Raw genomic sequence first — 55,938 nt, 5'->3', positions numbered from 1 at the left:
ACTCATTATGGAATGGCTAAATTGGTTCGCGTCGTTTGAGAATACGAAACCTGTAGCACTGGTAATATTATTTGTTACTTTTGTGTTGATAGTGCTCTATGTGTTTGGTAACAAGAAGCGTAGCGAACGGCTGGAGAGCTATAAAAATATGCCGTTCCTTGATGATGAATCTGAAACCAAGGAAGATAAAAAATGAGTCAGGATAATAAGCAATCACAAGGACCGCAGACCACAGGTCATGCTTGGGACGGGGATTTACAGGAATTCAACAACCCTATACCAAACTGGTGGTTAGTAGCGTTTTACATAAGTGTTGCATCAGCTGTGATTTATTGGTTCTTATATCCAGCATGGCCAGTTGGCGGTAGTTATACCAAAGGTTTTGATACCATTACCTACGTGAATGACAAAGGCGTAACTAAAACAACGCATTGGAATACGCGTGCATTGCTAATGGCAGAAACCAACGTGGCGGTTGCAGCACAAAAACCGTATTACACCAAGGTTGCAAGCACACCTTTTGAACAAATCACCAAAGACCCAGAGCTGAACAGTTTTGTGGTCTCGGCTGGTAAACAGATATTTTCTGATAACTGTGCACCTTGCCATCAGCAAGGTGGTGCTGGTAAATTGGGCTTTGCGCCTAACCTGACAGATGATGACTGGTTGTATGGTGGGCATTTTGCAAATATTCAGCAAACTATCACAGGTGGTCGCCATGGTTACATGCCGCCATTTGCGGAAGCTTTGAATGAAACCCAAATTTCGCAGCTGGCTGATTATGTCCTGAGTTTGTCTAAAGTGGCAGTTAATCCAGCAAGCGCGCAAGCGGGTGACGTACTGTTCCATTCAGAAACTGCAGCATGTTTCTACTGTCATGGTGCAAATGCTAAAGGACGCCAGGAAATTGGTTCTGCTAACTTGACCGACAAGATCTGGTTGTGGGCTAACGTACCGGGAGCTGAAACGGTAGCGGCTAAAGAAGATGCTGTTAAGGCTGTAATTCGTAATGGCCTAAATAAGGGTGTTATGCCAGCCTGGCAAGATCGTCTCTCCGCTGATCAAATTAAGTTACTGGCTGTTTACGTGCACGAACTGGGTGGTGGTAAGTAAGCGTAGTGCAAGCAATTAAGTTATATAATCGCTGAACGTCAAAGCCCCCGCTATGTGCGGGGGTTTTGCATTGTGGAGAAAAAATGAGTACAGGAATCGAACAGCCTATCCAGTTTTACGAAAAGCGCATGCCTATCGTAACCCGGTCCGTCAAGGGGCGTTTCCGGAACCTGAAATCTGCCATACTGGTGTTAGCGTACGCAGTCTATTTTGCGTTGCCTTGGTTGCCCTGGTCGAGGCATGATGCGATGTCTCAGGCGGTTATGTTTGATATGGATGGACGCCGATTCTTTATTTTTGATCTGGTCGTTTATCCGCAAAATGTGTTTTGGTTAGCCTTGTTGTTATTTATTTCCGCAATCATATTGTTCTTTGCAACATCTCTAATTGGGCGCGCTTTCTGCGGCTATTTCTGTTTTCAGACTTTGTGGACTGATTTGTTTATCTGGGTAGAAAGACTAATCCAAGGCGAGCGTCCTGCGCGGCTACGTTTGCTTAAACAGCCGTGGAATATGGAAAAAATTGCAAAGATTGGGCTCACGCATTTCATTTGGCTATTAATCGCATTCTGGACCGGAATGACGTTTGTATTGTATTTCGGTTATGCTCCGGACATCCTGCACCGTTTCTTTATAGGGCATGCTGCATACGCCGCATATGTAGGCGTCATTGGTTTGACGTTAAGTACGTACGCGGCAGCAGGGTTCATGCGGGAACAAATCTGTGCTTATGTATGTCCATATGGGCGATTTCAGAGCGTAATGTATGATCCGGAAACATTGGCGGTTGCTTATGATGCACGCCGAGGAGAAGGTGAGAATGGCCGCATTTCACCTAAAGGTGAATTGAAAAATCGTGATGTCCGTCAGGCACAAGGTCATGGAGATTGTATTGATTGCGGATTCTGCGTACAGGTGTGCCCTGCAGGTATTGATATTCGTGATGGTCTGCAATACCGTTGTATTTCATGTGGTCTGTGTATTGACGCATGTAATAACATAATGGATTCCATGGACTACCCCAGGGGGCTGATACGTTACGATTCTGAGGCGAATTTAGCTGCTCCAGTAGTCAAGCCGCCTTATATTGATTGGAAAAGGTGGAAGCTCGCTGGTTATTTGATTGCAATTCTGGGTATGTCTGCGGGTTTGATTTATAGCATAGAAGAACGTACCGATTTCGAGCACAGTGTTCAGCAGATCAGACAGCCTCTGTTTGTTATTTTATCTAGTGGTGAGATTCGTAACCGTTATCAAATTCGGCTTACCAATAAATCAGACCGGGATGTTGTCTATAGCATCAGTGCAAAACACCTGCCTCCAGGCGCATTGGATTTGGGGTCAATGCAGAATGTCACCGTTCATAGCGGCAAGAGTGTCATCGTTCAGGCAAGTGTTAAGTTACAGCCAGAACAGACTGAAAAATATAAACATTTTGAATTTGTCATTCAGTCTCTCACAGATCGGGATGATCATGCAGAGGAAGCGGCAAATTTCTACAGTGAGAAGGCGGAAAAATGAATTTGGTGCAAACGTTGTTCGGCGGTACGGTTCTAGTTATTCTTATCCATTGGTTACTTGGGCGGTTTGGTATTGCAAACTACTGGCGTGGTGTTGTATCTGCTGCTGTCGTCAGTATAGCAATCCTGAGCTATAGCCTTATTAATGGTTTAAGCCTTGATATAGTGTCAGTGCATTTAGCTGTATTTTTAACAACAGCTACAGCCATGACCTTACTGGGTCGTCCCGAGCAGCAATCAGGTAAGGGATTGCACTGGGTACCAAAAATATTTATCGGGTTTTTTGCAATCCTGTTTGTAGTTGATGGAGCATTTGTTTCCATTTCAACCAAAGGCGTGTCGACTTATATCGCCAGTCTGTTTTTACCACGGGCAAAAATCCATCCTGTATATACCGGATTTTCTGGTGTTACCGAACATAATGAACAAGCCGCAAAAGCCGAGAACCAGCACCTGAAACAGCTATCCAGTTTACGTGAGCTAGGATGGGGTATCGAGGTTGTTGGCGTTAAACAGTTAGTTGCCGGCAATAAACTGACTAATGCCGTAGACGTAAGGATAAACGACAAGAATAATATGCCGATTGAGAATGCCATAGTGACGGTGCAGTTCTTCCGTGCAGGTAATGTTGAAGCTCAGGCACAAACACGATTAGAGGATGTGGGTAAGGGTAGTTACTCTGGTCAATTCAGTATCCCCGACGCGGGTAGTTGGATCATGCGCACAATCATTGATGCAGAGGGTAAGCGCATTCAGGTTGAGCGTGATGTTGTTGTCAAGACAGCAGCCTGAACAATACATCTAGCATGAGTAATATTTCTGAACAGTGTTATCACTGTGGGCAACCAGTGCCTACAGGATTTCAGTACCGTGTATGCATAGACAGTGTAGACCATGAAATGTGCTGCCGCGGATGTCAGGCGGTAGCGCAAGCTATTATTGATAATGGCCTGGTTGAGTACTATCGCAACCGTACTGCTATGCCTGGAAGCGGTCAGGAAGTGCTGCCAGATGAGATTAAGAAACTGGCGCTGTATGATCATCCTGAGATACAGCGCAGCTTTGTGATTGATGCCGGAGAGCATTGCAAGGAAGCCGTGCTAATACTTGAGGGCATCACTTGCGCCGCATGTGTATGGCTTAACGAACGTCATCTAAAGCAGTTGGATGGCGTCATTTCAGTAGAAGTCAACTACGCCAGTCACCGTGCGCGTGTATCCTGGGACGAGCGCAAAATAGGCTTGTCTCGCATACTCCAGGAAATCCAACTGCTCGGCTATAATGCCCACCCCTATAACGCCCGGCAGGCAGACCAGCTGCGTAAAACCCAGCGCAAAAAGGATTTACAACGCATCGCGATTGCAGGTATCGCAGCGTCACAAGTAATGATGCTGGCTGTAGGCTTGTACGCGGGTGCATGGTATGGCATTGAAGCCAATACCGTGTATTTGTTACGCTGGTTCAGTTTGATACTGACCGTACCGGTAGTGATATTCGCTGCCTGGCCGTTTTACCGGTCAGCGTGGAGTGGATTGAAATCAGGGCATCTGAATATGGATGTGCCTGTCGCACTGGCAATAATCACCGCGTTTTTGGGTAGTGTCTGGGTCACTGTCATGGGCGGTGCTCATGTCTACTTTGATACCATCGGCATGTTTACATTGTTTTTGCTGGCAACACGTCTGCTTGAAACGGGCGCGCGAGAAAAGTCGGTAGAAGCGGCAGAAAATCTGCTTAAGCTGCAACCCGCCATGGCGATGCGAATTAAAAATGGCCAGCAGGAATATGTCCCCGTACTGGATTTGTTGGTAGGTGATCATGTTTTAACCAAACCGGGTGAGACGATTGCTGCGGATGCTGTCGTAATAGAGGGCGTCACCAGTGTTGATGAATCGCTGCTGACAGGAGAATCCCGGGCTGTCGCGAAACAGATAGGGGATGCGGTCATAGCTGGAAGCGTAAATCTGGAAGGTCCGTTGACATTGTCGGTTACCGGAGTTGGTGAGAATACCGTTTTGGCAGGCATTGTGCGACTGGTTGACAAAGCGCAAGCTGAAAAACCGAAAATCGCACAGCTGGCAGACCGGGTAGCGGCCTGGTTTACGCTGGGTTTGCTGGTGTTTGCCTTGATTGTTGGACTGGCCTGGCTGTGGGTGGACAGCAGCCGAGCATTCGAGATTGTGTTGGCCGTGCTGGTCGTGACATGCCCCTGCGCACTGTCTTTGGCAGTGCCGGCAGCATTAGCAGCAGCTGGGTCGCATTTGATCAAGCGCGGCATACTGGTGATGCGCGGCCATGCACTGGAGACGTTATCTCAGGTGGATCATGTCGTATTTGATAAAACAGGCACGCTCACCATTGGTAAGCCCGAAATAGTAAGCGCTATCCCATTGGGGCAATCTGATGTGGCGGAATGCAGCAGGATTGCGGCAAGTCTGGAACAGGCTTCTGAACATCCTTTGGCGCATGCATTTTTGCGAAAAGTAGACACGGTTACCCTGCCTAAGGTATCGGATCCCAGAAATTTCCCTGGTCAAGGAGTTACAGGTGAAATTGGCGGGGTTGTGTATACATTGGGTAACAGGGGATTTGCTGAGGCTAGCCAGTCACACAGTGATGTTGGCATGCAGGCAGAATTTCCGGGCGCAACGCTGATCTGGCTATGCGATGCACAGAACGTACTGGCCGTCTTCGCCCTGGCTGACCCACTGCGCAATGACGCCGCTGTGGCTGTAAATGCATTGCTCTCACGGGGTATTGGTGTGAGTATCCTGTCCGGGGACAGTGAAGCGGCTGTTGGCTATGTGGCAGCGCAGCTTGGGGTCGAAAATTATAACAGCCAACAGAAACCCCAGGATAAGCTGGCTGTGCTGCAGGCAATGCAAGCACAAGGGCGTGTTGTTGCCATGGTCGGCGATGGTGTCAATGACGCGCCGGTATTGGCCGGTGCCCAGGTGTCCTTCGCTATGGGTACAGGTACGGATGTTGCTAGCCAGAGCAGTGATATTGTGCTGTTATCCAGTAAGTTGAATGATGTGGCAGTTGCGCTGGATACCGGAAAAGCTGCTTTGAAAGTCATGCGGCAGAATTTGTTCTGGGCAGCATTCTATAATTTTACGGCATTGCCTTTTGCAGCGTTGGGCCATATTTCACCTTGGGTGGCAGCGCTAGGTATGTCGATCAGTTCGTTAATCGTAGTATTGAATGCATTAAGGTTGCGTTAAATGACGACTTCCACTCTGGTATTTTTGCTGGGTCTGACTGCGATTTTTATCGCATTTATTGTGCTTGGTATTCTATGGGCAATAAAAAATGGGCAGTTTGAGGATATGGAAGGCCCTGCGCAGCGAATACTGATGGATGACGATGACCCTATGTTGCCATCAAATCAGCTTGGTCCGGACAAGCCAGAAGACAAGTCTAAATTGCAGTAATGGACCGAAATGGTTTACAATTGTTCAAGTTAAATGAATCTCAGAGGAGTGCGGTATGTCTCAAGGTATTTTTAGTAAAGGTAATTTGCCAATGACTGTTGTGGTGGCTTTAATTGTAACAGCTTGGTTGAGTTTTTTTTCGGTAGTGCTGTTTGGTTAAGCGGTACCGTAACAATAAAAAACCCCGCGTCAGCGGGGTTTTTTATTGTAGCTGATATTCAGGCAGCCAAGGCAAGTTTCATTTTCTGCATGGCTTTTTGCTCGATCTGCCGTACCCGTTCAGCTGAAATGTCATATTCAGCAGCAAGGTCATGCAGTGTCGCCGGATTGTCTTCTCGTAACCAGCGCGCTTCGACGATATGCCGGCTGCGTGCATCCAGTGAGTCGAGGGCATGAACCAGCCCTGAACTTGATAGTTGTTCATTCTGTTCGCGCGCCAGTATCTGGGAAGGCTCAGCTTCCGGATCAGTTAAATAAGCCAGTGGGCCGTAAGCCTCTTCACCATCTTCACCCAATGGCTCTAAATTCACATCCTGACCATTAAAGCGGGTTTCCATTTCCAGCACTTCTTCACGCTTGACGCCAAGGGTCTCGGCCATGGCATCCGCTTCGCTGGTGGTCAGGCTATTGGAGCCGGTTTTGAGGCTGCGCAAGTTAAAAAACAATTTGCGCTGTCCTTTAGTCGTGGCGATTTTGACCATGCGCCAGTTGCGCAAAATGTATTCATGCATTTCGGCTTTGATCCAGTGCATGGCGAAGGACACCAGGCGCACACCGCGATCCGGATCAAAGCGCTTAACAGCTTTCATCAGGCCGATATTGCCTTCCTGGATCAGGTCAGCCTGCGGCAAGCCGTAGCCTATGTATTTGCGGGCGATGCTGACGACAACACGCAGATGTGAGAGCACCAGCCGTCCTGCTGCGTCGACGTCATTATGGTCGCGCAATTGAGTGGCCAGCGTGGTTTCTTCCTCCAGCGTAAGCATGGGGTAGCTGTTTACAGTATGTATGTAATTTTCCAGACTGGTCGCATTGTTGCTTAATGCGGGTAAACGCATAGTCGATGTCATGTAGTAATTACCTCCTTTGCAGATGATTTTAGCACTCTATCTAAGAGAGTGCTAATATTCAAAAGTTCCATCTTCAATGTTTTTTCTCAATCTGCGCTAAAGTACGGCCGACTGCCATATAGGCACCCAGCCAACCCAGCGATCCGGCAATAGCAAGCAGGATGGCCCCGTGCGTTAAATCCAGGCTGTAGAGCGTGATGTGGCTGGCATAGAGCTGCCCTAGCGTGCTGACTTGTGGCGCAAGCATGGCAATGCCCAGGCTGACCACCCCCCAGGCAATCATGCCGCCGATGAGCCCCTGAATCGCACCGAAGTACAAGAAAGGACGTCGAATAAAACGATCGGTTGCGCCAATTAAGCGGCTGACTTCGATTTCGGCATGGCGGGTAATGATTTGCAACCGTATGGTGTTGCCGGAAATGGCCAGCAGCGCGATGCCCAGAATGATGGCGAGCAGACTGACCATCTCGCGCCCCAGTGCTAATAATGCATCCAGCCGCTGCGCCCATTGATGGTCTGCTTGTACAAGCGCGACTTGCGGGAGCTTGCGAAGCTGAGTGGCCAAACGTTTAATGGCGTCGACATCGGTTGCTGCCGGATTGATAATCCAGGCATCAGGTAACGGATTTTTGGGTAATCCGGCGGCCAGTTCAGTCATGCCCATTTGTTTCGATATCGTTTGCAAAGCGCTTTGCCTGGACACAAAACGAGTTTCAGTCAGGCCGGGCATGACTTTGAACTGCTGCCGCAATGCCGCTATATCGTCTGCGCTGGCGTCATCGCGCATAAACACGGTAATTTCAGTTTGCGCTGGCATGCTCCCGGCAATCTGGGTGGCATTGTCGAGTAGTACATACAAGCCGGTGGGCAGGCTTAATGCGACACCGATCGCGAACAGGGTAAACAAGCTGGCAACAGGGGTACTTACCATCTGGGATAGCGTAGTCGCAATCGCACGGCGATGATGCATGAGCCAGGTCATCATGATTGCACGCTCCCGTGGTCGAGGCGGATGATGCGGCTGTCACCGCTGAGTACGGCGGCATGATCGTGGGTAGAAATAACGACGGTGGTCCCCGCTTGATGAAAGGCTTTGAACATGATCATGATTTCGCTGGCGTATTCACTGTCAAGATTGCCGGTAGGTTCATCGGCAAGCAGCAGGGCCGGACGCGACACCACGGCGCGGGCTATGCAGACGCGCTGCTGCTCGCCACCGGAGAGGGCAATGGGGTTGGCTTTTTCGCGATTGAGCAGGCCGACTTTATCAAGCGCAGCGCGGGCACGGGCTGCGGCGTCATGGCGCGAAAATCCAGCTATCTGTAGCGGTAGCAGGACGTTTTGCATAACATTGCGATCAAATAGTAATTTATGGTCTTGAAAAATCAGCCCGATGTTGCGGCGCAGATATGGTATTCCGGCACGGCGCATTTTGCCGACATTCTGCTGATTCACCAGCACCGAGCCTGCGGTGGGGCGTTCGATGGCGGCAATGAGTTTGATTAGCGTACTTTTACCGGCACCGGAATGGCCGGTGAGGAACACCATTTCCCCGGCGGCAATTTCCAGACTGACATCCTTTAGCGCTTCGTAGCCACCCGGGTAACGTTTGGTGACGCGGTCGAAACGTATCATGCTGCATTATCCTCAAACAGGGCGTCAACGAAATCGCTGGCAACGAAGGGGCGTAAGTCATCCAGGCTCTCACCGACACCGATAAAGCGGATGGGGCGTGGACGTGTTTTGGCAATAGCAGCGATTACGCCACCTTTGGCGGTGCCATCCAGTTTGGTCAGCACCAGGCCAGTAACGTCTAGTGCGTCATCAAACGTTTTAACCTGGCTGACAGCGTTTTGTCCAGTGTTGGCATCAAGCACTAACAACACTTCATGCGGAGCTTGCGGATCAGTTTTCTGAATGACACGCTTCACTTTGCGTATCTCTTCCATCAGATGTAACTGAGTAGGCAGGCGTCCGGCGGTATCGGCCAGCACTATGTCAATATTGCGTGCGCGGGCAGCGGCGATAGCATCAAAAATGACCGCAGCGGAATCGCCGCCTTCCTGTGCGATCACGGTCACGCCGTTGCGTTCACCCCATACCGTCAGCTGCTCACGGGCTGCTGCACGGAAAGTGTCACCGGCGGCGAGCAGCACGGATTTGCCTTGTGCCTGATAATATTTGGCCAGTTTGCCGATGGTGGTGGTTTTGCCGGCGCCATTTACGCCTGCCAGCATAATGACAAAGGGTTTGTGGGTGCTTACGTCCAGTGGCAACTCCAGCGGGGTGAGCAGCGCTACCAGCGCATCACGCAGAGCAGATTGCAACTCATGCGCATCGGTGAGCTTGTCTTTTTTGACACGGCTACGTAGCTGGTCGAGCAGCGCTTGTGTGGCTTCTACACCGACGTCGGCAGTGAGCAGGATGGTCTCCAGCTCTTCGAACAGCACTTCATCGATTTTGCCGCCAATGCGGAATAAGCCGGTCAGTTGTTTGCCGAGTTGTTCACGCGTGCGACTTAAGCCTTGCTTTAAGCGCTGCGCCCAGGATAGCTTGGGTGCTTCGGCTTCAGTTACACTGGGGACTGCTGGCGTGGTTTCAGGTATCGGCTCGGCTTCACGCGGCGCGGGTTTGTCGCTGGATTTTTTGAAGAAACTAAACACGATAAGGATAGTCTTTCAATAGTTAAACAAATAAGATGGCGAGGCTGGCATACTTCATAAGTTCAGGCGAGTATCGCGCAGAATTTATGCAACATTGCAGCAGGATTATTTTATCATGCTACATCAATCGTGATGGCAGTATCTGAGTGAAGGATGGAAGATGAAGCGATGGATCGCAATAGGTTTGTTGGGCTGTGCATTGCCTGCGGCGGCGGCAGTGCAGCAGTTTCAGCTGGATAATGGGTTGCGGGTGATTGTGCAGGAAGATCATCGTGCGCCTATCGTGGTGTCGCAGATTTGGTATCGCGCAGGCAGTATGGATGAGTTTAACGGTACCACGGGTGTTGCACACATGCTTGAGCATCTGATGTTCAAGGGTACGGCAGAGGTGCCGGATGGCCAGTTTTCCAAACTGATTGCGGCAGCAGGCGGACGCGAGAACGCATTTACCAATCTGGATCATACGGTGTATTTTGAACAGTTGCAGAAAGACCGGCTGGAACTGGCGCTCAAACTGGAAGCAGATCGTATGCACAATCTGACCTTGTCACCTGATAATTTCGTCAAGGAAAATCAGGTGGTGAGGGAAGAGCGACGCATGCGCACCGATGACCAGCCGCAAGCCCTGGTGTACGAAGATATGATGTCCGTGGCGTTTCAGGAAAATCCATACCGGCGCCCGGTGATCGGCTGGATGAATGATCTGGAACACATGACCGTAAATGACGCGCGGGACTGGTATCAGCGCTGGTATGCGCCGAATAACGCTACCCTGGTGGTGGTCGGCGATGTAAATGTGGATGCCGTGAAGGCGCTGGCTACCCGTTATTTCGGGGCTATTCCTGCCAAGGTTCTGCCTGAGCGCAAGCCGCAAATCGAGCCGGCTCAGGCGGGAATTAAACGTGTAAATGTGAAAGCGCCGGCCAAAGTGCCGTATGTGCTGATGGCCTATCACGTGCCGGTATTGCGTGATGCCGAGCATGATTGGGAACCCTATGCGCTGCAGGTGCTGGCCGGGGTGCTGGATGGTAATGATGCCGCGCGGCTGGGGCGAATCGTGGTGCGTGAGCAGCGCATCGCCAGCCAGGCGAGTGCCAGTTACGATCTGGTGGCGCGTGGGCCGGGGCTGTTCATGCTTGATGGCACGCCATCACAAGGCAAAACAGCAGCCGATCTGGAGGTTGCGTTGCGCGCCCAGGTACAGGCCATCATGCAAAACGGGATTAGTGCGGATGAGTTGCGCCGGGTGAAAGCGCAAGTAATTGCCGCCAACGTCTATCAGCGCGATTCGACGTTTTATCAGGCCATGCAGCTGGGTGAATATGTGACTGCCGGCTTACCGGTGTCAGCAGTGGCAGATCAGGTAGCCAAGGTGCAGGCTATCAGCGCAGCCCAAGTACAGGCGGTAGCCCAGAAATATCTGGTTGATGATGAACTGACTGTGGCTACGCTGGACCCGCAACCGTTAACGAATAAACCACCTGTGCTTGCGCCTGTCGCAGGTTCGCGTCATTTGAATTGAGGTAAATGGAATGCGTATCTGGATAGTATTACTGAGTTTCTGTATCACGGCCCTGGCGCATGCAGGATTGCCGATACAACACTGGCAACTGGCGAATGGCGCGCAGGTGTATTTCGTGGAGAGCCATGACTTGCCGATGCTGGACGTGAGTGTCGATTTCCCTGCGGGTAGCGCATTTGATCCGGTAGCCAAGCCGGGGCTGGCCAGTTTGACTCACCGCCTTCTGGATCAGGGGGCGGGCGGGTTAAGTGATAATCAGATTGCCAGTGGATTCGCCGACGTGGGCGCCCAGTTGGGCGGACGTCTGGATGCGGATCGGGCCGGCGTGGTATTGCGTACATTAAGTAGCCCTGCGGAGCAGAAAGCAGCGCTGACCATGCTGGCGCGTGTATTGTCCCAGCCGGCTTTTGCAGTGCCGATTGTGGAGCGGGAGAAGATGCGGGTCATCGCCGCGCTGAAGGAAGCTGAAGGTCAGCCGGCCAGTGTTGCTGCACGAGCCTTCCAGAGCGCAGTATTTATCAACCATCCTTACGCGCATCGGGAAACGGGTGAAATCGACAGTGTGGGCAAACTTAATGCGGCTGATTTGCGGGCGTTTTATCGCAGTCACTACAGCGCTGCCGGTGCGGTAGTCGCACTGATGGGAGATATTACGCGGCAACAGGCTGATGCGGTTGCGCGCCAGCTGACCGATGCACTGCCGCCAGCCAGTGCCGCTGCGAGCACGACGATACCACCTGTGCCGCCGTTGTCTGCGGCAAGCATGCGCACCCTGCCTTTCCCCGCCAAACAAAGCCAGATTCTGATTGGTCAACCGGGTGTGGCACGGGGTGCACCGGACTATTATGCGTTGTATGTGGGGAATTATATTCTGGGCGGGGGCGGATTTGATTCGCGGTTAATGAACGAAGTCCGGCAAAAACGCGGTTTGGCTTATAGTGTGTATAGCTATTTCATGCCTATGCGGGAAGCGGGCGCATTTCAGATCGGCTTGCAAACGCGTACCGACCAGACTGAACAGGCATTGCAGGTGGTGCGGGATACTTTGGCAGATTTCGTAGCCAAGGGCGTGACCGAAGATGAACTGACTCAGGCCAAAAACAATATTATTGGCGGGTTCCCTTTGCGTATCGACAGTAACAAGGAAATTCTGGAATATCTGGCGGTGATTGGTTTCTATCATTTGCCACTGAGTTATCTCGATGATTTCCCCCAGCATGTGGCGGAAGTGACTAGCGCGCAAATTCAGGCCGCATTTGCACAGCACATCCACCCTGATAAAATGGTAACGATAGTGGTGGGTGGTGCGGTGACAGGTAAATGAATAGCGCGGTAGTGAAAAATTGAAAACGGCACAGCGCAATTGTGTGCGCATCATCGGCGGGCAATGGCGACGGCGCTTGCTAAGCTTCCCGGATGCGGAAGGCTTGCGTCCCACCGCTGATGCGGTGCGCGAGAAGCTGTTTAACTGGCTGGGGCAGGACCTGCCCGGCTGGCACTGCCTTGATCTGTTTGCTGGCAGCGGGGCGCTGGGATTCGAGGCGGCATCGCGCGGCGCTGCCCGCGTGGTTATGGTGGAAAGTAATCGCAGTGCTTGTGCCGCGTTGCGCGCTAATCAGACTATGCTCGACGCAAACAATATTATTCTTGAATGCGCTGATGGGGTAAAATTGCTGACTCAATCGGCTGCGGTACTGATGCAGAACAAGTTCGATCTGGTGCTGATCGACCCGCCGTTTGCGTCAGCCTTGCAGGCTACGGTGCTGACGCTATTGCCACCTTTCATGAATGATGGTGCCTATGTTTACGTTGAACATGATGGCAGTTTGCAGTTGCCGGAAGGTTGGTCGGTCTGGCGCGAAGGGCGTGCAGGTCGCGCGCACTTTAATGTGCTGCAACAAGCTTAATTGGGTGAATAGTGGCTATGCATAAAATTGCAGTATATCCGGGCACGTTTGATCCGGTCACCTGTGGTCATGAGGATCTGGTGCGGCGGGCGACGCGGATTTTTGACGAGATTGTCGTCGCGGTTGCGGTGGCTGGGCATAAACGCCCGTTTTTCGAGTTGGAAGAGCGCGTGGCGATGGCGCAACTGGTGTTCGCTGATCTGCCTAACGTGCGTGTAGTCGGCTTCTCCGGGCTGTTGATGGATTTTGTCGCGGACCAGCAGGCACACATCGTGTTGCGTGGTTTGCGCGCGGTATCGGATTTTGAATATGAGTTTCAGTTGGCAGGGATGAATCGCAATCTCAATCCGCAAATTGAAACGGTGTTTATGACGCCAGCAGAGCAGTTCATGTTTATCTCGGCCAGCATGGTGCGGGAAATTGCTGTGTTAGGCGGCGATGTCAGTCCGTTTGTGCATACAGCGGTGCTGGCACGATTACAGCAAAAATTGTCAGTTTAGATTAACTTAAAGAAGGAAGTTGTATGTCGCTACTGATTACTGATGAATGCATCAATTGTGATGTGTGTGAGCCAGAATGCCCTAATGAAGCGATTTATCAGGGTGATTCGATTTATGAAATCGACCCTAATAAATGTACGGAATGTGTTGGGCACTATGATGCGCCGCAATGTGTTGAAGTTTGCCCGGTAGACTGCATCCCCCTAGGCATAGAAGAGACGCAAGAGCAGTTGATGGATCGTTATTTGCAATTGACCGGACAAAAGGGCTGATTGCTGCCCGATCAACCCAGTTGGGTCACCAGCCATGCACGCAGATCAGCGATTTCTTTCGTGCTGATTTCGTGTGTCATGGGATAAGTATGCATTTCCAGTTGGGGCTCGGTCAGGCGCGCATAGCTACTCTGGCTCAGGCTTAAGGGAATAATGTCATCGTGCGTGCCGTGTGCCGCCCATATCTTGGGTATCGCCGTGATCTCAGCAGGCAGTTGCGGCAGATAAGTCGATAACGCAACGATGCCTGCTAACGGCAAGCCAAGAGTGAGTCCGCTATACAGCGCAACTGCACCCCCTTGAGAAAATCCCGCCAGAACAATGCGCTCGCTGCTAATGCCGCGCGCGATTTCCTGTTGAATTAAATCTGCAACGAGTGTTCTCGATTGCATAAATCCGGCTTCATCCTGTTGCTGGCTAATGTCGGGTTGGCGTATGTCATACCAGGCGGGCATCACATAGCCGCCGTTGATGGTCACCGCACGCGATTCCGCATGCGGCAGAATGAAGCGCACATTGGGCAGATTCAGCGCCTCGGCGACAGGCGCCAGATCAAATCCGTCTGCTCCCAGGCCGTGCAATAGTATGATGCTGGCGCTGGCCGTGCCGGTGAGCAGTTCAACAGGTGGTTTAGCCATGATTGAATTGTTGATCCAGCGCGATGACGCGTTGACCTGACGTGGTATCAGCTTTACCCGCCTGACGCACCGCTTCGGCATAACCTGCAAAAAATGCCGGCAATGCTTTGACGATCAGCTTTTTACGCAACCGGCTCGCGCCTTGCGCGGGCCATTCGGCACGGTAATTCGCTTCGGGAATAGCGGAGCAGATTTTCATGCTCCAGCTAGGCTGGTGAATTTGCCATTCATGTGCACGTACAACCATGGCATGTGCATTCAGTATTTCCACACCGACGTAAGGGCCAATGTATTCCACCTGCAATGCAGCGGCAATCCCTGCCAGCATGTTATCCAGATGGGTTAAGGCATCATCCAGCGCCGTGTTGACAGGTATGGAGTCGAGCCGGCTTTGTTCGGCAAGGTGACGAATAAAATCTTTCATGGTGTTTGAGTGTGTGCTGGAAAATAAAAAAACAGACGATTTTACCATAGAGAGAAGTTTGCTCTATGAATCCATCTGGTTTATTCTTGTAAGATAAAATTTGTATTATATATAAGAAATTACTAAATCATTAGGTGCCGATAGTGCTGCAATCGAATAAGCCCAGTTTGTTAATCGTAGATGATGACCCTTTGATCACGGATACGTTGAGTTTTGTATTGTCACGTGATTTTGACGTGTTTGTCGCCGATTCGCGAGCGCAAGTGAAAAGTTTGCTTACCCAGCTTGGCTCTACACCGCAATTGGCATTGATCGATCTGGGCCTGCCACCGATGCCGCATAAACCTGACGAGGGTTTTCATCTGATTGGTGACTTGCTCGGTATTGCTCCAAATATCAAGATACTGGTGTTGTCCGGGCAGAATGATGAAGTCAATGCGCGACATGCCAGAGCCTTGGGGGCAATTGATTTCGTTGGTAAGCCTTGTGAACCTCAGCAAATCAAAGCGCTATTATTCAGTGCGCTAAAAATTCTGGATGCAGAGCGTGAAGCCGACATTGAAGTGCCGGCAGTGCGGTGTTGTATCGTGGGTAACAGTTTCAAGCTGGATAAACTGCGCCAGCAGGTAAGTCAGTATGCTAACGCGCCGTTTCCGGTGCTGATCGAAGGTGAATCGGGTAGTGGCAAGGAGTTGGTGGCAGCCGGGTTGCATCAGAATGCGAATCGAGCGCACAAACCCTATCTGGCACTTAATTGTGCCGCGATTTCTCCCACGCTGGTTGAACCGACCCTGTTTGGCTATTGCAAAGGGGCGTTTACCGGAGCAGTGAATAACCGTGCTGGATATTTTGAGGAGGCGAGCGAAGGTACTCTGTTTCTGGATGAAGTGGGGGAGTTGCCGCTAGAACTGCAGGCCAAATTATTGCGAGTGCTGGAAAATGGCGAATACCAGCGGGTCGGAGAAACGCAGTCGCGTATTTCGCATGCGCGCGTAATCGCCGCAACGAACCGTGATTTACGCCAGGAGATCAAGGCCGGACGTTTTCGTGCGGATTTGTATCATCGTCTTTCGGTATTTGAAATTCGCGTGCCACCGTTACGTGAATTGGGAGCAGACAGGCTGGAGTTATTAGAGTATTTTCGCTTGTTCTATGCGCGCGAGGCAGAAATGACGGCGTTTGTGCTGGATGCGGCAGCAACCGAGTTATGGATGGACTATCATTTTCCCGGTAATGTGCGCGAGTTGCGGAATATAGTAATTCGTCTGACCACAAAATATCCGGGGCAGCAGGTCGGTTTTGAGCAGCTTGAGGCGGAACTGGATACGGACATTGCTCCCGCTGCCGATAATTTGATGCCGGGTGATGGCAAAGCCTTATCCGAGGTGGCGCGCAAACATCTGCAAACCATGGCAAACTTTCATCTGGACATCACCTTGAAAGAATGGGAAAAAAGTTACGTTGATGCTGCATTGGCACTGACTCACGGCAATCTTTCCAAGGCGGCAAAGATGCTGGGCATTAACCGCACCACGTTATATAGCCGTATGCAGAATTATCGTCATGAGTGTGAATCCACTTAGTGGATATTTAGTGTGTACTGATGATATAAAATAAACAGGGTGGGGTTGATGGGATTAACAACAAACAAGACGGGTTGGGGGCTGTTGCTGATATCCGCGCTGTCAGGCTGTGTACCGCCCAGCACGATCAAACCTTCGGCCGGGCACATACAGGCCGGGCCGGCTGTTGCGCCGGCAGTGGCGGACATTCCGCCGCTGGTAAAAAGCATGCCGGAATTACCACCACCCAAACCGCAGCAATATGCGCCTGTTTACACCATCGTAGTCGACAACGTGCCAGTCAAGGAGTTGCTGTTCTCACTGGCGCGCGATACTAAATACAATATCGATATCAGCCCCGCTATCAGCGGAACCGTTACGCTTAATGCTGTAAATGAGTCGTTACCTGCTATTCTGGAACGTGTCGCCCGCCAAGCCAATATCCGCTACAAAATGGAAGGCAAGACGCTTTCTATCATGCCGGATACACCCTACTTGCAAACCTATCGGGTCAATTACGTCAATCTGTCGCGTAATACCGATTCGACCATAGGTGTGGCTGCCAAAATTGCCAGTACCGGTGGCGGTATTGCCAAGGATAACAGTGATCAGGATGGTAATAGCTCATCCACCACGGTTGCCAGCAAATCCAATAATAACTTCTGGGATATATTAACTGATAACCTGCGTGCCATGCTCATTGCGACGCGGTTGGCCAGTCAGCGCCAGGAAGACAAACAGCAACGGGTCGATGCTGAACGTAATGCCCGCAGTGAGCGCTTGCTGCAGGCGCAGGCGGTAGCGCGGGCCGGTGCTGCTGCGCCGGGCTTGTACAAAGAGGTATTTGGTAGTTCGCTGTATTCACCACAGGCGGAGATGTTGTCGAGAAACGACGTGGTGGTAAACCCGGTGACGGGTACCGTCAGCGTAGTGGGTACCGAGCGCCAGCAACGACTGGTGCAAAACTATTTGAATAGCGTCAATCAGGCCAGTCAGCGCCAGGTGCTGATAGAGGCGACCATCGTTGAGGTCACGCTGAAAGACCAGTACAAAATGGGCATAGACTGGCAGCGCGTGGTGGAGAGTGGCGGTGCCGGATGGTTTTTCAGTACTAACGGTGCAGCTAGTACCAATCTGGCAAATACACTGACACCATTCTTTAGCGGTGGTTTCAAAGACCAGAAATACACCGCAACCCTGAATTTACTGGAATCTTTCGGTAATTTGCGCGTGCTCTCCAGCCCCAAATTGATGGCGATCAATAATCAGACAGCGTTGCTCAAGGTGGTCGATAACCTCGTGTATTTCACGGTGAAAGCCGATACGGTAACCTCAAACAACAGCGCGCCTGTCACCACTTACACAACGACGCCGCAAACCGTACCGGTTGGTCTGGTGATGAGCCTGACCCCGCAAATTTCCGAGAGTGGCATGGTGACCTTGAATGTGCGCCCTACCATTTCGCGCAAGGTGGGTGATGCAATTGACCCCAACCCCAGTATTATTGCGCCACTTACCAATAAAGTACCGGTGATCCAGGTGCGGGAAATGGAATCCGTGCTGCAGGTAGGGAGCGGGCAGACGGTGATACTGGGCGGATTGATGCAGGATGATAGCAATCGTGCTCGCGACGGTATTCCCATACTGTCGCGACCGGATGGTATCGGCGCTTTATTCGGGCAGCATGAACGTAATGTACAGCAAACCGAATTGGTGATTTTCTTGCGTCCTACGGTGATCGCAACCCCGTCCCTTGATAGTGATGAACTCAAGACGTTCAAGCAGTATTTGCCCAGGCCGAATGATGCGCTTGGTCAATTGGATGCGCATGGTTCCACACTGCCGCAGCCATGAGGCGAGTCATGCACGCATTAACTTGTATCAGTTGGCGTGGTGTATTACTCCGTACGGGGCTGCTTGCCAGCGTCGTAATCACGCCTGTGGTGCAAGCGGCTACTCTGGAGACTGGGACTGCGGCGGGTTCATCATCGGTTTTGCGCTGGGGGGATGGTGTGCTACATGAAGCGCAAGGCCAGCGTGTTCGGCCGGTTAAAACAAAACATCCGGTATTGTTGCCAACGCGGGTGCCTGCGCATATAGAGCCCTCGATTACGATGCTGCAACTGGCATGGCAAGCCTATCAGGCAGGCGAATATGATCTGGCGCGAACGCGTTACGAGCAAGTGATGGATGGTGACCATAACGTCGATGTGCAATTGGGATTGGCCGCGATCGCGGTGCAGCAACATCGCAATGAGTTTGCGATACGTCATTACCAGCAAGTGTTGATGCTGGAGCCGCGTAATACCACTGCGCTGGCCGCGCTGGCAATGTTGGCCGGTGAGCGTCATGCCCCAGAAATGGAGGCGAAAATTCTGCAACAGTTGGCAATGCAGCCTTCTGCAGCTTTGCAGTTCAGTCTGGGGAATCTGTATGCTGACCAACAGCGCTGGCGAGAGGCGGAAGCGGCCTATTTTGAAAGCTATCAGGCCGATAATCGTAATGCCGATTATGCCTATAATTTGGCTGTGAGCCTGGATTATTTGCGTTTGTATTCCGCAGCGGTAACCTACTATCAGAAGGCGCGTGATGCATTGCCGGCAAGCGGCGGCCACATCGATGCGTTGCGCCTGAATAAACGTATCCAGCAACTGCAGGAAGTAGTGAGTCAGTCACGATGAGTCAGGTTAAAGCCACGCGTCTGGGCGAAATTCTGGTGCAGCAGGGCGCTATTACCCTTGATCAGCTGCGGATTGCCATCAAAGAACAGCAGCATAATGGCATGCCGATAGGCCGCCAGTTGATACAGCTGGGTTTTGTGACTGAAGCGGTAATCCGCGACCAGCTGGCCAATACCAGCGGTCATGCGAGTATTGATCTGGGCAGTGTGATCGCGGATGCCGAAGCGCTGGGCCTGGTGCCGAAAGCCTTTGCCCGGCGCCATTATGTATTGCCGATTGCGTTTGACGGTGAATCGCAGACCCTGACTATCGCAATTACGGATATGTTTAACGTTGTCGCGCTGGATCAGTTGCGCTCACTGATCGGCACCTACATAGAAATCGAACTGGTGTTGGCCAGCGAAGCGCAATTGCTGGAAGCGGTGGACAAATTTTACGGGTTCGAATTGTCGGTCGGCGGCATTCTTAATGAAATCGAAACCGGCGAAATCGATTATCAGAGCCTGGCGCTGAATACCGATAGTTATACCCAGCCGGTGGTGCGCCTGATCGAAGCGCTGCTGGTGGATGCCGTTAAACACGGTGCCTCGGATATCCACTTTGAACCAGAACGGGCGTTCTTGCGCATACGTTATCGTATTGATGGCGTACTGGAGCAGATACGGGCGCTGCATCACAGTTATTGGCCCGCGATGGCAGTACGGCTGAAAGTGATGTCTGGTATGAATATCGCCGAAAATCGAGCGCCGCAGGATGGACGGTTTGCGCTGACTTTGCATGGGCGCCCCATCGATTTTCGAGCCTCGGTACAGCCGACCATTCATGGTGAAAACATCGTGCTACGCATACTTGATCGCGAGCGCGCGATCATGCCGCTGGCGCACATGAATTTACCTCTGGATACCATGGCATTGCTGCTGCGCATGCTGAACCGCCCGGAAGGCATCGTCATCGTGACCGGGCCGACCGGTTCAGGTAAAACCACGACACTTTATTCACTGCTTAATCATGTTAATGACGAATCAGTGAATATCATGACATTGGAAGACCCTGTTGAATATCCGGTCGACCTGATGCGCCAAACGTCGGTCAATGAAACGATCAAACTTGATTTTGCCAATGGTATTCGCTCCATTATGCGTCAAGACCCGGATATCATTCTGGTAGGTGAGATCCGTGACCAGGACACTGCGCAAATGGCATTTCGTGCCGCCATGACCGGACATCAGGTATTTACCACCCTGCACACCAACTCTGCGCTGGGAGTATTCCCGCGCTTGCTCGATATCGGCATCGTGCCGGATATCATGGCAGGTAATATCATCGGCGTCATTGCCCAGCGACTGGTTAGGGTGCTGTGTTCGACTTGCCGTGTCGCGTATGTGCCGGAAGCGGACGAGCAGCAGTTGCTGGGCTGGGAACGTGCAACCCATCCGCCACTTTACCGGGCGGCGGGTTGCCCCGTATGCAAAGGCAAGGGCTATCGCGGGCGCATGGCATTAATGGAATTGCTGCCTATGGATAATGAGCTGGATGAACTGGTCGCGCGCAGAGCGAGTCAGGGTGAAATTCGCTCTCTGGCCTTATCGCGCGGCTATCATACGCTTGCTGATCAAGGTATCGAGGCTGTGCTATCAGGCAGAACCAGTCTGGCGGAGGTAGCGCGGGTGATCGATTTAACGCGGCGCGCCTGAACATGCCTTATTTCAGCTATCGCGCCATAGACCAGCAAGGACGCAGCCACCGCGGGCGTTTGTCAGCGGCGAATGAAGTCGATCTGGAATTGCGTCTGGCGCGTACCGGTATGGATCTGGTTACTTTGCATGTTATGGATAGCCGGGTCAGCAACTTTGCGCGTGGTGCCGCCAGTCGGCGCGACCTTATTGCATTCTGTTTTCATCTGGAACAAATTACCCGTGCCGGCATTCCCATCCTGGATGGCGTGCGTGATTTACGGGATAGCACAGATAACACGCGTTTCCGTGACATTCTCACCGCGTTGCTGGAGGATATGGAAGGCGGCAAGCTGATGTCGCAAGCGATGGCGGCGCACCCGGCCGTGTTTGACTCGCTGATGATCAGTCTGGTGAAAACAGGCGAACATACCGGGCTGATGCGTGAGGTGTTCGTGAATTTAGGCGATACCTTAAAGCGGCAGGATGAGCTGGCTGCACAAACCAAACGCCTGCTGATTTACCCGAGTCTGGTATTGGCGATGGTGGGTATAGTGATTGCACTGTTATTGCTGTTTCTGGTGCCGCAAATTGCACAATTGATGCAGAGCATGGGGCTGCAGCTACCGCTGCAGACGCGGGTGTTGCTGTGGTTGTCGCAGACGCTGAAAGCGATATGGCCGATATTGCTGGTTACGCCAGTGGTGCTGGTAATGTTGGCGTTGTGGGCGCTACGGCGCAGTGAGCGTGCGCGATTTTGGGCGGATGATGTGAAGTTGCATCTGCCCGTGGTCGGCAGCATCCTGCACAAAATCGCATTGGCACGTTTTGCCAACTTCTTTGCGCTGATGTATCGCTCCGGTATCAGCATTCTGGATGCGCTGGCAGTGGGGGAGACGCTGGCGGTTAACCGGGTCGTTGCCGATGCTATTCAGCGTGCCCGTATTCGTATCGGCAATGGCGAGAGTCTGAGCGAGAGTTTTCAGAGTTCCACAGTATTTCCGCCGCTGGTCATTCGCATGTTGCGTGTAGGTGAGACGACGGGGGAGCTGGATACTGCTCTGGAAAACATCAATTACTTTTATAACCGTGAAATCACGGAATCCACCGAGCGAGCGTTAAAATTATTGGAACCTGCGCTGACACTGATTCTGGGGGCGATTATGGCCGCCATCGTGGGTTCGGTATTGCTGCCTATGTATGACGTGCTGGGGACCGTAAAGTTATGAGTGGCTTTATGATATTTGTCCCGCATCTGCTTATTTATATCCACGCGCAGGGCGTTAGTCTGGCGTGTCAGCGGCGGGGAAAATTCCGCTTTGTCGGCGAATTCGATGCGGATGAGTCTGGCTATCAAGCTTTTGCGGCTGCTCTTAAGCCGTTTAAAAATGCCAAGCTATCTATTCTGGTGGATAGCGTTGATGAACAATATCATGTGGAAAATCTGCCGCATGTGCTGGGTGGCGCGCGCACTGAAATGTTGGCACGGCGTTTGCGGCAAATCAGTCGTGACAGTGCGTTTTCTGCTGCCTGGTATCAGGGGCGCGAAACTGACGGGCGGCGTGATGACAGGTTTCTGTTTGTATCGTTAAATACGCTGGACTGGGCGCAGGTTTGGCTCGACCTGCTCGCCCAGCATCATGTGCATCTGGCTTTGTTGACTACGGTGCCGATAGTAAGTCTATCCATCGCGCGCCACTTACCGCAAGAGTCGGCGCCGCTGTTGTGGGTGACGCAGCAGAGCGGTGGCACGCGGTTGTCATTCTTTCATCAGAACCGACTGCTGTTTTCGCGCTTAAGTACCCCTGAGTCAAGTCAGGCTGCTGAAAAGCTGGCAGAAGAAATTATCAAGACCCGCTATTATTTGACCAGTCACCAGTATTTGTCGCATCAAAGCCCGCTTGCGGTAGTGGTGCTGGATACACAACAGGATCATCAGCGTTTATGCGAGATCCTGCATCAGGATACCGGTTTGAATCTGAGCTGCCAGGTGCATGTCAGTGATGCGCTGGCACAACGTTTATGGGTCAACGCCAACGATTTACATAAATATCGCGACAGTCTGCATTTAGCAGCACTGGGGCGTTACTCGGCGGCAATTAATCTTGCAACTCCAGCAATGACGCTGCCTTATCGACAAAGGTTGTGGCAGCGCGGCCTGTATCTGGCGGCTGTGGCAAGCTTGCTGATGGGAGTGATAGCTGGCGGTTATCTGACTTATCAGCGCGATCAACTTACCACCTCTGCAATGCAGACTCACGTCTGGTTGAAGCAGCAACAAAACAGCTATCAGCACATTCTGGCAAAAATGCCGGCTATGCCAACTACGCCTGCAAATCTTAAGGCGGCCGTTGATGTTGCCAAAACTTTATCCGCAGCGCCGCAACCGGTAACCGATTTCGCTATATTGAGTGAGGTGCTGACGCGCGATTCACGGATCAACATTACTCGACTGGTCTGGCGGGAACGCAACGTGGGTGAGCCGGGAGATGCACAACAGATGCTGGTAGTTGAAGGCGAAGCGCTGTTGTCTCAGGGGAATTACCAGTTGGCGATGGGTGAAATTGACAGATTTGTTGCTGATTTGCAGCACCATCCCCGTATCGCCAAGGTGGAAGTGATTAGCATGCCGGTGAACCGTGATCCTAAATTGACGCTGCACCAGTCCATACAGGCAGTGGCCAGCACCGCCGCATTCAAGTTGACACTCCTGTTGCGAGATCCGTCATGAAAGAGTCTTCAATGTTTAAGTCGCTGATTCTGCCTGTCTTGAGTTTGCTCATGGTGCTGGTCGTCGTTGCGATCTGGTTGTCTCAGCGTGTAGCTGTGGTTGATCAGGTGCAGCGACAACAGCAGCAGCTACAGGCCGAGCTGACTGTGCTGAATCAGAAAATCACGCAAACAACTCAGGATGAGCAATGGATCGCACAGTATCTGGTTGAATATCGTCGATTGCAGCGCACTGGTTTTGTGGGTAATGATCAGCGGCTGGCATGGAATCAGATATTGATTGAGGAGAGTGCCAAGTTAGGATTGAAGGATGCGAGTTTTGATATTGAACCGCAAAAACCGCATCAGCCTGATGCCATGGTTGGTACATTAACGTTGATGGATACAGCCGTGCAGTTTAGTGCCAGTGTGCCGCATGAAGGTGTTTTCGCGCAGCTATTGGATGATTTGCGCAAACGCGAGCCCGGTATTTTCACCGTGCGCGAGTGTGCGTTGAGTCATGTTGCCGGGTTGCAGCCACTGCAGGTGCAATGTGAGTTCGTGTGGCATACCCTGGAACCGGGGGCGGCAGTATGAAGCTAGCCACAATTCTCATTTTGGCATTGGGCTGGCTGGTTATGGCGGATGCACTCGCTGCGCAGCCGGTTGGTCGTCTGTTTTATACTCCGCAACAGCGTCAGCAAATCGATAACCAGCATAAACCACTCACTCCACGACCATTACATGCACAGCCCAAAGACGCGCATTACAACGGTTATGTCATACGCAGTGACGGGGTGAATACGATATGGGTAAATGGGCAGACACGCTATGTGGATCAGTCCATGTTGAACGATGGTCAGCTTAAGCTGCCTGCGACACCTGCGTTAAAGCCGGGGCAGGCATTTGATCATCAGGCCGGAAGGGTGCTGGAAACCTACGAGATTTCCCAGCCGGCGGTTAAGCCCATCGTCCCGGCAGCGCCGCTGACCTTGCCGCCGCTTGCCGATGAGCGGGATGATTCTGTGCAGGTTGATAATGTTGCCGTGCCCTGAATGTCGTTTGATCCGTCACCAGCAAGGTGCGGTGTTGCTGGTACTGGCAGTGATCATGAGCATGATCGCGCTGGGCTGGTTGTATGGGCACATGGCCAGCCGGCAGGAATCCGGTGCGGTAACAGCCCGTGCGCTAGCCATGGCGCGGTCAGCATTGATCGGTCGTGCGTTGAGCGACGCGAGTCATCCCGGCAGCCTGCCGTGTCCGGATACCGATAATGACGGTGTCGCCCAGCTTCTTAGTGGTGCCCAGTGCCCAGGTTATATTGGGCGCTTGCCTTGGCGTACACTGGGGTTGAATGATATACGTGATGGTAATGGCGAGCGTTTGTGGTATGTATTATCCAGTGATGCGCGCGATGCCCAGTCTCAGATAGCTGTAAATAGCCTGGCAACGGCCGGGATGTTGCAGATGAACACATCTGCGCATCTGGTTGCTGTACTGTTTTCACCAGGTGTTGCTATTGTTCCGCAGCAGCGTGGGACTTCTGCGCAGCAGAATACGGTCGGCAATTATCTGGAGGGCGATAATGCCAATGGCGATACGGTGTATGTGTCTCAAGCAGTTGCAGATACCGCGTTTAATGACATTGTGCTGGCCATTTCCAGCGCTGATGTGTTTCGCAAGGTCGAGCGACTGGTGTTGCAGCAGATTGCAAAGAATTTGGCACCACCTTATCTGTATGCTGCTGATCCGTATGCCACTGCAGAGCAGTTGGGTGTTCAGCAAATCGGTCGGCTTGCCGGTTTTATTCCGTATAAGACGTTGGGGTTTTCGCTTGCAGATCCGCTGGGATCGAATGGCTGGTTCAACGACTTGACATCAGGCTCAACGTCACCCTACATTGTTACCGCAGCGCAGGATCACGTGCAAATCAATCTCAAGTATTGCAGCGGAAGCATGGATTCAAGTAGCGCTATGATGGTGATACATTGTGTTTAAAGCCCAAACCGGATTTTCGCTGATAGAACTGGCCTTGGTGCTGGTTATCCTGACGCTGGCGCTCGGCGGCGCGCTGGTGCCGCTGAACGCGCAGATCGAGCAGCGCAGGCTGGCTGAAACCACGCAGATGTTGAATGAGGTCAACGATGCCGTGCTGGGTTTTGCCATCCGTAACGGGCGGCTGCCATGTCCGGCATCGACGGCAAGTAGCGGCAATGAAAGCCCGCAAGGGGGCGGGGTGTGTACTAATCCCTATGATGGCTATGTGCCAGCGGTGAGTTTGGGATTAGGCCATCTCGATACTCAGGGTTATTTGCTGGACGCCTGGGGGAATCGTGTGCGCTACGCGGTGGCCAAGACCGGAGGATCGGCATTTACTACCGTGAATGGTATGAAAAATGCCGGATTGGCTGCATTGCAGGCTGAATTGCGCGTGTGTGTATCGGCCACAGGAAGTAGCGCTGTCAGTTGTGGCAGTGATCCCGCAAATGCCTTGACGTCAGCAGATCAGAACGCGCCTCCTGCGCTAATTTTTTCCTTGGGTAAAAATGGGGCAACTGGCAGTGCCAGTGCCGATGAAGCTGCCAATCTGGATAATAACCCCGTGTTCATCAGTCACACGCCTATGCCGGCAGGTGCGCAAACCGGAGAATTTGATGACGTGGTAATATGGCTATCGCCCAATATTCTATATGGGCAACTGGTTAATGCAGGGCAGTTACCCTGAGGGTGGATTTAAATATGACGACGTTGCAACTGGTTTCTGCGGTTTTATTCGGTTTGGCATTGGTGCATACCTTTTCGGTAAAAGGATTTGAGCGCTTGGCGCATCGCTATCCTGCGCATGCGGGCATCTTCCATCTGCTGGGTGAGGTGGAGGTAGTGTTCGGTTTCTGGGCAATGGTGATGGTGGTGGCGATGGCTGTCATTGCTGATGGCCATGCGGCAATAGTGTATGTTGAGAGCAAACAGTATACGGAGCCATTGTTTGTGTTTGTGGTAATGGTGGTGGCTGCTTCCAGGCCGATATTGTACTGGCTTGAATCCGCTATACAGTCTGCTGCGCGCTTGCTGCCGTTACCGACATTGTCGGTGCAGGTATGGCTGAGTCTGGCTGCGGTGCCGTTATTTGGCTCGCTCATTACTGAACCGGCAGCGATGACGTTGGCGGCATTGATGCTGTATCGTCCTGTATTCAATGCCGCCGTGCCGGAATATCTGAAGTATGCGGCTCTGGGTGGATTATTTGTGAACGTGTCTATTGGCGGCACGCTGACCAGTTATGCCGCGCCGCCAGTACTGATGGTGGCAGCCGGATGGCACTGGGACAGCTTGTTCATGTTCAGCCAGTTTGGCTGGAAAGCGGCGCTGGCTGTGGTGGTGAACGCGACGGCGCTGACGTTCATGCTGCATAAGTATCTGTTGGTCAAAAAGATACCGGAGACGGATGAGCAGCGGGTGCCGGTATTCGTCGGCTTGATTCATGCGGTATTTTTAGCCGGTGTGGTGGTATTTGCGCATCATCCGGTCATCTTTATCAGTCTCTTTCTGTTCTTTTTAGGTTATACCCAAGCCTATTCGCAATATCAGGCTCCCTTGATTTTGAAAGAGGGTTTGCTGGTCGGATTTTTTCTGGCGGGTCTGGTGATCTTGGGTGGAATGCAGCAATGGTGGTTGCAGCCTATCGTTTCCAGTCTGGCGCCATTGAGTCTGTTCTTTGGTACGGTAGCCTTAACTGCAATTACCGATAATGCGGCTTTGACCTATCTGGGTTCTTTGATAGAGGGCATGTCTGATCCGGCCAAGTATATGCTGGTAGCGGGTGCGGTAACGGGCGGAGGCTTAACGGTAATTGCCAATGCCCCCAATCCTGCCGGAGTGACCTTGCTCCGGCAAGGATTTCAGGATCAGTCGATTGGCGCCATGGGGTTGCTGTTGGGTGCGCTGCCACCTACTGTGGTTGCGGCAAGCTGTTTCTTGTTGCTCTAGGTCGCCGAACTTAAGGCAAAGCATACCGCACCTGGCTGGTTGTCCGTTAATTGCAGCGTATAGCCGTTTTGTTCGGCCTGTTTTGCTGCCTGATACAAGCCTATGCCCAGGCCATGCTCCGAATTTATCGGCGCTTCCAATAAGTATGGTGCGATAGATTCAGGTACGGGATCGCCTGAATCACAGACGCTAAGGGTGTTTTTCTCCGCGCACACCAGATGTACGGAGATGCGTATGGATGCATCCTGCTGTTGTTTGCGCTGGGCGTTGGCGATTAAATTGTCTGCTACGCTATCGAATAAATCTTGTGGTAATTCCCAGTCATAAGCGATGAATGGTGTGTCGAAGATGACATTGCAATGGCTGTAGCGTGCAGTCAGTTGTGACCACCATGCCGATGCTGCAATCAGTTGACTGTCGATTTGTTGCGGCGTTTGCAGCTTGTCGAGCGTGTTTTGCAAGCGTTGGGTTACTTGGGGTAACTGGCGTTGCATGAGTGCCAGTAGCGCATCAGCCTGATCGGGTTCGCTGGATTGCGCTGCGGAAACCAGGGTGTTCATTGACTGCAGTAGGTTTTTTACATCATGCGTCAGTCGTGCGCCTGTTTCATGTACGCATTGGCTGTAAGCATTATGGCGTAATTGCTGTTCGCGTAATTTGGCTTCGTAAAAATAGCTGAGCAACTCCGAGAGCAGGCGAGCATGAATTTGCAATGCCGGGGAAAGCGGGCGCGGGGTGTACCAGTTCAGCGTCAGTTGGTGGTGGCTATAGGTAAACTGGTGCGATGTAGCTGCCCCGATTAACGCATGTAGCTTATCAGTACGCCAGCTGACACCCGTCAGCCAGGGTAACGTAGAGAGGTGCGCTACCGACTGCTGGATAAAGTGCTGAGGTTCGGTTTCGTTATCGGCAAATTTGGCCAATTGTGCAATCCATTGCTCAAATGGCAGTCCGACCGTCAGCAGATAGCGCGAAAGCATTTGCCCTAACCCGCCGAATCCGGCGTGCGGATTCCACAGCCAGCTGAGCAGTAGCAGGATGGAAGCCAGTGTAAACAGAGTGAGCATGAGTGCCTGTAAATAAGGCATCCCTGTTACGGCAACGACAGTAAAGCTGCCCAATACCAGAACCAGTATTAATAAAAACAGCATCAGGCCATAAAAAACATCGACCACGCTTAACGCTTTGAGCTCGGTCTGGCTAGGGCGTATCAATAATATTGCTAATGGTAATGCCAGCAAGCCAAACCGTATCGTATACAGCAATATGGGCGGCAATGTGCCAGAGTGGAAAATTTGCAGCATGACCCAGGCCACCAGAATGGCGAGTAAATAGGTCAGTGCCAGTGTGTATATCCAGCGTTGCCGGCGGGTGCGAATTGCAACGGCATTTGCGCCGATCAGGCCAATCAGTGCTGCAATCCAGAGCGCGATTAGCCACCAGTCCAGTAATATCAGCAAGCCGGCGCTGACAATGATCATGGTAATAATGCGTGGGTTGCTGGATTTGATGTCGGAGAGCAAAGGTTGCCAGAATAAAAAAGCGCCGTAATGCAGCAATAAAAACCCGCGCGTCCAGTAGCTGTCCAGGCCAAACGCAATTGCGCTATGGAGTGTCAGCAACATAATGCCCAGCCAGCGGTCGGCAGGTATGGCGTTAAGTGAGGGTAATATTTTCATTAATTATTTGGAATTATGATATTAAGCTCGCGCGGCAGGGTTGTGTGCTTACTTGCTGCACGTATTGTGCCAGTTTATCGCGTTCCATGGTTCTTGTGTTATGGGTACGATTGCGATGCGCGTATTGAAATATCGTCATTTATGGCGATATTTGACCGTTGTGGTAATGCGTTTTGAAACGGAGTGTGGTATTTTTAGCTTATTGACATGTTAAAATTTGGTGTGTTTTTTGCTTATACAAATATAACAAAATATCAATAATAACTTAAAGGTAGGGAGTATGCAGATGGTCGGCACTAAGCAGCAAAGCGGATTTACATTGATCGAAATCGCGATCGTACTGGTGATAGTCGGATTGTTGCTGGGCGGGATACTCAAGGGGCAGGAGTTGATCACCCAGGCCAAAATCCGGAATGTGGTGAATGACTTTAATGGCACGTCGGCGGCTTATTATGCCTATCAGGACCGGTATCGGGCGATTCCTGGGGATGATCCTAATGCGGCGACTCGCTGGACTGGAACAAAAAATGGTGATGGCGACGGCGCTGTTCAAGGAAGTTATAATAGTACCAATGGAGCATCCGAGGCCGCATATTTTTGGCAGCATTTGCGTTTATCAGGATTGATAGCAGGTGCCACAACAGATAAATCGCCCCCTCAAAATGCGGCCTCAGGTATTACCGGTGTGCAGAATGGTGCATTGGGTTTTGCCGGTTTAGTGGTGTGCTCATCGAATCTGCCGGCAAAAATCGCGCAAGCGGTAGACAGCCAGTTTGATGATGGTGATGCCACAACCGGGCAAGTTAAAGCTGTTGTTAGTGCAGGAACAGGTAATGCTCCAGCGATAACGGATCCGCCTACAACGAATTACGTTGATGATGGCACCAATGTATACGTAGTCTGCAAAAACATTTAACCTTGCAATAACTGGATTTCCGCGGTAGCCAGATTCTCCGGGATACCGCGCAATACCAGCACATCGCCCGCCAGTATCTGCATGTCGGGCTGCGGATCCAGGCCGCGAATATTGCGGCGGCGGACCACCAGTACTTCTACTTCCAGTTCGGCTAGCTCGGTTTCGGCGATGGTCTTGCCTGCGGCCGCAGCCTGCTCGGTGATAAGCACCGAGAGCAGACGCGGCTGGGCGGTTTCGCTGAGCTGGGCGTCTTCATCGGTTGCGCCACGAAAGAAACCACGTAACAAACCGTAGCGTTGTTCTCGCACATTGCGCAGTTTTTTCAATACCCGGCTCAATGGCACGCCCAGTAACAACAGTGCGTGCGATGCCAGCATCAGCGAACCTTCCAGCACTTCCGGCACGACAGCGGCGGCACCAGCCTGCTTGAGATTATCCAGATCGGTTTCATCCAGCGTACGTACAATTACAGGCAAATCCGGCCGGATTTCCTGCACCAGCCCCAGTATCTTCATGGCGGCGTGCAGGTCGGCAAAGGTGATGACCATGCCGCGGGCGCGATTAAGTCCGGCGGCCATCAATACTTCACGGCGTGACGCATCACCGAACACCACGGTTTCACCTGCCGCTGAGGCAGCCTTGACCCGGGAAGGGTCGGCATCCAGCGCGATATAGGCGATATCTTCAGACTCCAGCAGTCTGGCCAGACTTTGCCCGCTGCGTCCATAACCGCACACAATCAAATGTCCGTCGGCGCCCATGCTCTTGATGGCGATGTCGTGCAGTTCACGGGCGCGTCCTGCCCACTCGGCACCACACAGGCGGCGGGTGATAGCATCGGAGTGCTGGATAATAAGCGGTGCCAGCATCATCGATAGCACCATCGCTGCGAGCACGACTTGTAGCGGCGTGCCGCCGATCAATCCCAGCCCGCCGGCTTGCGCCAGTAGTACAAAACCAAACTCTCCTGCTTGCGCCAGACCCAGCGCAGTGCGGGTAGCAACAGGCGACTCGTTGCCGAAGGCGCGTCCTATGCTCCAGACAATAGCGGTCTTGCTCAGTATCAGCGCGACCAGAATCAGGCTGACCCACGCCCAGTGGCGCCACACTTCATGCAAATCCAGCAACATGCCGATGGTGATAAAGAACAAGCCCAGCAACACATCGCGGAATGGTTTGATGTCATCTTCTACCTGATAGCGGAATTCGGTTTCCGAGATCAGCATGCCGGCCAGAAAGGCGCCCAGCGCCAGGGACAGGCCGGCCTGGTCGGTGAGATAGGCCAGGCCCAGCGTAATCAGTAACACATTGAGCATGAACAGTTCGGAGGACTTGTGACTTGCCACCCAGCTAAACCATGGGCGCATCAGTTTCTGGCCGACGAACAGCAGTAGCACCAATACCAGCGCGGCTTTGGCGCTGGCGCCCAGCAGGGCTTGCCAGAGCTGGTCTCCGCCCAAAGCCAGAGTGGGGGTGAGAATGAGCAATGGCACCACGGCCAGATCCTGGAATAGCAGCACCGCGATCATCTGCCGTCCGTGTTCGGACTGGAGCGCCAGTCGTTCGGCCAGCATTTTGCTGACGATGGCGGTAGAGGACATCGCCAGTGCACCGCCGAGCGCCAGACCGGCGGTCCAGGGAAGGCCCACGCCAGTGGCAATCAGTATGACTATGAGGATGAAGCTCAGTACCTGGGCGCCGCCAAAGCCTAATACCGTGGTGCGGATGGCGTTGAGTTTAGGCAGGCTGAACTCCAGACCGATGCTGAACATCAGGAAAACCACGCCGAACTCAGCCAGATGGCGCGTTTCAGGTGTATCGGGAATCCAGTTTAGCGTATGCGGCCCCATTAAAATGCCGACCAGCAGGAAGCCGAGCATGGACGGCAGTCGCCATGCGCGAAACAGCGCCGATACCACGACGGCAGCGGCTAATAACAGGATAACAAGGCCAAGAGTAGAGTGCATAGCCTCAAGATTAGAGACAAGTTGGTGTTGCCGCAAGCCTTGGCTGTCGTATTAGGCTTATCCAAATGCGTTTATGAGGTAAAATACGCATTCTAATTAAGATGTTTGATGATTATGCCTAATTTACCTGTTGTTAAATTTGATGCGGTTGCCGCGTTAAGTTTGGCGAAGAGAGTGTTGACCATAGAAGCGGACGCTGTGATGGCGATGCGTGATCGTCTGGATCAGCAGTTTATCGATGCAATGGCGTTGATACTGGAATGCCGCGGGCGCGTGGTTGTCAGCGGCATGGGCAAGTCCGGGCATGTGGGTGGTAAAATTGCCGCAACCCTTGCCAGCACCGGGACGCCGGCATTCTTTGTGCACCCGGGTGAAGCCAGTCACGGCGATCTGGGCATGATTACGCATGAGGATGTATGCATTGCGTTGTCTAATTCTGGTGAGAGCGCCGAGTTGACGGCGATTGTGCCGTTGATCAAGCGCCGTGGCGCACGGCTGATCGCGATGACCGGCAACCCGAATTCTACGCTGGCGCGCGAGGCCGATGTGCATCTGGATGCCAGCGTGGCACAGGAAGCCTGTCCGCTTAATCTGGCGCCTACTGCAAGCACCACTGCCGCATTGGCATTGGGTGACGCATTGGCGATTGCTTTACTGGAAGCACGCGGATTCGGTTCGGAAGATTTTGCCCGTACCCACCCCGGTGGTTCGTTGGGGCGGAAGTTATTGGTGCATGTACGCGATATTATGCATCATGGTAATGCGTTGCCTTTGGTGTCGGAAACGGCCTTGTTGCCAGCGGCTTTACTGGAAATGACCAGTAAAGGGCTGGGCATGACAGCAGTGGTCGATGATGCCCGGCATGTGGTCGGGATTATTACCGACGGCGATTTGCGGCGTGTGCTGGAAAAAGCGATCGATGTGCGTCTGGCCAGTGCGCGTGAAGTGATGACAGTTAACCCGCGCAGTATCAGTCCCGATCAGTTGGCTGTTGCTGCGGTGGAAAAGATGCAAAGTCATAATATCAATGGCCTGTTAGTGGTCGACGATGCGGGTAAGCTGGTGGGTGCATTGAATATGCTGGACCTGTTGCGTGCCGGCGTGGTTTAACGGAAAAGAACAGTATATGAACGAAGCACATCACCGCGCGGTACCGGTCAAACTCGCCATTTTCGACATCGATGGTGTCATGACGGATGGCAGTCTGTATTTTAGTGACGACGGCAAAGAATATAAGGCATTCAACTCGCTGGATGGGCACGGTCTGAAAATGCTCAGACAAACAGGTGTCGACATTGCGATTATCACCGGGCGGAATTCTCAGGTGGTTGCGCACCGGGCGAAAAACCTGGGTATCCATCATGTGTATCAAGGGGTGGAGAACAAACTGGAAGCGTACCTGCATTTGCTGGAAAAACTGGGCCTGCAAATGGCGCAAACTGCCTACATGGGTGATGATGTGATTGATTTGCCGATCATGACGCGTTGCGGTCTGGCTGTCAGCGTACCTGCCGCGCCATGCGAAGTGCAGCAATATGCGCATCTGATCACCCAGCGTGAAGGTGGGCACGGTGCGGTGCGCGAAGCGTGTGAATTCATCATGAAGGCACAAGGGCATTATGCAGCGTTGCTGGCGGAATACGTGCGATGAATAGTCGTCCGCTATACTGGTTTCCATTGGCCATTATTGCGGTACTGGCGGGCTTGAGTGCGTGGCTGCAATTTGCCGTGAATACTACCCAGCCGGGTGTGTTGGGTAGCGGTCTGCATATTGCGGATTATATGATCGAGCGCTTTATGGTTTCGCGTACCAATCTTGCCGGGCAGGTGATTTATACTCTGCATGCGGATCGTGCCGAGCATTATCTGGATGACGATACGACACAGTTAACCAAGCCGCATCTGGTTGCGAATGATGATCAGCAAGGCAGTGCGGATATCCGTTCGACACGGGCGTTGGTCACGGCGCAGGGCAAACAGGTCAATTTTATCGGGCATGTGGTGCTGGTCCGGGATGCGCGTGATGCGCAAGGGCCGATGACATTGACCACGGAATACCTGGAAGCGATACCTGATCAACGGATAATGCGCACTGATCGGCCGGTGCTGGTGCAAGGTAAATCCATAAAAATGACCGCAGGTGGGTTAGAATTAAACAATCAAACTCAAATTTTACAGCTTACTCATCGTGTCAAAGCGCGTTATGAACCTATTTAAGAAATCTATATTCGTATCCATTGGTCTGCTACTGTTTTCTGCACAGCCTGCGCTGGCGGAGCTGGCTGATCGCAGCAAGCCGGTCAATCTTGAAGCCGATAGTGTTACTGTGGACGACCTGCATAAGGTAAGTGTCTATGTAGGTAATGTGTCCCTGCTCCAGGGCACTATGGTGCTACGGGCGGATCGCATAGAAGTGCGTCAGGATGGCGAAGGATTCAGCAAGGCTACTGCATTTGGCAATCAGGTGTATTTCCGGCAAAAACGTGACAACGTGGATGAGTATGTCGAAGGGTATGCCAATCGCATCGATATGGACAGCAAGCAGAATACCGTGCTGCTGACGGGCAACGCCCGGCTGAAAAAAGGCGCAGATGAATTGCGTGGCAATACCATGAACTACAACACGATTACCGAATTCTTTGAAGTGAAAAATGATCCGAATGCCGTGAAAACGCCAGGGGCAACCCCTAGCCGTGTGCATGCTGTGATCCGGCCCAAACTGAAAGGCGCAGGCGAAGCTGCGCAGACCCCGTCTTTACCGTTGCAGCCTGCGGGTAGTTTGCAACCTGCACGTGAGTAAGCCGCGATGAGTGAACTCAAGGCGCTGCATCTGAAAAAAAGCTACAAATCGCGTCTGGTGGTAAAAGACGTGTCGATTAGCGTCAACAGTGGTGAGGTTGTCGGCTTGCTCGGCCCTAACGGCGCAGGTAAAACCACCTGTTTTTATATGATCGTCGGTCTGGTCAAGCTGGATGGTGGGGAGATTCAGCTGGATGAGCACGATCTGGGGGTGATGCCGATACATCGGCGTGCCGCACTGGGTTTGAGCTATTTGCCGCAGGAAGCCTCTATTTTCCGCAAATTGACCGTGGCGCAAAACATCCGCGCCATTCTGGAACTGAAAAATTACAGCGCAGCCGAAATTGAACAGCATCTGGAAGACCTGCTGGAAGATTTGCATGTGGCGCATTTGCGCGATGCCGCGGCAATGAGTCTGTCAGGCGGTGAGCGGCGGCGTGTCGAGATCGCGCGAGCGCTGGCAATGAATCCGCGCTTCGTGCTGCTGGACGAGCCGTTTGCCGGTATTGACCCTATCGCGGTGATAGATATTCAGAAGCTGATCCGGTTTCTGACCGAACGCGGTATTGGTATTTTAATCACCGACCACAATGTACGTGAAACTTTGGGAATATGCGATCGCGCTTATATTATTAATGATGGGACGGTATTGGCTGCTGGCAAGCCGGAAGAAATCATTCATAATGAAAGCGTACGTAAAGTTTACCTGGGTGAGCATTTTCGTCTTTAATCAATAATTATGAAGCAAGGTCTACAACTTAAACTATCACAGCACCTGACGCTCACGCCGCAGTTGCAGCAGTCTATCCGATTGCTGCAACTGTCGACGCTCGAACTTAATCAGGAGCTGGAGTTGATGGTGCAGGAAAATCCATTGCTGGAGCGGGTAGATGCGATTGACGATAGCAGTATGCGTAGCCCGGAATACGAGCCGACCACTTCCAGCAATACCGAATCCACAACGGAAACACCTGCCGAACCCGCACAACGTGAACTGACCGAGCTGGACTGGAATGAGTCAGCCAATTATGGTTCAGGTGATGACACCGAGGATGATGAGTTCGAGCCGCAGACATCGTCTCTGGACAGCCTCAGCCTGCGTGATCATTTAATCTGGCAGCTCAATCTTACACCTCTGCTGGAGCGGGATAAGCGACTGGTATTGTTGTTGATTGATGCGTTGAACGAGAGCGGATATCTGACCCAGAGCCTGGAAGACATCGCGGAAATGTTGCCGGATGAGCTGGAAGTAGAGCTGGATGAATTACAGATTGCGCTTAAGAATTTGCAAAACCTTGAGCCTACAGGTGTGGGCGCACGGGATCTGGCGGAGTGCCTGGCATTGCAGTTGCATGCGTTACCCGAGATTACCCCGCATCTGGCATTGGCGTTGCGTATAGTGGCGCAAGACCTTGCCGCGCTGGGCGCGCATGATTATGCCGGGCTGAAACGCAAGTATCACTGTGACGATGAGGCGCTGCGTGCGGCGCGGGAGCTCATTACCCATCTCAATCCGCGTCCCGGTGAAGCCTTCGGGATTTCCGATACGCGTTATATTATTCCTGATGTTATTGTCAATAAAGTCAAAGGGTTGTGGATTGCAACGCTTAATCCTGACGCTATGCCGAAATTGCGTATCAATCAAATGTACGCGGATATCCTGTCGCGTAACCGCGATGCCAATCATCAGCAGTTAGCCGGGCAGCTGCAAGAAGCCAAATGGCTGATCAAGAATATCATGCAGCGTTTTGACACCATATTGCGCGTGACCCAGAGCATCGTTGACCGGCAGCGCCATTTCTTTGAGCACGGTGAAGTAGCGATGCGTCCGCTGGTATTGCGCGAGATTGCAGAGGTGGTGGAGTTGCATGAATCCACCGTATCGCGAGTGACCACACAAAAGTTCATGATGACGCCGCGCGGCATCTTTGAATTAAAATACTTTTTTGGTAGCCATGTAAATACTGATGCAGGTGGCGCTTGCTCGGCAACGGCAATTCGTGCGTTAATTAAACAACTGATCAGTGCAGAAAATACCAAGAAGCCTTTATCCGACGGGCAAATTGCTGAGGTTCTCGGTCAGCAAGGTATCGTAGTAGCGCGTCGTACTATTGCAAAATACCGTGAATCCTTGCAAATTCCGCCCGCCAACCAGCGCAAAGCGCTATAACCAGCAAGCGAAAGGGAACGTCATGAACCTAACAATTACCGGCCATCATCTGGAAATCACACCAGCGATTCGCGATTATGTAACCTCCAAAATTGATCGCATGAAACGCCATTTTGATCATGTAATCGACGTTAACGTCATCATGACAGTCGAAAAATTGAAGCACGTTGTCGAGGCTAACGTGCACCTGAGCGGCAAAGATATTTTTGTACAGGTTGAAGAGCCGGACATGTATGCCGCTATTGATAGCTTGGCCGATAAGTTAGACCGCCAAGTTCTCAAACATAAAGAAAAACTCAGTTCGTCGCATCAAGCCAATGGCGGTATCAAGCACCAAGCGGTGATTGAGCAAGAATAAGTCTCAATGAATCAGATAGCACCACTCCTCTCCGTCTCGAATATCCTGCTCGATGTCGAGATGGGGAGTAAAAAACGACTTTTTGAATACGTTGGTCAATTATTTGGTAGTGAGCTGGGGGTTGTTCCTCAGGTTATACTGGATAGTCTTATTGCCCGGGAAAAACTGGGCTCAACCGGATTGGGACAAGGCATTGCCATCCCGCACGGTAGGATCAAGGGCTTAAAATCCGCAATGGGTGTATTTGTCAGGCTGAATCCCTCTATTGATTTTGATGCGCCGGATCAACTGCCGGTCAAACTTGTTTTTATCCTGTTCGTCCCCATGCAGGCAACCGATTTGCACTTGCAGATTCTGGGTGAACTGGCACAATTATTCAGCAATAAATCCTTACGTGATGCACTCATGACGAGTGTAGACAGCGATAGCGTATTAAACCTCATTCGTAACTGGCAGCCCTGATAATCATGACTAACTCTATTCCAGTCAGCCGGATGTTTGCCGCACTGTCCCAGACTCTGGCATTGACCTGGGTATCGGGACAGGCAGGTGGAGATAAGCAGTTAGTCGGCGATACGGTACAAAAACCCTCGCTGGCGCTGGTTGGTCATCTGAACTTTGTGCATCCTAATCGCGTGCAGGTGCTGGGCTGTGCCGAAATGGATTACCTGCGCCAACTAGGTGAAGAGGGTTTGCAGCACGCGGTAGGCAATCTGTTTTCTACCGAATTGGCTGCAGTGATTGTAGCGAATGGCGAGCCGGTTCCAGTCCCCTTGCTGGATGCCTCGTTACGTACCAAGACGCCGCTATTTACTTCTCCACAAGCCAGTCCGGAACTGATGGCGGTGCTGTCGCACTATTTGACCAATGCACTGGCGGATTCCGTCCATTTGCACGGGGTTATGCTGGAGGTAAATGGCATCGGCGTGTTGCTGACCGGGGAGTCTTCGGCGGGTAAAAGCGAATTGGCGCTGGAGCTGATTACGCGCGGGCATCGCCTGATTGCAGATGATGTGGTGGATTTCTATAAGGTAGCGCCCGACACGCTGGAAGCGCAATGTCCGGCCATGCTGCAGGATTTTCTTGAGGTGCGTGGTCTGGGGATACTGAATATCCGTACCCTGTTTGGCGAGCTGTCGGTCAAGATGAAAAAAAACCTCAAGCTCATCGTGCATTTGAAAGCACCTACGGACGCGGTGCAGGAGCAAATATCGCGGTTGGACATGCATGCTTCGACCGAAACGATTTTAGGGGTGGAAATTCCCAAGGTGCGTATCCCGGTGGCGGTAGGTCGCAACCTGGCCGTGCTGGTTGAAGTCGCAACTCGCAATCACATTCTGCGCATGCGTGGCATCAACAGCGCCGAAGAGTTTATTGCACGTCAGCAAAAACTGATGGAGGCCAACGAATAATCATGGATGCAGCGTTGAATAAAATGCAGTTGGTATTGATCAGCGGCCTGTCAGGCTCAGGTAAAAGTATTGCGCTAAACGTGCTCGAAGACGTCGGTTACTACTGCATTGATAACCTGCCGGCTAAGCTGCTGGAGGAAACCATACAGTTTCTGGCCGATCATGGTTACCTGCAAGTGGCCATCAGCGTGGATGCGCGTAGCGGCGACTCTTATCAGTATTTGCCCGCGCTGGTTCAGCAGTTGCGCCAGAAACTGAATTTCCGTCTGTTGTTCCTGGAATCGAAAACCGAAACGCTGGTGCGGCGTTTTTCGGAAACCCGCCGCCGTCATCCGCTCAGTAATGACCATTGCGCGTTGCCTGAGGCTATTACACTGGAACGTGACCTGCTGGACCCCATTGCGCAACTGGCGCACCGTATCGATACCAGCGACTTATCCGCCAATACCTTGCGCAGCTGGATCAAAGACATCATCTCGCTGCAAGATGCGCGGCTGACGCTGCTGTTTGCCTCGTTCGGCTTCAAGCACGGTATACCGCTGGATGCCGATTTCGTGTTCGATGTGCGCTGCCTGCCTAATCCGCATTATGACCCGCTGTTACGCCCGCAAACCGGGCGCGATCAGGATGTCATCGCCTTCCTGGAACCCATTGTCGAAGTGCAGGAAATGCTGAACGATATCGAGGCTTATGTGCGTAAATGGCTGCCTTGCTTCATGCGCGATAACCGCGCTTATTTGACGGTGGCCATAGGGTGTACCGGGGGGCAGCATCGTTCCGTGTATCTGAGTGAACGGCTCGCTGCGCGATTTTCTACCAGTATGCAAACGCTGGTGCGCCATCGCGAATTGATGTGAAGTTTTCCTGGTCGGCAATGGCGTTAATACGCCGCGGGGATTGGGGCGTGCTATTGCTTGGCTTGCTGGTTGTGATAGCGCTGGCTAAGCATTACTGGATGAGTCCGCCGGGGCAGCACCTGGTAATTAAACGCGGTGGGGATGTGTTTTTAACGGCCTCACTGCAGCAGCCGTTCAGTGTCAATGTGCCTGGGCCATTAGGTGTGACGCAGGTAGAGGTGCGCGACCAGCGTGCCCGGGTACGCAGTGATCCCAGCCCGCGTCAGTTATGTGTACGGCAGGGCTGGATCAGTCATGAGGGTGAGGCTGCCATTTGTTTGCCCAATCAGGTGAGTGTGGAAATCGTAGGGCAAGTGCGGCGTTATGACAGTCTTAACTATTAAACCTACTGCGGAAGATCATCGCATTGCTTATCTGGCAGCGCTGGCGATTGCGCTGATGCTGATGGAAGCCGCATTGCCGTCGCCGTTGCCGGGAGTCAAACCCGGCCTGGCCAATATCGTTACCCTGCTGGTGCTCAAGCAATATGGCTTGCGTACCGCGGTGTGGGTATCGGGATTGCGCGTGGTTGCCGGCAGTATTTTGCTAGGCAGTTTTCTGACACCGAGTTTTATGCTCAGTCTGGGCGGCGCCGTTGCCAGTCTTGCCGTGCTGTGGCTGGCGCGCGGCTTGCCGGAACGTTATTTTGGCGCAGTCAGTTTGAGTGTGCTTGCCGCCTTTGCCCACGTCGGTGCGCAACTCACTATCGTCTCGCTGTGGCTGATGCCGACAGTCAATGTGTTTTATTTAAGCCCGGTGTTCGCCGCAGCAGCTTGGGTGTTCGGCCTCAGCAACGGCCTCATTACCGCGTATCTGTTAACTTCTCACCATGGAAATAGCCAACATGAATCCGCCACGTAGCGTTACCCTGGCATTGACCGGCGCATCGGGTATGCCTTATGGTATGCGCCTGCTTGCGTGTCTGTTGGAGGCGGATGTGAGTGTTTACTTACTAGTCTCCAGCGCCGCGCAGATTGTAGCGAAGCAGGAGCTGGATCTGACCTTGCCGGGTCGTGCCAGTGAGCTGGAAGCGTTGTTGACCGCGCAGTATGCTGCCCGTCCTGGCCAATTGCGGGTGTTCGGGCGTGAAGAGTGGTTTGCGCCAGTGGCATCAGGGTCGAATCCGGCGGATGCAATGGTGGTATGCCCATGCACGATGGGTACGCTGGCGGCCATTGCGCAGGGTATGTCGGATAATCTGATCGAACGGGCGGCCGATGTCAGTATTAAAGAACAGCGCAAGCTGATACTGGTGCCGCGGGAAACGCCGTATTCGGCAATCCATCTGGAAAATATGCTGAAACTGGCGCGTCTGGGCGTAGTCATTCTGCCACCTAATCCCGGCTTCTACCATCATCCGCAAAGCATCGAAGACATGGTGAATTTTGTCGTCGCGCGTATTCTCGATCAGTTGCACATTCCGCATCAACTTATGGCTCGTTGGGGACAAGTATGAATTGGTTCAAACAGAATCTGCCTTTAGTGTTTGACCGTCTGCACAATGTACGTCATCTGCGCATTCCGATTTTCCCGCTCACGACAGTGCTGTATCCCGATGGGCTGTTGCCGCTGAAGATATTCGAGACGCGCTATATGGATATGGCGAAAGCCTGCATGAAAGACAACAGTGCATTTGGCGTGTGCCTGATTCAGTCGGGCGCTGAAGTGGGTGCGCCGGCAACACCTTACGCTGTCGGCACACTGGCGCATATTGCCGACTGGGATATGCCGCAACTCGGTATTCTCAATATTACCGCGCAAGGTGGTCAGCGGTTCTTGATCGAATCCAGTGAAGTGGGTCAAGACGGCCTGATTACCGCAGAAGTGAGTTTGCTGTCGGCCGAACCCACGCTGCTGGTGACCGAAGAACATAGCCTGTGCACCACCGTGTTTGAGACCATCGTGCAGGAATTGGGCGAGGCGCGTTTTTCTAATCCCATGCATCCTGAACAGGCAGCCTGGCTGGGTTATCGGCTGGCTGAAAGTCTGCCGATCAAAGCCAGTGCCAAACAGGATCTGCTGGAAATGAACGACAGCCTGATGCGTTTGAAAATACTGCAGGAATTCCTGAAACGGCAGGGAGTATCCGGTTAATCGCGGTTAACCCGGTACGTGTGCTGGCTGGCAGGCGAAAAAGCCGAAATCAGCTCGTTAAATAACTGCTCGGCTTTGTGATTGTTATCGCAGTGCAGATTGCATACAAATACATCCAGCGTGACATAGCCGCGTTCCGGCCAGGTATGAATTGCCAGGTGTGATTCTGCCAGCAGCACCACGCCAGTGATGCCATTGCCTGCATTAAACTGGTGGAACTTATCATCCACTATGGTTAAGTTCGCGTCAGCAACCCGCTGCAAACAATAACTGCGCAACGCTTCAGCATCGGCCATCAACACCGGTGCGGCACAGTCGTGCAGATTCGCCATCAAGTGCAGTGCGGCGACAGAGGCGGTCATGTCGATTTAGGCAGCAAGCTGGCCAGAAAGCCCTGATTGGCGATGGCATCGGCAATGGTATAGCGATCCAGCGTCGCCAGAAAAGCCAGGTTAGCTTCTTGCAAGATTGATTTCAGCCGGCAGTCCGGTGACAGCACACAGTGATTGGTTGCACGGTTAAAGCACTCGGCAATTTCAAAATTCGGTTCAGTGCAGCGCACGACTTCGCCAATTCGGATCTGCTGTGCCGGACGGGCCAAGGTCATCCCCCCGTTTTTGCCGCGCGACGTGTGAATAAATCCTTGCTGGGCAAGATGATGCACCACCTTCACCAGATGGTTGCGGGAGATGGCATAAAATTCAGCGAGCTCGGTAATCGTGGCCAGACGCTCGGTTTTCATGCCGAGATAGACCAGTACGCGTAATGAATAATCGGTATAGCGAGTAAGTTGCATAAAATCCTTAACACTAAACTACTTGACACGAGGATGAGGTATTTATTAACATGCATATAAGATGTATCTTATATAGGTCGTGCACTAGCCTGATTTTACATCGTACTCGGGTCGAACAGACCTGTTTTTTTGCCTTATAAGATATATTTTTAATATACCTTATTAACTTAGTTAACTACATTAACCGGGAGTGACGTAATGAGTAATGATCTATTTGAGCGTTTAGGTGGCGAAGCAGCAGTAAATGCAGCAGTTGACGTATTTTATCGTCGTGTACTGAGCGACGACCGTATCAGCGATTTCTTTGATGATGTCGATATGGAACGCCAGGCGGCAAAACAGAAAGCATTCCTGACCATGGCCTTCGGCGGTCCGGTGCATTACTCCGGTGCGGATATGCGTAAAGGTCATGCCCATCTGGTTGCGCGTGGCCTGAATGACAGCCATTTTGATGCGGTAGTGGAAAATCTGGTAGCGTCATTGCAGGAACTGAATGTGCCCGCTGAGCTGATCGCAGAAGTGGGCGCAGTTTGCGAAACTACCCGCAACGATGTATTAGGTAAGTAATTTAAAACAGGGATCCAATATCATGACGCAATTATACTTGAATGATGTGACTTATCAGTGCGAAGCGGGCGAAACCGTGCTGGATGCGCTCACGCGCCAGGGTGTTGCGGTCCCGTTTTCCTGCCGCAGCGGCGTATGCCAAAGCTGCATGATGCAGTCAGCCGATGCCAATGTGCCGAGCGCTGCTCAGCATGGCTTGAAAAGTACGTTACAGGCACTGAATTATTTCCTGGCATGTTCCTGCCAACCCGAGCAGGACATGACTATTACCCTGGCCGACAGCAGTGAACGGATGTTGCCAGCAACCGTTACCGCCATCCGCCAGCTCAATGATGAAATACTGTGTGTCGGGCTGGATTGCCCGTCATTGAAGGATTACCGCGCAGGGCAGTTTATTAATCTGTATCGCGACGAAACGTTTTCGCGCAGCTATTCTCTGGCCAGCGTGCCTGCAGATAGCTATTTGCGCCTGCACGTACGGCGCTTGCCGGATGGGCGCATGAGTAACTGGATCCATGACGAACTGAAACTGGGCGACAGCCTGCATATCAGTCCGCCGCTGGGTTCTTGCTTCTATTTGCCCGGCGATCCGGAGCAGCCGCTGTTGTTAATCGGCACCGGCTCGGGTCTGGCGCCGTTGATGGGTATCCTGCGCGATGCACTCAGTCAGCAGCATGGCGGAGCCATCCATTTGTATCACGGCAGCCGCGATGTGGCAGGCTTGTATCTGGTCGACGAATTACGCGAGCTGGCCAGCCAGCATCCGAATTTTCACTATGCGCCGTGTATTTCCAGCGGGGAAACCGTGCCGGGTTACCATGCAGGACGTGCTGTTGATGTCGCGCTGGAAGCGCATCCGGATCTGACCGGCTGGCGCGTGTATCTGTGCGGCAACCCGAATATGGTCAAGGCGGCCAGAAAAAAAACCTACATGGCCAAAGCCAAAATAAATGATATTTACGCGGATGCGTTTGTGGCCTCGTCGCAATAATCAGAGATTTAGGATTATCATAGCGGCTCATTACTTTTCTTTGCCGCAGTTCTAAATGACCAACACGCCAACACCTCCAGCCCTGATTCCCGTTACTCTGCTCACCGGTTTTCTGGGCAGCGGTAAAACCACGCTGCTCAACCACCTGATCCAGCAATTGCCGCGCACGGCGATCATCATGAATGAATTCGGTGAGATCGGGCTGGATCACCAGTTGCTGCAAAAATCCGATGGCCCGTTAGCGTTGTTGCAGGGCGGTTGTATCTGCTGCAGCGTAGTCGGTTCCTTGTCGCCAACGCTGAAAAACCTGTTCATGGCGGCAAAAAGCGGTGACCTGCCGCAGTTCGAGCGCGTCATCATTGAAACCACCGGTATCGCTGATCCGGCACCGGTGCTGGATACGCTGATTAACGACCGCTGGATCGCCGCGCGCTTTGTGTTGAACAGCGTCGTCACCACGGTGGATGCCGTACTCGGCGAACAGCAGCTGGACAGCTATTTCGAAGCCGTGAAGCAAGTCGCTGTGGCTGACCGGCTGGTGCTGACTAAAACCGATCTGGCGAGTGTGCCAATGGTAGATGCATTGCGCAGCCGTCTGGCGGCGCTCAATCCAGCCGCGCCGATACTGGCAGCGGATCACGGTACGATCGATCCGGCATTGATCCTGAATGCCGGGCTGTACAATCCGCAAACCAAAATCAGCGATGTCAACGAATGGCTGAAACTGAGTCGCTATCGCCCGGTAACAACCGCCAGCGTGCTGGGCAAGCCGGTAGCGCAGGGCGATGCGGTGCATGACGATCGTATTCGTTCGTTCAGCATGACCTTCGACGAGCCGCTGGAATGGGATGCAATCCACGCCGCATTGCAGATGTTGCTGTGGAAGGCCGGTAAATCAGTATTGCGCATGAAAGCCATCGTCAACCTCAAGGGCAAACCGCGTCCGACCGTGTTGCACGCAGTCGGGCATGTGTTTTCACCGCCAGTCGAATTACCGGAATGGCCAGATGATAATCATCAGAGCCGGTTTGTGTTCATCGTGGCTGATCTGGCGGCTGACCTGGTGCCGAAAATGCTGAAAGATTTTAATGATGCCTATGGTGCAGGCAAATTGTCAGCTTAATCAGTTAAACTGACAGGCATGTTTATCCATCGCCACTTTTCCAGAATCGCACTGATCCTTGCCCTGCTGCTGGTATGGTCGCAGCAGTTGGTGGCTGCGCATGGCGTGGTGCATCCGTATCACGATGGCGGATCGCAGAAACAGACGCCGGGTGCGGATAAGCTGCTGTGTGATCTGTGCGTCATCAGCGCCCTGGATAACATCCCCACGGTACTGCCGGATTTAGGGCTGGCTACCGCCACCACTCACATAAAGATTGCTGAGCCTGTCGTCAGTCAGCAACTGCTCACCCCGTATCATTACCAGTCCCGTGCGCCACCTGTTCCTGTCTGATTGGTGTGAATAAAAACGTTACGCCCCGGCGTAGCGTGTTTATCTATTTTTCAGGAAGGAATAACCATGAAGCGCACATTGATTGCGTCCAGCATCTGCATGATGCTGGGCTTGCCTGCGCACGCGGCAGGCATATTACCCGCCATAGCCAATGAAATTCAGCAGCCCGGCCATATCGCCGGTCAGATCAGCGATACGCTGGGCCAGCCAGTGGCTGCCGCGACGGTCAGATTGCAGTCCTCCGACGGTAAAACGCTGGGGGTGACGCAAACCGACGGACAGGGTGCATTTGAATTCGACCGCATAGCGACGGGGACTTATGCGGTAGTGGTGGGAAAACCCGGGTACCAGACCGGTACCGACATCGTTACCCTGACGCCAACAGCGGGAAAAACCAGCAAAATCACATTGGCCAGCACGCGAGCGCTGGAAGTGAAAGTGGCAGCGCAAAAGCTCGATCGTGCGCGCAACGGCATTGCCGTGGATACCGGCAGCAGCAATTATCATATTGGCGCCAATGATATCGCCGAGCTGCCGCAAGGGGCCGGCACGCCACTGAATCAAGTGCTGCTGCAGGCTCCGGGTGTGGCGCAGGATTCCTACGGCCAACTGCATATACGCGGCGATCACGGCAACGTGCAGTACCGCATCAATAACATCATCATACCCGAGTCGATTACCGGGTTCGGTCAATCGCTGGATACGCGCTTTGCTGACAGTATCAATCTGCTCACTGGAGCGCTGCCGGCACAATACGGCTATCGTACTGCCGGTGTGGTTGACATCCATACCAAGAACGGTGCGCTTGCCAATGGCGGCCGTATAGGCGTGACCGTGGGTAGCAATAATACGCAGGAGTTGTCGGGCGAGGCCAGCGGGCACAAGGGTAATTTCACTTATTATCTGAATGCCGCCGTGTTGAAAAACGATCTGGGGATAGAAAACCCGACTTCGGCCAGTAGCGCGATCCACGACACCACGCATCAAAACAAGGAATTCGGCTACTTTTCCTATCTCCTTAACGACAGCACGCGGGTGAGCCTGATACTGGGTAATTCTGACAGCAAATTCCAGATCCCCAACGTGCCGGATCAGACGCCGGGCTACACTCTGACTGGAGTGAGCAGCTATCCTTCGCAGAATCTGGATGAGCGCCAGCATGAAACCACGCGTTACGGCATTCTGGCTTTGCAGGGCACGCTGGGCGACAAATTCGATTATCAGCTGGCCGCGTTCAGCCGCTATTCCAAGGTGCTGTTCGAGCCGGATGCGACAGGCGATCTGATGTATACCGGCGTGGCCTCGCGCGTGTTGCGTACCAGCCAGGCCAACGGATTGCAAGCCGACGGCAGCTATCACCTCAACCCGCAGCACACCTTGCGTAGCGGCGTATTTTTTAGCCAGGAGCATCTCGACAACAACAACGCTGTGCTGGCGTTCCCGGCGGATAGCTCGGGCAACCAGACCAGCTCTACGCCGGTCGGCTTTACCGACATCAATAGCAAGATAGCCAATCTGTACGGCGTTTACGCGCAGGATGAGTGGAAGCTGAGTGACAAACTGACGGTCAATTACGGCATGCGCTTCGATCAGGTTGATGCCTATGTTACCGGCAACCAGTGGAGCCCGCGCATTGGTGCAGTGTATCAGGCCACTCCGCAAACCACATTGCATGCCGGTTACGCCCGCTATTTCACACCGCCGCCCAACGAGCTGATCAGTGGTCAGACGCTTGCCCTGTCGCAGGGTACGACAGCGGCGCCACCGGGTACGTTGAACGATCAGGTGAAACCGGAGTCTGCCGATTATTACGATATGGGCATCAGCCATAAGTTGACCCCCAATCTGACACTGGGGCTGGACGGCTATTACAAGCAGGTCAGCAATCTGCTCGACGAAGGCCAGTTCGGTTCGGCCTTGCTGTATACCCCGTTCAATTATAGCGAAGGCAAAATTTACGGCGCGGAGCTAACCGCAAATTACCGCAAGGACAACCTGTCGGCGTATCTCAGTCTCGCCCGTTCCGCTGCGCTGGGTAAAGGTATCGTATCTTCCCAGTACAACTTCGACGCTGCCGAGCTGGCTTACATCGCCAACAACTGGGTAAACCTCGATCATGACCAGTTCATTACCGTTTCGGCCGGTACCGCATACCGCTGGCTGGGTACGACTTACAGTGCCAATGCAATGTACGGCAGCGGTTTGCGCAGCGGATTTGCCAATACCGCGCATTTGCCGGGCTACGTTCAGGTCAACATTGCTGCCGCGCATATCTATAACGTGACGCAACTGGGCAAAGTGCAGGCGCGAGTGAGTATTCTCAACCTGTTCGATAAAAGTTACGAAATTCGCGACGGCAGCGGCATCGGCGTCGGCGCACCGCAGTACGGCCCGCGCCGTGCAGTCTACGTCAGTCTCGACAAGTTCTTTTGATTGAATTCACCGGGCGAAATTATTGCCCTACAGGAGATACACATGCAAGATTTACACGAAAGCTGGATTGCCCTCAAACTCGGCGGCGTCATGATATTGCCGCTGTCATTGCTGGCGGTGCTCGCACTTGCCATCATGCTGGAAAAAGCGGTGTTGTACTGGCGTTATGCGCATTTATCCGGCGAACTGCAGAATCTGGTGGAAACCTACGGTTTCGATTGGAAGGAGCTGGAGCACAAACTGACCGCGCTGAATAACCGTAACTATTTTTATCGGTTTTTCAGTGTGATCCTGAGCAATCGCGAGCACCCGGCCTGGTGGACGGAATCGCGCGCTGCCGATGAGGCGCAGGTGATCGAAACCGGCCTGTCCCGTCGGCTGTGGGTACTGGAAACCATCGTTACGGCCGCCCCGTTGCTCGGGCTGATGGGCACTATAGGCGGCATGATGCACGCATTTCAGCTGATCGGCGGCGCCGGTCTGGTGAATCCCATCGGCGTCACCGGTGGTGTGGCACAGGCGCTGATTGCGACTGCCGTGGGTTTGCTGATTGCACTGATTTCGCTGTTCGGCTTTAATTATTTTTCCCGTTTGCAGGCGCAAACCATGGATGAAATGGAACGCCTGGGCACCCGCCTGATCGATCATATCCGACTCGATCAGCAAGTTCGGGATACGGCAGGAGGGCAGCCATGAAATTGCGCAAAGCCAGAGTCCAGCGCAAGGGCCGCATCGAGATCATACCGATGATAGATGTGATGTTCTTTCTGCTGGCGACCTTCATGCTGGCATCTTTGTCCATGCAGAACCTCAATTCGCTGAAGGTCAATCTGCCGCAGGGCAAGGCCGAACGCATGAGTACCGATACTCCGGCAACGCTGGCGGTGACGGCTGACGGCAAGACGTTCATTAATCGCGTGCCGGTCACGCTAGCGACGCTGGCGGCGGTATTGAAACCCTTGTTGCACGGTGTCGAGCAGGATGTGGTGGTCTCTGCGGACAGCAAGGCGCCGCAAGGCGTGGTAGTACAGGCCATGTTGCAGGCGCGTGCTGCCGGAGCGCAGCATTTTCTGATCGCTGTTGCCCATGAATAGTACTGCGGTATTCGATCCGGCTGAACCGACACTGTGGTGGTCGTTACCATCGGGACTATTGCTGTGGGTGATAGTGCTGTGGGGATTCGGTCTTTCCTTTGCCGCACCCGACAGGGTGGCGAGCGCCCCCCCTGCAGCGATCGATGAGCGCATTATCGAGCTGCCGCCCCCCCCGGCACCGCCCAAACTGCCGTCCAGGCGGGTAGTCAAGGCAACGCCTGTTCCTGTGCATGCTACACCGCAACCTGCGCTGATTCCGCCCAGAGTAGTCGTACCTGTAGCGCCGCCAGCCCCCCCAGCCCCCCCGCCGGTACATGCCGATCCTGCACCGGTACTGCCGCCCCCGCCCAAACCGCAGCCGAGTACCGATAGCAGTCAGGACGGCACCCGGCAAATGGGCGCGCGCGCACTCTACCAGCCCAAGCCGGTGGTGCCCGAAGATTTGCGCGACCAGACTATGCATATAGTCGTAACGGCACGTATTCATATCGGCACGGACGGCAATGTGGCGGTCGAGCTGGTTAACCCGGCCCCCGACCCGCGGGTGAACCGGCTGGTGTTGAATACTTTGAAAACATGGCGGTTTTTCCCGGCGATACAGGCCGGCAAGCCGGTTGAGTCGGTGCAGGACGTGAAAGTGGCGATAGACGTGGATTAGTTTGTTGCTGGTTGTTTGTTTAACTGAATACCAGTTATACTTACAGTATGCTTACACGTCGCCATTTTGCCAGAATCGCACTGATCCTTGCCTTGCTGCTGGTATGGTCGCAGCAGCTGGTGGCCGCGCATGGCGTGGTGCATCCGTACCAAGATAGTGGATCGCAGAAGCAAACACCGGGTACGGATAAGCTGCTGTGTGATCTGTGCGTCATCAGCGCCCTGGATAACATTCCCGCCACACTGCCGGATTTAGGGCTGCCCACTGTCTCCGGCCATATCCAGTTTGCTGAGCCTGTCATCAGTCAGCAACTGCTCACCCCGTATCATTACCAGTCCCGTGCACCACCCGTCCTTGTCTGATTAAACTGATCTGCACAGCGTTGCGGCTTGCCGCAGCGTGTCGATTTATTTTTTCAGTAAGGATGTTCCAATGAAACGTACCCTGATTGCGTCCAGCATCTTGATGATGCTGGCTACGTCCGCCCATGCGGCCGATGATCTACAAAACATACGCAGCGAAATCCAGCAGATGAAAGCGAGCTACGAAGCCCGTATTCAGGCGCTGGAAGCGCGTCTCGCACAAACCGAAGCGGCAACCAAACAGGCCAATACCAAGGCTGAGCAAGCCGACAGCAAAGCCGAACATGCCAGCCAGACGGCGGCCGTCGCCGCACTGCCCGCACCAAGCAATGAAAACGCATTCAACCCGGCGATTTCGTTGATCCTGTCGGGTACAGCAAGCCACAGTTCGCTCAGTCCATCTACTTATAAAATCGGCGGCTTTATTCCGTCCGGCGGCGAGGTCGCGCCTAATCCGCGCGGCTTCTCGCTGGGTGAGTCCGAGTTGGCGATCAGCGCCAATATCGATCCTGATTTCCGTGGCAATTTCATGCTGGCGATGGCGCCGGATAATACCGTCGCTGTCGAGAATGCCTATTTGCAGACACTGGGTCTGGGGCACGGACTCACGGCCAGTGCCGGCCGTTTCTATTCCGGTATCGGCTATTTGAACAACGTGCACGCGCACGCGTGGGACTTTACCGATTCACCGCTGGTATATAAAGCCTTCCTCGGTAATCAGTTTGGGGATGACGGCGTGCAGTTGACCTGGCTGGCGCCGACCGAGAGCCTGCTGGTCGAGCTGGGTGCCGAGATCGGCAGCGGCCGCAGCTTCCCGGCGACCACACGGGACAAGAACGGCAGTGTCGCGGGTGCCCTGTATGCCCACGTCGGCGGCGATTATGACGAATCCAACAGCTGGCGTGCCGGCCTGTCGTATCTGGGGGCCGGGCCGCAAAACCGCAGCTATGACGATACAGATGTGAATGGCGTAGCGACCACCAATAGTTTCTCCGGCAAAAGTCAGACCTGGATCGGCGATTTTGTGTGGAAATGGGCGCCAAACGGCAATACCACGGTACGCAATTTCAAACTGCAGGGCGAATACATGCATAGGAATGAAACCGGTGACTTGACCTGTACTGGTGGCGCATGCTCCGGGGTGCCCGGTGCTTACCAGTCCGCCCAGTCCGGCTGGTATTTGCAAGGCGTGTACCAGTTCATGCCGCACTGGCGCGTAGGTTTGCGCCACGACCGCCTGAACAGCGGCAGTGTGGATCTGGGTACGGGGCTGACGGCGGCGGATTTGCCGATACTGGCAGCGTATAACCCGAAGCGCAATACGGTGATGTTCGACTACAGTCCGAGCGAGTTTTCCCGGTTCCGGGTGCAATATGCGCGCGACGAATCACGCCCGACCGAAGCGGATAACCAGTTCGCCCTCCAATACATCATGAGCCTGGGTGCCCACGGCGCCCACACTTTCTAAGGAAGCCGCTATGAAAACCAAACTGTTATTTGCACTGTTATCCATAACTGTTACCTTGCCTGCGCATGCCGCATTGAATGTGCTGGCGTGTGAGCCGGAGTGGGGTGCGCTGGCACAAGAGCTGGGTGGCGACAAGGTCAAGGTTGCCAATGCCACCACGGCATTGCAGGACCCGCATCGTATCGAAGCACGCCCCTCGCTGATCGCGCGGGCGCGCAATGCCGAGTTGCTGGTATGTACCGGTGCCGAGCTGGAAATCGGCTGGTTGCCGATACTGCTGCGCGAATCCGGTAATCCGCTGATTCAACCCGGCCAGCCCGGTAATTTTGAAGCGACGCGTTATGTGCCGCTAATGGAAAAACCACAGCGACTGGATCGCTCCGAGGGCGATATCCACGCCGCAGGCAATCCGCATATCCAGACTGATCCGCGCAATATCGCCCTGGTCGCAGATGCATTGAGCAAGACACTGGCCAGTGTCGATGCTGCGAATGCCGGTTATTACCAGGCGCGTTATGCTGATTTCAAAACTCACTGGACAGCCGCGATAGCGCGCTGGGAAGCGCAGGCTGCGCCGTTGAAAGGCACTGTCATCGTCGCCCAGCATCAGGCTTACCCTTATCTGGAAAACTGGCTGGGGATGAAGCAGGTCGCAACGCTGGAACCCAAGCCAGGTGTGGAGCCGAGTGTGGCATCACTGACAGCGGTATTGGCCAAACTCAAAATCACTCCGGCAAAAATGGTGATCCGGTCAGCATATAACGATGGGCGTGCGTCAGAGTGGCTATCGCAACGTGCCAATATTCCGGCGGTTGAATTGCCGTTCACCGTGGGCGGCACACCTGGCGCTAATAATCTGTATGGCTTGTACGATGACACCATCAGTCGTTTATTAAAGGCGGGTAAATAATGAATTTTGCCGCGCTGGATATGTCTATTCTGGGCCCGGCCATGCTGGCGGGCATGCTGGTGCTCGCCACCCATGTGCCACTCGGGCGTGAAGTGCTGGCACGCGGTATCGTCTTTATCGACCTGGCGATTGCGCAAATTGCCGGGTTGGGCGTGATCGCCGCAGATTCGTTTGGCTGGGAGCCGCAAGGCTGGGGGGTGCAGGTTGCGGCGCTGAGTGCTGCAGCCATCGGCGCCATCGGGCTGACCTGGACGGAGAAACACTGGCCGGACAGTCAGGAAGCGCTGATTGGCGTGCTGTTTGTACTCGCCGCCTGCGCGGGGCTGATACTCATGGCCGGGAACCCGCACGGTGCCGAACATCTGAAAGATTTGCTGGTGGGGCAGATCCTGTGGGTAAGCCCGGCGCAACTGCAAATTATGGCGGCGGTGACGGCTGGATTGTTATTGGCACGCAAATTGCTCGGTAAAGCGCTAGGGCGCGTTGGGTTCTACTTGATTTTCGCCTGTGCGATTACGCTTTCAGTGCAGTTGGTGGGAGTGTATCTGGTATTTGCCAGTCTGATTATTCCGGCATTGGCAGTGCGTAGTGTCTCCAGTAAATTTGCGGTGGGAATTGCCTATACCATTGGTGCGGTCGGCTATGCGCTGGGTTTGGCTGCGTCGGCCTGGTATGACGTGCCATCTGGTGCGGTAATCGTATGGGCGATCGCAATAATGGCATTGTTAAGCCGGATTTTTGTATCTAAACTGTGAATACGTTGCTGTTTCCCCGTGATCGGGCAATAATAGCAACCTGACAATGATGGCTGTTCTATTTTAGGGTTAACGAATTGGATTTCTCTTTTTTTACGCGTAAGGATAAGAAAAAGCCTGAGCCGTCACCGGTCATGGAGGCGGTCAAGCCCAGAAGCAAGGAGCAGGCGATCGCGGCTATCCATGATGCGCCGCTGGAAGAGCAGAATTTCGAGAATACGCTGATTAAAGACGACATTGTTGTTACCGAAATCGAGTCCTGCTTTGCTCCCGGCGTTGAAGATGCCGCCATGCTCTATGCCAATGGCCGTAGCGAAGAAGCCATCAATCACCTGAAGATGTTTATTCACCGTTCGCCGGAAGAAGAAAGCCTGTGGCTGATGTTGTTTGATCTGTATTGGGTCAGCCAGCAACAGCAGGAATTCGAAAAGCTGGCCATGGAATATGCCGTCAAGCACGAAAAATCACCGCCAGTCTGGGTCACAGGCAGCACGTCAAAATCCGCCGGCAACACCAGCAAAATTGTCAAACCAGCCGGCTCTGACGGGCAACTGTTCAGTCTGAAAGGCCGCCTCGATCAGCACATGGCCGATCGCATCAATCTGTTGCAGGAAGCCGCCGCCAAAGGTGCAATTCAGCTTGATCTGTCGGGAATCAGCGAAGTGACGCCGGAAGGGTGTACCTTACTAAAAGCCGCGTTGGTGAAATTGCAGAAACAGCAGTCCAGATTGCAGATAGCCAGCGGTGCGCTGGTGGGCTTATTGCAGCACTATGTAGCAAAAGCCGAGGGGAGCGCGCCGGAGCCATGGTTGCTGTTGATGCAGCTCTACCAGTTGCAAGGCAAACAAACCGAATTTGAAGATCTGGCCATCGAATTTGCAATTCACTTTGAAGTGTCGCCACCTTCCTGGGAAGCGCCGGCGCAAGTCGCGCAAGTGGTTGCGGTTACTGCAGAGCCTGAGACAGTTGCAACCCCATCCGAAAATAATGCGTTCAAAATGTCGGGTACGATTACCAGTGGCAGTGCGGTGGTGTTTGATGAGTTTAAGCAGTTTGCCGCTACGCATCCTGAGGTCGAGCTGGATATGTTCGATGTGGACAGAGTTGAATTCGCCAGCGTGGGGCTGTTCATGGATGCGTTGATGGCGCTGATTCCGACTGGCAAGCAGGTCACTATCACCGGCAGTAACATGATGGTGTGCGTGTTGCTTACAGTCATGGGCGTTGATCAGATGGCGAAAATTGCACCGCGCAAATAATGCCGTCAGTATTTCGCATCACTAACATCAGGGGCTAACGGCCCCTTTGTTTTGTCCGCTTGACTCTTGATATATTCGGTCTTGCCCTCATCTGAATTTAATTCCCTTTATCTTTCGGCAGGAAATATCATGGAGCAATATCGCGGCACCACCATACTCTCCGTACGGCGCGGCAATCAGGTCGCACTCGGCGGCGATGGTCAGGTGACATTGGGTAATATCGTCATTAAAAGCACCGCACGTAAAATCCGGCGCATGTATCAGGACCAGATCCTGGCCGGATTCGCCGGCGGAACGGCCGATGCGTTTACGCTGTTTGAACGTTTTGAGGCCAAACTGGACAAACATCAAGGTAACCTGATGCGCTCGGCGGTCGAGTTAGCCAAAGACTGGCGTACCGACCGCATGTTGCGTCGACTGGAAGCCATGCTTATCGTCGCTGACCGTGACCATTCTCTGGTGATTACCGGCAATGGCGATGTGCTGGAGCCGGAATACGGCATTGCTGCAATTGGCAGCGGTGGGGCTTACGCACAATCGGCTGCGCGCGGCCTGGTGGAAAACACTGAACTGTCACCGCGCGATATCGTGGCCAAATCGCTGGCGATTGCCGGCGACCTGTGCATCTACACCAATCAAAACCACCTGATAGAGGTCTTAGAGTAACCATGTCCCAGATGACCCCTCAAGAAATCGTCCACGAGCTGGATAAACACATCATCGGCCAGAATGCCGCCAAGCGCGCGGTAGCAATCGCCTTGCGCAACCGCTGGCGGCGCGCGCAAGTGGCTGAGCCATTACGCCACGAAATCACCCCGAAAAACATCCTGATGATAGGCCCCACCGGCGTCGGCAAAACCGAAATTGCCCGGCGTCTGGCACGCATTGCACATGCGCCGTTCATCAAGATCGAAGCAACCAAATTTACTGAAGTCGGCTATGTCGGTCGCGATGTCGATTCCATCATTCGTGACTTGATGGAGATCGCCATCAAAGACCTGCGCGAGCAGGATATGGCCAAAGTGCAGATGCGTGCAGAAGACGCCGCCGAAGAGCGCATTCTCGATGCCTTGCTGCCACCCGCCCGCGATGTCGCGCATTCTCTGGGCGTAGAGCCAGCCGCTAAAACAGAAGATTCCGGCACCCGCCAGAAATTTCGCAAAATGCTGCGCGAAGGGCAACTGAATGACAAGGAAATTGAAATCGACGTTGCCGGCCCGCAAG

General features: G+C 53.1%; 62 protein-coding genes (1 of these 62 running past the window's edge). 52 read left to right on the top strand and 10 right to left on the bottom strand.

What is annotated here, in order from left to right:
• Positions 1-7 precede the first annotated feature (7 nt).
• From EJE49_RS02235 to ccoS, 6 genes are all read left to right on the top strand, one after another.
• A complete protein-coding gene (locus tag EJE49_RS02235) occupies positions 8-196 on the top strand; it encodes a cbb3-type cytochrome oxidase subunit 3 (protein WP_124948770.1) in 189 nt (62 codons plus the stop codon).
• Positions 193-1,113, top strand: coding sequence for a cytochrome-c oxidase, cbb3-type subunit III (gene ccoP / locus EJE49_RS02230; protein ID WP_124948769.1), 921 nt, complete (start codon positions 193-195; stop codon positions 1,111-1,113). Before EJE49_RS02235 ends, ccoP begins: the two co-directional genes overlap by 4 nt.
• A gap of 83 nt (positions 1,114-1,196) precedes the next feature.
• The gene (gene ccoG / locus EJE49_RS02225; protein WP_124948768.1) at positions 1,197-2,633 is read left to right on the top strand and encodes a cytochrome c oxidase accessory protein CcoG; all 1,437 of its coding nucleotides are present in this window, start codon (positions 1,197-1,199) and stop codon (positions 2,631-2,633) included.
• Positions 2,630-3,424, top strand: coding sequence for a FixH family protein (locus EJE49_RS02220; RefSeq protein ID WP_124948767.1), 795 nt, complete (start codon positions 2,630-2,632; stop codon positions 3,422-3,424). The genes ccoG and EJE49_RS02220 overlap by 4 nt, the downstream gene beginning before the upstream one ends.
• A 14-nt stretch (positions 3,425-3,438) precedes the next feature.
• Positions 3,439-5,856, top strand: a complete 2,418-nt coding sequence (locus EJE49_RS02215) for a heavy metal translocating P-type ATPase (protein WP_124948766.1) — start codon at positions 3,439-3,441, stop codon at positions 5,854-5,856.
• Positions 5,857-6,066, top strand: a complete 210-nt coding sequence (ccoS, locus tag EJE49_RS02210) for a cbb3-type cytochrome oxidase assembly protein CcoS (RefSeq protein ID WP_124948765.1) — start codon at positions 5,857-5,859, stop codon at positions 6,064-6,066. It abuts the gene before it with no gap.
• Between the two features lie 218 nt (positions 6,067-6,284).
• Here the strand turns inward: ccoS and rpoH are convergent, their stop codons facing one another.
• The 4 genes from rpoH to ftsY all read right to left on the bottom strand — a co-directional run bounded on the left by rpoH (position 6,285) and on the right by ftsY (position 9,799).
• Positions 6,285-7,136, bottom strand: a complete 852-nt coding sequence (gene rpoH, locus EJE49_RS02205; RefSeq protein ID WP_124948764.1) for an RNA polymerase sigma factor RpoH — start codon at positions 7,134-7,136, stop codon at positions 6,285-6,287.
• Between the two features lie 73 nt (positions 7,137-7,209).
• A complete protein-coding gene (ftsX, locus tag EJE49_RS02200) occupies positions 7,210-8,121 on the bottom strand; it encodes a permease-like cell division protein FtsX (protein WP_124948763.1) in 912 nt (303 codons plus the stop codon).
• The gene (gene ftsE, locus EJE49_RS02195) at positions 8,118-8,771 is read right to left on the bottom strand and encodes a cell division ATP-binding protein FtsE (protein WP_124948762.1); all 654 of its coding nucleotides are present in this window, start codon (positions 8,769-8,771) and stop codon (positions 8,118-8,120) included. The genes ftsX and ftsE overlap by 4 nt, the downstream gene beginning before the upstream one ends.
• On the bottom strand, positions 8,768-9,799 hold the full coding sequence (gene ftsY / locus EJE49_RS02190; RefSeq protein ID WP_223246698.1) for a signal recognition particle-docking protein FtsY: 1,032 nt from the start codon (positions 9,797-9,799) through the stop codon (positions 8,768-8,770). Before ftsY ends, ftsE begins: the two co-directional genes overlap by 4 nt.
• A gap of 160 nt (positions 9,800-9,959) precedes the next feature.
• On the opposite strand from ftsY, the gene EJE49_RS02185 reads away from it, so the two are divergent.
• From EJE49_RS02185 to EJE49_RS02165, 5 genes are read left to right on the top strand one after another with little or no spacing between them, the layout of a single operon-like run.
• A complete protein-coding gene (locus EJE49_RS02185) occupies positions 9,960-11,321 on the top strand; it encodes a M16 family metallopeptidase (RefSeq protein ID WP_189941614.1) in 1,362 nt (453 codons plus the stop codon).
• A gap of 10 nt (positions 11,322-11,331) precedes the next feature.
• Positions 11,332-12,645 carry a M16 family metallopeptidase gene (locus EJE49_RS02180; protein ID WP_124948760.1) on the top strand — a complete coding sequence of 438 codons (1,314 nt, stop codon included), beginning with the start codon at positions 11,332-11,334 and terminating at the stop codon, positions 12,643-12,645.
• Between the two features lie 19 nt (positions 12,646-12,664).
• A complete protein-coding gene (rsmD, locus tag EJE49_RS02175; RefSeq protein WP_223246697.1) occupies positions 12,665-13,228 on the top strand; it encodes a 16S rRNA (guanine(966)-N(2))-methyltransferase RsmD in 564 nt (187 codons plus the stop codon).
• A 17-nt stretch (positions 13,229-13,245) separates the two neighbouring features.
• Positions 13,246-13,728, top strand: a complete 483-nt coding sequence (gene coaD, locus EJE49_RS02170; RefSeq protein ID WP_124948759.1) for a pantetheine-phosphate adenylyltransferase — start codon at positions 13,246-13,248, stop codon at positions 13,726-13,728.
• A gap of 23 nt (positions 13,729-13,751) precedes the next feature.
• A complete protein-coding gene (locus tag EJE49_RS02165) occupies positions 13,752-14,000 on the top strand; it encodes a YfhL family 4Fe-4S dicluster ferredoxin (RefSeq protein WP_124948758.1) in 249 nt (82 codons plus the stop codon).
• An 11-nt stretch (positions 14,001-14,011) separates the two neighbouring features.
• Here EJE49_RS02165 and EJE49_RS02160 read toward each other — a convergent pair whose 3' ends face one another.
• Together EJE49_RS02160 and EJE49_RS02155 are read right to left on the bottom strand one after the other, a co-directional pair.
• On the bottom strand, positions 14,012-14,638 hold the full coding sequence (locus EJE49_RS02160) for an alpha/beta hydrolase (RefSeq protein WP_124948757.1): 627 nt from the start codon (positions 14,636-14,638) through the stop codon (positions 14,012-14,014).
• The gene (locus tag EJE49_RS02155; RefSeq protein ID WP_124948756.1) at positions 14,631-15,062 is read right to left on the bottom strand and encodes a hypothetical protein; all 432 of its coding nucleotides are present in this window, start codon (positions 15,060-15,062) and stop codon (positions 14,631-14,633) included. Before EJE49_RS02155 ends, EJE49_RS02160 begins: the two co-directional genes overlap by 8 nt.
• Before the next feature lie 143 nt (positions 15,063-15,205).
• Here EJE49_RS02155 and EJE49_RS02150 point away from each other — a divergent pair, with 143 nt between their 5' ends.
• From EJE49_RS02150 to EJE49_RS02100, 11 genes are read left to right on the top strand one after another with little or no spacing between them, the layout of a single operon-like run.
• On the top strand, positions 15,206-16,645 hold the full coding sequence (locus EJE49_RS02150; protein ID WP_370685811.1) for a sigma-54-dependent transcriptional regulator: 1,440 nt from the start codon (positions 15,206-15,208) through the stop codon (positions 16,643-16,645).
• Between the two features lie 48 nt (positions 16,646-16,693).
• Positions 16,694-18,478 (top strand): secretin GspD/PilQ domain-containing protein, encoded by a 1,785-nt coding sequence (locus EJE49_RS02145; protein ID WP_124948755.1) that lies wholly within the window; start codon positions 16,694-16,696, stop codon positions 18,476-18,478.
• Positions 18,479-18,486: 8 nt separating this feature from the next.
• Positions 18,487-19,305 (top strand): tetratricopeptide repeat protein, encoded by an 819-nt coding sequence (locus EJE49_RS02140; RefSeq protein ID WP_124948754.1) that lies wholly within the window; start codon positions 18,487-18,489, stop codon positions 19,303-19,305.
• Positions 19,302-20,999 (top strand): GspE/PulE family protein, encoded by a 1,698-nt coding sequence (locus EJE49_RS02135; RefSeq protein ID WP_124948753.1) that lies wholly within the window; start codon positions 19,302-19,304, stop codon positions 20,997-20,999. The genes EJE49_RS02140 and EJE49_RS02135 overlap by 4 nt, the downstream gene beginning before the upstream one ends.
• A gap of 2 nt (positions 21,000-21,001) precedes the next feature.
• The gene (locus EJE49_RS02130) at positions 21,002-22,207 is read left to right on the top strand and encodes a type II secretion system F family protein (RefSeq protein ID WP_124948752.1); all 1,206 of its coding nucleotides are present in this window, start codon (positions 21,002-21,004) and stop codon (positions 22,205-22,207) included.
• A gap of 8 nt (positions 22,208-22,215) precedes the next feature.
• Positions 22,216-23,709, top strand: coding sequence for a hypothetical protein (locus EJE49_RS02125; RefSeq protein WP_124948751.1), 1,494 nt, complete (start codon positions 22,216-22,218; stop codon positions 23,707-23,709).
• Positions 23,710-23,720: 11 nt separating this feature from the next.
• Positions 23,721-24,284 carry a hypothetical protein gene (locus tag EJE49_RS02120; protein ID WP_189941612.1) on the top strand — a complete coding sequence of 188 codons (564 nt, stop codon included), beginning with the start codon at positions 23,721-23,723 and terminating at the stop codon, positions 24,282-24,284.
• Positions 24,281-24,742 (top strand): hypothetical protein, encoded by a 462-nt coding sequence (locus tag EJE49_RS02115; RefSeq protein ID WP_124948749.1) that lies wholly within the window; start codon positions 24,281-24,283, stop codon positions 24,740-24,742. Before EJE49_RS02120 ends, EJE49_RS02115 begins: the two co-directional genes overlap by 4 nt.
• Positions 24,726-25,685: a hypothetical protein gene (locus EJE49_RS02110; protein WP_124948748.1), complete on the top strand. Its 960-nt coding sequence runs from the start codon at positions 24,726-24,728 to the stop codon at positions 25,683-25,685. Before EJE49_RS02115 ends, EJE49_RS02110 begins: the two co-directional genes overlap by 17 nt.
• The gene (locus EJE49_RS02105; RefSeq protein ID WP_189941610.1) at positions 25,678-26,412 is read left to right on the top strand and encodes a type II secretion system protein; all 735 of its coding nucleotides are present in this window, start codon (positions 25,678-25,680) and stop codon (positions 26,410-26,412) included. Before EJE49_RS02110 ends, EJE49_RS02105 begins: the two co-directional genes overlap by 8 nt.
• A gap of 14 nt (positions 26,413-26,426) precedes the next feature.
• Complete coding sequence (locus tag EJE49_RS02100) at positions 26,427-27,674, top strand: putative Na+/H+ antiporter (RefSeq protein WP_124948746.1); 1,248 nt, start codon at positions 26,427-26,429, stop codon at positions 27,672-27,674.
• Here EJE49_RS02100 and EJE49_RS02095 read toward each other — a convergent pair.
• On the bottom strand, positions 27,671-29,353 hold the full coding sequence (locus EJE49_RS02095) for an ATP-binding protein (protein ID WP_124948745.1): 1,683 nt from the start codon (positions 29,351-29,353) through the stop codon (positions 27,671-27,673). The two genes, EJE49_RS02100 and EJE49_RS02095, sit on opposite strands and share 4 nt — an antisense overlap.
• Before the next feature lie 286 nt (positions 29,354-29,639).
• On the opposite strand from EJE49_RS02095, the gene EJE49_RS02090 reads away from it, so the two are divergent.
• Entirely contained in the window at positions 29,640-30,269 is a 630-nt protein-coding gene (locus tag EJE49_RS02090; RefSeq protein ID WP_189941608.1) for a prepilin-type N-terminal cleavage/methylation domain-containing protein, read from the top strand.
• On the opposite strand, the gene EJE49_RS02085 is transcribed toward EJE49_RS02090, so the two are convergent.
• Entirely contained in the window at positions 30,266-32,236 is a 1,971-nt protein-coding gene (locus EJE49_RS02085) for a monovalent cation:proton antiporter family protein (RefSeq protein ID WP_124948743.1), read from the bottom strand. The genes EJE49_RS02090 and EJE49_RS02085 overlap by 4 nt on opposite strands.
• 114 nt (positions 32,237-32,350) lie before the next feature.
• On the opposite strand from EJE49_RS02085, the gene EJE49_RS02080 reads away from it, so the two are divergent.
• Genes EJE49_RS02080 through EJE49_RS02015 form a run of 14 tightly spaced genes read left to right on the top strand, consistent with a single transcriptional unit; the run spans position 32,351 to position 41,965 of the window.
• Complete coding sequence (locus EJE49_RS02080; protein ID WP_124948742.1) at positions 32,351-33,346, top strand: KpsF/GutQ family sugar-phosphate isomerase; 996 nt, start codon at positions 32,351-32,353, stop codon at positions 33,344-33,346.
• Positions 33,347-33,362: 16 nt separating this feature from the next.
• Positions 33,363-33,887 carry a KdsC family phosphatase gene (locus tag EJE49_RS02075; RefSeq protein ID WP_124948741.1) on the top strand — a complete coding sequence of 175 codons (525 nt, stop codon included), beginning with the start codon at positions 33,363-33,365 and terminating at the stop codon, positions 33,885-33,887.
• A complete protein-coding gene (gene lptC / locus EJE49_RS02070) occupies positions 33,884-34,453 on the top strand; it encodes an LPS export ABC transporter periplasmic protein LptC (RefSeq protein ID WP_124948740.1) in 570 nt (189 codons plus the stop codon). The genes EJE49_RS02075 and lptC overlap by 4 nt, the downstream gene beginning before the upstream one ends.
• Positions 34,440-35,036, top strand: coding sequence for a lipopolysaccharide transport periplasmic protein LptA (gene lptA / locus EJE49_RS02065; RefSeq protein ID WP_124948739.1), 597 nt, complete (start codon positions 34,440-34,442; stop codon positions 35,034-35,036). The genes lptC and lptA overlap by 14 nt, the downstream gene beginning before the upstream one ends.
• A 6-nt stretch (positions 35,037-35,042) precedes the next feature.
• Positions 35,043-35,765 (top strand): LPS export ABC transporter ATP-binding protein, encoded by a 723-nt coding sequence (lptB, locus tag EJE49_RS02060; RefSeq protein ID WP_124948738.1) that lies wholly within the window; start codon positions 35,043-35,045, stop codon positions 35,763-35,765.
• 9 nt (positions 35,766-35,774) lie between these two features.
• On the top strand, positions 35,775-37,205 hold the full coding sequence (locus tag EJE49_RS02055) for an RNA polymerase factor sigma-54 (protein WP_124948737.1): 1,431 nt from the start codon (positions 35,775-35,777) through the stop codon (positions 37,203-37,205).
• Positions 37,206-37,227: 22 nt separating this feature from the next.
• The gene (gene hpf, locus EJE49_RS02050) at positions 37,228-37,563 is read left to right on the top strand and encodes a ribosome hibernation-promoting factor, HPF/YfiA family (RefSeq protein WP_124948736.1); all 336 of its coding nucleotides are present in this window, start codon (positions 37,228-37,230) and stop codon (positions 37,561-37,563) included.
• Positions 37,564-37,569: 6 nt separating this feature from the next.
• Positions 37,570-38,025: a PTS sugar transporter subunit IIA gene (locus EJE49_RS02045; protein WP_124948735.1), complete on the top strand. Its 456-nt coding sequence runs from the start codon at positions 37,570-37,572 to the stop codon at positions 38,023-38,025.
• 5 nt (positions 38,026-38,030) lie between these two features.
• Positions 38,031-38,975: an HPr(Ser) kinase/phosphatase gene (gene hprK, locus EJE49_RS02040; RefSeq protein WP_124948734.1), complete on the top strand. Its 945-nt coding sequence runs from the start codon at positions 38,031-38,033 to the stop codon at positions 38,973-38,975.
• Between the two features lie 23 nt (positions 38,976-38,998).
• Positions 38,999-39,832, top strand: a complete 834-nt coding sequence (gene rapZ, locus EJE49_RS02035) for an RNase adapter RapZ (RefSeq protein ID WP_124948808.1) — start codon at positions 38,999-39,001, stop codon at positions 39,830-39,832.
• Positions 39,829-40,215: a NusG domain II-containing protein gene (locus tag EJE49_RS02030; protein WP_223246696.1), complete on the top strand. Its 387-nt coding sequence runs from the start codon at positions 39,829-39,831 to the stop codon at positions 40,213-40,215. Before rapZ ends, EJE49_RS02030 begins: the two co-directional genes overlap by 4 nt.
• The gene (locus tag EJE49_RS02025) at positions 40,196-40,732 is read left to right on the top strand and encodes a Gx transporter family protein (protein WP_124948733.1); all 537 of its coding nucleotides are present in this window, start codon (positions 40,196-40,198) and stop codon (positions 40,730-40,732) included. The genes EJE49_RS02030 and EJE49_RS02025 overlap by 20 nt, the downstream gene beginning before the upstream one ends.
• The gene (locus EJE49_RS02020) at positions 40,716-41,327 is read left to right on the top strand and encodes a flavin prenyltransferase UbiX (protein WP_124948806.1); all 612 of its coding nucleotides are present in this window, start codon (positions 40,716-40,718) and stop codon (positions 41,325-41,327) included. Before EJE49_RS02025 ends, EJE49_RS02020 begins: the two co-directional genes overlap by 17 nt.
• Positions 41,324-41,965 carry an LON peptidase substrate-binding domain-containing protein gene (locus tag EJE49_RS02015; protein ID WP_124948732.1) on the top strand — a complete coding sequence of 214 codons (642 nt, stop codon included), beginning with the start codon at positions 41,324-41,326 and terminating at the stop codon, positions 41,963-41,965. Before EJE49_RS02020 ends, EJE49_RS02015 begins: the two co-directional genes overlap by 4 nt.
• Here EJE49_RS02015 and speD read toward each other — a convergent pair.
• Both speD and EJE49_RS02005 read right to left on the bottom strand, forming a co-directional pair.
• Positions 41,962-42,327: an adenosylmethionine decarboxylase gene (speD, locus tag EJE49_RS02010; protein WP_124948731.1), complete on the bottom strand. Its 366-nt coding sequence runs from the start codon at positions 42,325-42,327 to the stop codon at positions 41,962-41,964. The genes EJE49_RS02015 and speD overlap by 4 nt on opposite strands.
• The gene (locus EJE49_RS02005) at positions 42,324-42,761 is read right to left on the bottom strand and encodes an Rrf2 family transcriptional regulator (RefSeq protein WP_124948730.1); all 438 of its coding nucleotides are present in this window, start codon (positions 42,759-42,761) and stop codon (positions 42,324-42,326) included. The genes speD and EJE49_RS02005 overlap by 4 nt, the downstream gene beginning before the upstream one ends.
• A 198-nt stretch (positions 42,762-42,959) precedes the next feature.
• Between EJE49_RS02005 and EJE49_RS02000 the strand changes: the two genes are divergently transcribed.
• The 15 genes from EJE49_RS02000 to hslU all read left to right on the top strand — a co-directional run.
• A complete protein-coding gene (locus EJE49_RS02000) occupies positions 42,960-43,328 on the top strand; it encodes a group I truncated hemoglobin (RefSeq protein WP_124948729.1) in 369 nt (122 codons plus the stop codon).
• A 22-nt stretch (positions 43,329-43,350) separates the two neighbouring features.
• Positions 43,351-44,319, top strand: a complete 969-nt coding sequence (locus tag EJE49_RS01995; protein ID WP_124948728.1) for a 2Fe-2S iron-sulfur cluster-binding protein — start codon at positions 43,351-43,353, stop codon at positions 44,317-44,319.
• 55 nt (positions 44,320-44,374) lie between these two features.
• Positions 44,375-45,442: a CobW family GTP-binding protein gene (locus EJE49_RS01990; RefSeq protein ID WP_124948727.1), complete on the top strand. Its 1,068-nt coding sequence runs from the start codon at positions 44,375-44,377 to the stop codon at positions 45,440-45,442.
• 18 nt (positions 45,443-45,460) lie between these two features.
• Complete coding sequence (locus tag EJE49_RS01985) at positions 45,461-45,775, top strand: hypothetical protein (RefSeq protein WP_124948726.1); 315 nt, start codon at positions 45,461-45,463, stop codon at positions 45,773-45,775.
• 66 nt (positions 45,776-45,841) lie between these two features.
• The gene (locus EJE49_RS01980; protein ID WP_124948725.1) at positions 45,842-48,208 is read left to right on the top strand and encodes a TonB-dependent receptor; all 2,367 of its coding nucleotides are present in this window, start codon (positions 45,842-45,844) and stop codon (positions 48,206-48,208) included.
• Positions 48,209-48,250: 42 nt separating this feature from the next.
• Positions 48,251-48,904, top strand: a complete 654-nt coding sequence (locus EJE49_RS01975; RefSeq protein WP_124948724.1) for a MotA/TolQ/ExbB proton channel family protein — start codon at positions 48,251-48,253, stop codon at positions 48,902-48,904.
• Positions 48,901-49,302, top strand: coding sequence for an ExbD/TolR family protein (locus EJE49_RS01970; RefSeq protein ID WP_124948723.1), 402 nt, complete (start codon positions 48,901-48,903; stop codon positions 49,300-49,302). Before EJE49_RS01975 ends, EJE49_RS01970 begins: the two co-directional genes overlap by 4 nt.
• On the top strand, positions 49,295-49,960 hold the full coding sequence (locus EJE49_RS01965; RefSeq protein WP_124948722.1) for an energy transducer TonB: 666 nt from the start codon (positions 49,295-49,297) through the stop codon (positions 49,958-49,960). Before EJE49_RS01970 ends, EJE49_RS01965 begins: the two co-directional genes overlap by 8 nt.
• Positions 49,961-50,007: 47 nt before the next feature.
• Positions 50,008-50,322, top strand: coding sequence for a hypothetical protein (locus EJE49_RS01960; protein WP_124948721.1), 315 nt, complete (start codon positions 50,008-50,010; stop codon positions 50,320-50,322).
• A gap of 70 nt (positions 50,323-50,392) precedes the next feature.
• Positions 50,393-51,790 carry a carbohydrate porin gene (locus EJE49_RS01955; RefSeq protein ID WP_124948720.1) on the top strand — a complete coding sequence of 466 codons (1,398 nt, stop codon included), beginning with the start codon at positions 50,393-50,395 and terminating at the stop codon, positions 51,788-51,790.
• A 10-nt stretch (positions 51,791-51,800) separates the two neighbouring features.
• Positions 51,801-52,700 (top strand): metal ABC transporter substrate-binding protein, encoded by a 900-nt coding sequence (locus EJE49_RS01950; RefSeq protein ID WP_124948719.1) that lies wholly within the window; start codon positions 51,801-51,803, stop codon positions 52,698-52,700.
• The gene (locus tag EJE49_RS01945) at positions 52,700-53,455 is read left to right on the top strand and encodes a metal ABC transporter permease (protein ID WP_124948718.1); all 756 of its coding nucleotides are present in this window, start codon (positions 52,700-52,702) and stop codon (positions 53,453-53,455) included. Before EJE49_RS01950 ends, EJE49_RS01945 begins: the two co-directional genes overlap by 1 nt.
• A 77-nt stretch (positions 53,456-53,532) precedes the next feature.
• On the top strand, positions 53,533-54,714 hold the full coding sequence (locus tag EJE49_RS01940) for an STAS domain-containing protein (RefSeq protein WP_124948717.1): 1,182 nt from the start codon (positions 53,533-53,535) through the stop codon (positions 54,712-54,714).
• Between the two features lie 129 nt (positions 54,715-54,843).
• Entirely contained in the window at positions 54,844-55,380 is a 537-nt protein-coding gene (gene hslV / locus EJE49_RS01935; RefSeq protein ID WP_124948716.1) for an ATP-dependent protease subunit HslV, read from the top strand.
• A 2-nt stretch (positions 55,381-55,382) separates the two neighbouring features.
• On the top strand, positions 55,383-55,938 hold the 5' end (the start) of the coding sequence (hslU, locus tag EJE49_RS01930; RefSeq protein WP_124948715.1) for an ATP-dependent protease ATPase subunit HslU. The gene runs 788 nt beyond the window's last position; 556 of the gene's 1,344 nt are visible here — the first part of the coding sequence; it begins with the start codon at positions 55,383-55,385; its stop codon lies off the right edge, out of view.

The sequence above is a fragment of the Sulfuriferula thiophila genome, assembly GCF_003864975.1.
Lineage (GTDB): Bacteria > Pseudomonadota > Gammaproteobacteria > Burkholderiales > Sulfuriferulaceae > Sulfuriferula > Sulfuriferula thiophila.
Note: the sequence above shows the minus strand (reverse complement) of the source record. Positions and strands in the feature narration are given on the sequence as shown.

Excerpts from the sequence above, each read along its gene's own strand:
- EJE49_RS02120 (WP_189941612.1), top strand. The coding sequence starts at position 23,721 with ATGTTTAAGTCGCTGATTCTGCCTGTCTTGAGTTTGCTCATGGTGCTG.
- EJE49_RS02110 (WP_124948748.1), top strand. The coding sequence starts at position 24,726 with ATGTTGCCGTGCCCTGAATGTCGTTTGATCCGTCACCAGCAAGGTGCG.
- EJE49_RS01985 (WP_124948726.1), top strand. The coding sequence starts at position 45,461 with ATGTTTATCCATCGCCACTTTTCCAGAATCGCACTGATCCTTGCCCTG.
- EJE49_RS01975 (WP_124948724.1), top strand. The coding sequence starts at position 48,251 with ATGCAAGATTTACACGAAAGCTGGATTGCCCTCAAACTCGGCGGCGTC.
- EJE49_RS02155 (WP_124948756.1), bottom strand. The coding sequence starts at position 15,062 with ATGAAAGATTTTATTCGTCACCTTGCCGAACAAAGCCGGCTCGACTCC.
- EJE49_RS02220 (WP_124948767.1), top strand. The coding sequence starts at position 2,630 with ATGAATTTGGTGCAAACGTTGTTCGGCGGTACGGTTCTAGTTATTCTT.
- EJE49_RS02085 (WP_124948743.1), bottom strand. The coding sequence starts at position 32,236 with ATGCACTCTACTCTTGGCCTTGTTATCCTGTTATTAGCCGCTGCCGTC.
- coaD (WP_124948759.1), top strand. The coding sequence starts at position 13,246 with ATGCATAAAATTGCAGTATATCCGGGCACGTTTGATCCGGTCACCTGT.
- rpoH (WP_124948764.1), bottom strand. The coding sequence starts at position 7,136 with ATGACATCGACTATGCGTTTACCCGCATTAAGCAACAATGCGACCAGT.
- EJE49_RS02000 (WP_124948729.1), top strand. The coding sequence starts at position 42,960 with ATGAGTAATGATCTATTTGAGCGTTTAGGTGGCGAAGCAGCAGTAAAT.
- EJE49_RS02025 (WP_124948733.1), top strand. The coding sequence starts at position 40,196 with ATGACAGTCTTAACTATTAAACCTACTGCGGAAGATCATCGCATTGCT.
- EJE49_RS02015 (WP_124948732.1), top strand. The coding sequence starts at position 41,324 with ATGAATTGGTTCAAACAGAATCTGCCTTTAGTGTTTGACCGTCTGCAC.
- lptA (WP_124948739.1), top strand. The coding sequence starts at position 34,440 with ATGAACCTATTTAAGAAATCTATATTCGTATCCATTGGTCTGCTACTG.
- EJE49_RS01955 (WP_124948720.1), top strand. The coding sequence starts at position 50,393 with ATGAAACGTACCCTGATTGCGTCCAGCATCTTGATGATGCTGGCTACG.
- EJE49_RS02215 (WP_124948766.1), top strand. The coding sequence starts at position 3,439 with ATGAGTAATATTTCTGAACAGTGTTATCACTGTGGGCAACCAGTGCCT.
- EJE49_RS01950 (WP_124948719.1), top strand. The coding sequence starts at position 51,801 with ATGAAAACCAAACTGTTATTTGCACTGTTATCCATAACTGTTACCTTG.
- ftsE (WP_124948762.1), bottom strand. The coding sequence starts at position 8,771 with ATGATACGTTTCGACCGCGTCACCAAACGTTACCCGGGTGGCTACGAA.
- EJE49_RS02130 (WP_124948752.1), top strand. The coding sequence starts at position 21,002 with ATGCCTTATTTCAGCTATCGCGCCATAGACCAGCAAGGACGCAGCCAC.
- EJE49_RS02005 (WP_124948730.1), bottom strand. The coding sequence starts at position 42,761 with ATGCAACTTACTCGCTATACCGATTATTCATTACGCGTACTGGTCTAT.
- EJE49_RS02160 (WP_124948757.1), bottom strand. The coding sequence starts at position 14,638 with ATGGCTAAACCACCTGTTGAACTGCTCACCGGCACGGCCAGCGCCAGC.
- EJE49_RS02080 (WP_124948742.1), top strand. The coding sequence starts at position 32,351 with ATGCCTAATTTACCTGTTGTTAAATTTGATGCGGTTGCCGCGTTAAGT.
- EJE49_RS02135 (WP_124948753.1), top strand. The coding sequence starts at position 19,302 with ATGAGTCAGGTTAAAGCCACGCGTCTGGGCGAAATTCTGGTGCAGCAG.
- EJE49_RS02075 (WP_124948741.1), top strand. The coding sequence starts at position 33,363 with ATGAACGAAGCACATCACCGCGCGGTACCGGTCAAACTCGCCATTTTC.
- EJE49_RS02055 (WP_124948737.1), top strand. The coding sequence starts at position 35,775 with ATGAAGCAAGGTCTACAACTTAAACTATCACAGCACCTGACGCTCACG.
- EJE49_RS02165 (WP_124948758.1), top strand. The coding sequence starts at position 13,752 with ATGTCGCTACTGATTACTGATGAATGCATCAATTGTGATGTGTGTGAG.
- EJE49_RS02125 (WP_124948751.1), top strand. The coding sequence starts at position 22,216 with ATGATATTTGTCCCGCATCTGCTTATTTATATCCACGCGCAGGGCGTT.
- ccoP (WP_124948769.1), top strand. The coding sequence starts at position 193 with ATGAGTCAGGATAATAAGCAATCACAAGGACCGCAGACCACAGGTCAT.
- EJE49_RS01960 (WP_124948721.1), top strand. The coding sequence starts at position 50,008 with ATGCTTACACGTCGCCATTTTGCCAGAATCGCACTGATCCTTGCCTTG.
- lptB (WP_124948738.1), top strand. The coding sequence starts at position 35,043 with ATGAGTGAACTCAAGGCGCTGCATCTGAAAAAAAGCTACAAATCGCGT.
- ccoS (WP_124948765.1), top strand. The coding sequence starts at position 5,857 with ATGACGACTTCCACTCTGGTATTTTTGCTGGGTCTGACTGCGATTTTT.
- EJE49_RS01980 (WP_124948725.1), top strand. The coding sequence starts at position 45,842 with ATGAAGCGCACATTGATTGCGTCCAGCATCTGCATGATGCTGGGCTTG.
- EJE49_RS01945 (WP_124948718.1), top strand. The coding sequence starts at position 52,700 with ATGAATTTTGCCGCGCTGGATATGTCTATTCTGGGCCCGGCCATGCTG.
- EJE49_RS02095 (WP_124948745.1), bottom strand. The coding sequence starts at position 29,353 with ATGAAAATATTACCCTCACTTAACGCCATACCTGCCGACCGCTGGCTG.
- EJE49_RS02020 (WP_124948806.1), top strand. The coding sequence starts at position 40,716 with ATGAATCCGCCACGTAGCGTTACCCTGGCATTGACCGGCGCATCGGGT.
- speD (WP_124948731.1), bottom strand. The coding sequence starts at position 42,327 with ATGACCGCCTCTGTCGCCGCACTGCACTTGATGGCGAATCTGCACGAC.
- lptC (WP_124948740.1), top strand. The coding sequence starts at position 33,884 with ATGAATAGTCGTCCGCTATACTGGTTTCCATTGGCCATTATTGCGGTA.
- EJE49_RS02090 (WP_189941608.1), top strand. The coding sequence starts at position 29,640 with ATGGTCGGCACTAAGCAGCAAAGCGGATTTACATTGATCGAAATCGCG.
- EJE49_RS02115 (WP_124948749.1), top strand. The coding sequence starts at position 24,281 with ATGAAGCTAGCCACAATTCTCATTTTGGCATTGGGCTGGCTGGTTATG.
- hslV (WP_124948716.1), top strand. The coding sequence starts at position 54,844 with ATGGAGCAATATCGCGGCACCACCATACTCTCCGTACGGCGCGGCAAT.
- EJE49_RS01990 (WP_124948727.1), top strand. The coding sequence starts at position 44,375 with ATGACCAACACGCCAACACCTCCAGCCCTGATTCCCGTTACTCTGCTC.
- ccoG (WP_124948768.1), top strand. The coding sequence starts at position 1,197 with ATGAGTACAGGAATCGAACAGCCTATCCAGTTTTACGAAAAGCGCATG.
- EJE49_RS02145 (WP_124948755.1), top strand. The coding sequence starts at position 16,694 with ATGGGATTAACAACAAACAAGACGGGTTGGGGGCTGTTGCTGATATCC.
- EJE49_RS02140 (WP_124948754.1), top strand. The coding sequence starts at position 18,487 with ATGCACGCATTAACTTGTATCAGTTGGCGTGGTGTATTACTCCGTACG.
- EJE49_RS01995 (WP_124948728.1), top strand. The coding sequence starts at position 43,351 with ATGACGCAATTATACTTGAATGATGTGACTTATCAGTGCGAAGCGGGC.
- EJE49_RS02100 (WP_124948746.1), top strand. The coding sequence starts at position 26,427 with ATGACGACGTTGCAACTGGTTTCTGCGGTTTTATTCGGTTTGGCATTG.
- EJE49_RS02180 (WP_124948760.1), top strand. The coding sequence starts at position 11,332 with ATGCGTATCTGGATAGTATTACTGAGTTTCTGTATCACGGCCCTGGCG.
- ftsX (WP_124948763.1), bottom strand. The coding sequence starts at position 8,121 with ATGATGACCTGGCTCATGCATCATCGCCGTGCGATTGCGACTACGCTA.
- hpf (WP_124948736.1), top strand. The coding sequence starts at position 37,228 with ATGAACCTAACAATTACCGGCCATCATCTGGAAATCACACCAGCGATT.
- EJE49_RS02185 (WP_189941614.1), top strand. The coding sequence starts at position 9,960 with ATGAAGCGATGGATCGCAATAGGTTTGTTGGGCTGTGCATTGCCTGCG.
- EJE49_RS02235 (WP_124948770.1), top strand. The coding sequence starts at position 8 with ATGGAATGGCTAAATTGGTTCGCGTCGTTTGAGAATACGAAACCTGTA.
- EJE49_RS02045 (WP_124948735.1), top strand. The coding sequence starts at position 37,570 with ATGAATCAGATAGCACCACTCCTCTCCGTCTCGAATATCCTGCTCGAT.
- EJE49_RS01965 (WP_124948722.1), top strand. The coding sequence starts at position 49,295 with ATGAATAGTACTGCGGTATTCGATCCGGCTGAACCGACACTGTGGTGG.
- rapZ (WP_124948808.1), top strand. The coding sequence starts at position 38,999 with ATGCAGTTGGTATTGATCAGCGGCCTGTCAGGCTCAGGTAAAAGTATT.
- EJE49_RS01970 (WP_124948723.1), top strand. The coding sequence starts at position 48,901 with ATGAAATTGCGCAAAGCCAGAGTCCAGCGCAAGGGCCGCATCGAGATC.
- hprK (WP_124948734.1), top strand. The coding sequence starts at position 38,031 with ATGACTAACTCTATTCCAGTCAGCCGGATGTTTGCCGCACTGTCCCAG.